The 55464-nt window shown below is 67.2% G+C and carries 54 protein-coding genes, 2 tRNA genes and 1 other RNA gene (2 of these 57 running past the window's edge); 42 read left to right on the plus strand and 15 right to left on the minus strand.

Translation table 11 applies throughout. From position 1 onward, the window contains the following. The 3 genes from C4F17_RS03295 to iaaH form a co-directional block, all read right to left on the minus strand. Positions 1-98 carry the beginning of a DSD1 family PLP-dependent enzyme gene (locus C4F17_RS03295; RefSeq protein WP_106934265.1) on the minus strand. Its footprint begins 1051 nt before the window's first position, so 98 of the gene's 1149 nt are visible here — the first part of the coding sequence; the start codon lies at positions 96-98; its stop codon lies off the left edge, out of view. 227 nt (positions 99-325) lie between these two features. After that, complete coding sequence (locus C4F17_RS03300) at positions 326-640, minus strand: hypothetical protein (protein ID WP_081269145.1); 315 nt, start codon at positions 638-640, stop codon at positions 326-328. Positions 641-719: 79 nt separating this feature from the next. Continuing rightward, positions 720-2162: an indoleacetamide hydrolase gene (iaaH, locus tag C4F17_RS03305; protein WP_159053599.1), complete on the minus strand. Its 1443-nt coding sequence runs from the start codon at positions 2160-2162 to the stop codon at positions 720-722. A gap of 139 nt (positions 2163-2301) precedes the next feature. Here iaaH and C4F17_RS03310 point away from each other — a divergent pair, with 139 nt between their 5' ends. The 17 genes from C4F17_RS03310 (at position 2302) to C4F17_RS03390 (ending at position 15165) form a co-directional block, all read left to right on the plus strand. After that, positions 2302-3309: an ABC transporter substrate-binding protein gene (locus C4F17_RS03310; protein WP_081269147.1), complete on the plus strand. Its 1008-nt coding sequence runs from the start codon at positions 2302-2304 to the stop codon at positions 3307-3309. 11 nt (positions 3310-3320) lie between these two features. Next, entirely contained in the window at positions 3321-4172 is an 852-nt protein-coding gene (locus tag C4F17_RS03315; RefSeq protein WP_106934267.1) for an ABC transporter ATP-binding protein, read from the plus strand. Further along, the gene (locus C4F17_RS03320; protein ID WP_081269149.1) at positions 4169-4927 is read left to right on the plus strand and encodes an ABC transporter permease; all 759 of its coding nucleotides are present in this window, start codon (positions 4169-4171) and stop codon (positions 4925-4927) included. The genes C4F17_RS03315 and C4F17_RS03320 overlap by 4 nt, the downstream gene beginning before the upstream one ends. Then, entirely contained in the window at positions 4906-5664 is a 759-nt protein-coding gene (locus C4F17_RS03325; RefSeq protein WP_106934268.1) for an ABC transporter permease, read from the plus strand. Before C4F17_RS03320 ends, C4F17_RS03325 begins: the two co-directional genes overlap by 22 nt. Beyond that, positions 5664-6440 (plus strand): class II aldolase/adducin family protein, encoded by a 777-nt coding sequence (locus tag C4F17_RS03330; protein WP_106937424.1) that lies wholly within the window; start codon positions 5664-5666, stop codon positions 6438-6440. Before C4F17_RS03325 ends, C4F17_RS03330 begins: the two co-directional genes overlap by 1 nt. 40 nt (positions 6441-6480) lie before the next feature. After that, positions 6481-7320, plus strand: a complete 840-nt coding sequence (locus C4F17_RS03335) for a TauD/TfdA dioxygenase family protein (protein WP_106934269.1) — start codon at positions 6481-6483, stop codon at positions 7318-7320. Positions 7321-7391: 71 nt separating this feature from the next. Continuing rightward, complete coding sequence (locus C4F17_RS03340) at positions 7392-8126, plus strand: GntR family transcriptional regulator (protein ID WP_081269152.1); 735 nt, start codon at positions 7392-7394, stop codon at positions 8124-8126. A 53-nt stretch (positions 8127-8179) separates the two neighbouring features. Next, positions 8180-9013, plus strand: a complete 834-nt coding sequence (locus C4F17_RS03345; RefSeq protein WP_081269153.1) for an SDR family oxidoreductase — start codon at positions 8180-8182, stop codon at positions 9011-9013. After that, a complete protein-coding gene (locus C4F17_RS03350; RefSeq protein ID WP_106934270.1) occupies positions 9010-10185 on the plus strand; it encodes a pyridoxal phosphate-dependent aminotransferase in 1176 nt (391 codons plus the stop codon). Before C4F17_RS03345 ends, C4F17_RS03350 begins: the two co-directional genes overlap by 4 nt. 11 nt (positions 10186-10196) lie before the next feature. Next, positions 10197-11078, plus strand: coding sequence for an alpha/beta fold hydrolase (locus C4F17_RS03355; protein ID WP_106934271.1), 882 nt, complete (start codon positions 10197-10199; stop codon positions 11076-11078). A 2-nt stretch (positions 11079-11080) separates the two neighbouring features. After that, complete coding sequence (locus tag C4F17_RS03360) at positions 11081-12370, plus strand: Zn-dependent hydrolase (RefSeq protein WP_106934272.1); 1290 nt, start codon at positions 11081-11083, stop codon at positions 12368-12370. Beyond that, entirely contained in the window at positions 12367-13299 is a 933-nt protein-coding gene (locus C4F17_RS03365; RefSeq protein WP_159053600.1) for a cupin domain-containing protein, read from the plus strand. Before C4F17_RS03360 ends, C4F17_RS03365 begins: the two co-directional genes overlap by 4 nt. A gap of 66 nt (positions 13300-13365) precedes the next feature. Then, positions 13366-13632, plus strand: a complete 267-nt coding sequence (locus tag C4F17_RS03370; RefSeq protein ID WP_081269158.1) for a hypothetical protein — start codon at positions 13366-13368, stop codon at positions 13630-13632. Positions 13633-13690: 58 nt separating this feature from the next. Further along, on the plus strand, positions 13691-13987 hold the full coding sequence (locus tag C4F17_RS03375) for a hypothetical protein (RefSeq protein ID WP_106934274.1): 297 nt from the start codon (positions 13691-13693) through the stop codon (positions 13985-13987). Between the two features lie 83 nt (positions 13988-14070). Beyond that, positions 14071-14775, plus strand: coding sequence for a glutathione binding-like protein (locus tag C4F17_RS03380; RefSeq protein WP_106934275.1), 705 nt, complete (start codon positions 14071-14073; stop codon positions 14773-14775). A gap of 47 nt (positions 14776-14822) precedes the next feature. Then, positions 14823-14899: transfer RNA gene (locus tag C4F17_RS03385), tRNA-Pro, on the plus strand. A 189-nt stretch (positions 14900-15088) separates the two neighbouring features. Continuing rightward, a tRNA-Arg gene (locus C4F17_RS03390) sits at positions 15089-15165 on the plus strand. A gap of 44 nt (positions 15166-15209) precedes the next feature. On the opposite strand, the gene C4F17_RS03395 is transcribed toward C4F17_RS03390, so the two are convergent. After that, a complete protein-coding gene (locus tag C4F17_RS03395; protein WP_106934276.1) occupies positions 15210-15473 on the minus strand; it encodes a UBP-type zinc finger domain-containing protein in 264 nt (87 codons plus the stop codon). Positions 15474-15502: 29 nt separating this feature from the next. Then, positions 15503-17182, minus strand: coding sequence for an FAD-dependent oxidoreductase (locus C4F17_RS03400; RefSeq protein WP_106934277.1), 1680 nt, complete (start codon positions 17180-17182; stop codon positions 15503-15505). A gap of 144 nt (positions 17183-17326) precedes the next feature. On the opposite strand from C4F17_RS03400, the gene C4F17_RS03405 reads away from it, so the two are divergent. From C4F17_RS03405 to C4F17_RS03415, 3 genes are all read left to right on the plus strand, one after another. Next, on the plus strand, positions 17327-18211 hold the full coding sequence (locus C4F17_RS03405; RefSeq protein WP_106934278.1) for a GNAT family N-acetyltransferase: 885 nt from the start codon (positions 17327-17329) through the stop codon (positions 18209-18211). Positions 18212-18390: 179 nt separating this feature from the next. Then, positions 18391-20529, plus strand: coding sequence for a polyphosphate kinase 1 (gene ppk1 / locus C4F17_RS03410; protein ID WP_234382517.1), 2139 nt, complete (start codon positions 18391-18393; stop codon positions 20527-20529). Between the two features lie 19 nt (positions 20530-20548). Further along, positions 20549-21010, plus strand: coding sequence for a SixA phosphatase family protein (locus tag C4F17_RS03415; RefSeq protein WP_172839987.1), 462 nt, complete (start codon positions 20549-20551; stop codon positions 21008-21010). 18 nt (positions 21011-21028) lie between these two features. Here the strand turns inward: C4F17_RS03415 and C4F17_RS03420 are convergent, their stop codons facing one another. Next, on the minus strand, positions 21029-22549 hold the full coding sequence (locus C4F17_RS03420; RefSeq protein ID WP_081271673.1) for a Ppx/GppA phosphatase family protein: 1521 nt from the start codon (positions 22547-22549) through the stop codon (positions 21029-21031). 249 nt (positions 22550-22798) lie between these two features. Here C4F17_RS03420 and pstS point away from each other — a divergent pair, with 249 nt between their 5' ends. From pstS to phoR, 7 genes are read left to right on the plus strand one after another with little or no spacing between them, the layout of a single operon-like run. Beyond that, a complete protein-coding gene (gene pstS / locus C4F17_RS03425) occupies positions 22799-23833 on the plus strand; it encodes a phosphate ABC transporter substrate-binding protein PstS (RefSeq protein ID WP_081271674.1) in 1035 nt (344 codons plus the stop codon). A 30-nt stretch (positions 23834-23863) separates the two neighbouring features. Beyond that, positions 23864-24946, plus strand: a complete 1083-nt coding sequence (gene pstC, locus C4F17_RS03430) for a phosphate ABC transporter permease subunit PstC (RefSeq protein WP_081271675.1) — start codon at positions 23864-23866, stop codon at positions 24944-24946. Next, on the plus strand, positions 24943-25827 hold the full coding sequence (gene pstA, locus C4F17_RS03435; RefSeq protein WP_081271676.1) for a phosphate ABC transporter permease PstA: 885 nt from the start codon (positions 24943-24945) through the stop codon (positions 25825-25827). Before pstC ends, pstA begins: the two co-directional genes overlap by 4 nt. A gap of 17 nt (positions 25828-25844) precedes the next feature. Continuing rightward, positions 25845-26624, plus strand: a complete 780-nt coding sequence (pstB, locus tag C4F17_RS03440) for a phosphate ABC transporter ATP-binding protein PstB (protein ID WP_021007056.1) — start codon at positions 25845-25847, stop codon at positions 26622-26624. Between the two features lie 16 nt (positions 26625-26640). Further along, positions 26641-27342, plus strand: a complete 702-nt coding sequence (gene phoU / locus C4F17_RS03445) for a phosphate signaling complex protein PhoU (protein WP_081271677.1) — start codon at positions 26641-26643, stop codon at positions 27340-27342. Positions 27343-27369: 27 nt separating this feature from the next. Continuing rightward, positions 27370-28062, plus strand: coding sequence for a phosphate regulon transcriptional regulator PhoB (phoB, locus tag C4F17_RS03450; protein ID WP_007836652.1), 693 nt, complete (start codon positions 27370-27372; stop codon positions 28060-28062). Positions 28063-28106: 44 nt separating this feature from the next. After that, positions 28107-29447, plus strand: a complete 1341-nt coding sequence (gene phoR, locus C4F17_RS03455; RefSeq protein WP_199851911.1) for a phosphate regulon sensor histidine kinase PhoR — start codon at positions 28107-28109, stop codon at positions 29445-29447. A gap of 19 nt (positions 29448-29466) precedes the next feature. Here phoR and C4F17_RS03460 read toward each other — a convergent pair whose 3' ends face one another. The 3 genes from C4F17_RS03460 to C4F17_RS03470 form a co-directional block, all read right to left on the minus strand. Next, positions 29467-30819, minus strand: a complete 1353-nt coding sequence (locus C4F17_RS03460) for an MATE family efflux transporter (protein ID WP_234382527.1) — start codon at positions 30817-30819, stop codon at positions 29467-29469. After that, entirely contained in the window at positions 30816-32552 is a 1737-nt protein-coding gene (locus C4F17_RS03465) for a hypothetical protein (RefSeq protein ID WP_106934281.1), read from the minus strand. The genes C4F17_RS03460 and C4F17_RS03465 overlap by 4 nt, the downstream gene beginning before the upstream one ends. A 78-nt stretch (positions 32553-32630) precedes the next feature. Continuing rightward, complete coding sequence (locus C4F17_RS03470; RefSeq protein WP_019653042.1) at positions 32631-32900, minus strand: type B 50S ribosomal protein L31; 270 nt, start codon at positions 32898-32900, stop codon at positions 32631-32633. 181 nt (positions 32901-33081) lie between these two features. Here C4F17_RS03470 and C4F17_RS03475 point away from each other — a divergent pair, with 181 nt between their 5' ends. Next, on the plus strand, positions 33082-34149 hold the full coding sequence (locus C4F17_RS03475; RefSeq protein ID WP_106934282.1) for an oxidoreductase: 1068 nt from the start codon (positions 33082-33084) through the stop codon (positions 34147-34149). A gap of 58 nt (positions 34150-34207) precedes the next feature. Here the strand turns inward: C4F17_RS03475 and rho are convergent, their stop codons facing one another. Then, entirely contained in the window at positions 34208-35473 is a 1266-nt protein-coding gene (gene rho / locus C4F17_RS03480) for a transcription termination factor Rho (protein ID WP_081266259.1), read from the minus strand. Between the two features lie 183 nt (positions 35474-35656). Beyond that, positions 35657-35989 (minus strand): thioredoxin TrxA, encoded by a 333-nt coding sequence (gene trxA, locus C4F17_RS03485; protein ID WP_042578306.1) that lies wholly within the window; start codon positions 35987-35989, stop codon positions 35657-35659. Between the two features lie 157 nt (positions 35990-36146). Here trxA and C4F17_RS03490 point away from each other — a divergent pair, with 157 nt between their 5' ends. From C4F17_RS03490 to C4F17_RS03500, 3 genes are read left to right on the plus strand one after another with little or no spacing between them, the layout of a single operon-like run. Next, positions 36147-38702, plus strand: a complete 2556-nt coding sequence (locus tag C4F17_RS03490) for a PD-(D/E)XK nuclease family protein (protein ID WP_106934283.1) — start codon at positions 36147-36149, stop codon at positions 38700-38702. Next, positions 38699-41959: a UvrD-helicase domain-containing protein gene (locus C4F17_RS03495; protein ID WP_106934284.1), complete on the plus strand. Its 3261-nt coding sequence runs from the start codon at positions 38699-38701 to the stop codon at positions 41957-41959. Before C4F17_RS03490 ends, C4F17_RS03495 begins: the two co-directional genes overlap by 4 nt. Further along, positions 41956-43194 carry a TIGR03862 family flavoprotein gene (locus C4F17_RS03500; protein WP_106934285.1) on the plus strand — a complete coding sequence of 413 codons (1239 nt, stop codon included), beginning with the start codon at positions 41956-41958 and terminating at the stop codon, positions 43192-43194. The genes C4F17_RS03495 and C4F17_RS03500 overlap by 4 nt, the downstream gene beginning before the upstream one ends. Before the next feature lie 87 nt (positions 43195-43281). Here C4F17_RS03500 and ffs read toward each other — a convergent pair. After that, an RNA gene (gene ffs / locus C4F17_RS03505) (signal recognition particle sRNA small type) lies at positions 43282-43378 on the minus strand. A gap of 184 nt (positions 43379-43562) precedes the next feature. On the opposite strand from ffs, the gene dnaX reads away from it, so the two are divergent. From dnaX to C4F17_RS03545, 8 genes are all read left to right on the plus strand, one after another. Further along, a complete protein-coding gene (gene dnaX, locus C4F17_RS03510; protein WP_106934286.1) occupies positions 43563-45419 on the plus strand; it encodes a DNA polymerase III subunit gamma/tau in 1857 nt (618 codons plus the stop codon). Positions 45420-45474: 55 nt separating this feature from the next. After that, a complete protein-coding gene (locus tag C4F17_RS03515; RefSeq protein WP_007836669.1) occupies positions 45475-45807 on the plus strand; it encodes a YbaB/EbfC family nucleoid-associated protein in 333 nt (110 codons plus the stop codon). 7 nt (positions 45808-45814) lie between these two features. Next, complete coding sequence (gene recR / locus C4F17_RS03520) at positions 45815-46405, plus strand: recombination mediator RecR (protein WP_081266265.1); 591 nt, start codon at positions 45815-45817, stop codon at positions 46403-46405. 27 nt (positions 46406-46432) lie between these two features. Further along, complete coding sequence (locus tag C4F17_RS03525; protein ID WP_106934287.1) at positions 46433-46825, plus strand: MAPEG family protein; 393 nt, start codon at positions 46433-46435, stop codon at positions 46823-46825. 136 nt (positions 46826-46961) lie between these two features. Then, entirely contained in the window at positions 46962-47999 is a 1038-nt protein-coding gene (locus C4F17_RS03530; RefSeq protein ID WP_081266267.1) for an ABC transporter substrate-binding protein, read from the plus strand. A gap of 55 nt (positions 48000-48054) precedes the next feature. Continuing rightward, entirely contained in the window at positions 48055-48870 is an 816-nt protein-coding gene (locus tag C4F17_RS03535; RefSeq protein ID WP_081266268.1) for an ABC transporter ATP-binding protein, read from the plus strand. After that, the gene (locus tag C4F17_RS03540) at positions 48870-49712 is read left to right on the plus strand and encodes an ABC transporter permease (RefSeq protein ID WP_106934288.1); all 843 of its coding nucleotides are present in this window, start codon (positions 48870-48872) and stop codon (positions 49710-49712) included. The genes C4F17_RS03535 and C4F17_RS03540 overlap by 1 nt, the downstream gene beginning before the upstream one ends. A gap of 75 nt (positions 49713-49787) precedes the next feature. Continuing rightward, on the plus strand, positions 49788-50972 hold the full coding sequence (locus C4F17_RS03545; RefSeq protein ID WP_106934289.1) for a low temperature requirement protein A: 1185 nt from the start codon (positions 49788-49790) through the stop codon (positions 50970-50972). A gap of 18 nt (positions 50973-50990) precedes the next feature. Here the strand turns inward: C4F17_RS03545 and C4F17_RS03550 are convergent, their stop codons facing one another. Both C4F17_RS03550 and gloB read right to left on the minus strand, forming a co-directional pair. Continuing rightward, a complete protein-coding gene (locus tag C4F17_RS03550; protein WP_106934290.1) occupies positions 50991-52580 on the minus strand; it encodes a transglycosylase SLT domain-containing protein in 1590 nt (529 codons plus the stop codon). Then, entirely contained in the window at positions 52577-53356 is a 780-nt protein-coding gene (gene gloB, locus C4F17_RS03555) for a hydroxyacylglutathione hydrolase (RefSeq protein ID WP_106934291.1), read from the minus strand. Before gloB ends, C4F17_RS03550 begins: the two co-directional genes overlap by 4 nt. On the opposite strand from gloB, the gene C4F17_RS03560 reads away from it, so the two are divergent. From C4F17_RS03560 to C4F17_RS03570, 3 genes are read left to right on the plus strand one after another with little or no spacing between them, the layout of a single operon-like run. Beyond that, a complete protein-coding gene (locus C4F17_RS03560) occupies positions 53355-54125 on the plus strand; it encodes a class I SAM-dependent methyltransferase (RefSeq protein WP_234382530.1) in 771 nt (256 codons plus the stop codon). The genes gloB and C4F17_RS03560 overlap by 2 nt on opposite strands. Before the next feature lie 35 nt (positions 54126-54160). Continuing rightward, positions 54161-54610, plus strand: a complete 450-nt coding sequence (gene rnhA, locus C4F17_RS03565; RefSeq protein ID WP_081266376.1) for a ribonuclease HI — start codon at positions 54161-54163, stop codon at positions 54608-54610. Positions 54611-54639: 29 nt separating this feature from the next. Further along, positions 54640-55131 carry a GAF domain-containing protein gene (locus C4F17_RS03570; protein WP_106934293.1) on the plus strand — a complete coding sequence of 164 codons (492 nt, stop codon included), beginning with the start codon at positions 54640-54642 and terminating at the stop codon, positions 55129-55131. 15 nt (positions 55132-55146) lie between these two features. On the opposite strand, the gene moeA is transcribed toward C4F17_RS03570, so the two are convergent. Further along, on the minus strand, positions 55147-55464 hold the end of the coding sequence (gene moeA, locus C4F17_RS03575) for a molybdopterin molybdotransferase MoeA (protein WP_106934294.1). The gene runs 993 nt beyond the window's last position; 318 of the gene's 1311 nt are visible here — the last part of the coding sequence; the start codon falls outside the window, past its right edge — the gene reads right to left on this strand; it ends in the stop codon at positions 55147-55149.

Raw genomic sequence — 55464 nt, forward strand, 5'->3', positions numbered from 1 at the left:
ATGGCGGGCAGGTCGATCAGCAGTGCGGGCGTGTCGAGCTGTTGGCGGCCGTGGGGCGCGCCGATGAGCGGGGCGTTGGGTTGCGTGTCCAGGAACATCGTGGGGAAGCCTTTGCGGGATGTGTCGAAGCGGCGGAGCGCGGGAAAGTGCGTGGCGAAATGATCGCACCGAAATGAACACACTCGACATCGAGGCTGTGCAAGCCTTGAGGACGCAGTCGGCCGCCGCCTGCTCGAGCGCACGCCGCGCCAAGTCGCTCGCTGGCGGATGACCTGCGTGTCCAATGATCGGCCGTCCGGCCCGCCCGCGGCCCGGGGCTGCAAGGTCAAGCCAGGTGCGACGGGGAATGCCGGGCCGGTCGCCGCAGCGCCATCCACCAAAGCAGCGCGGCATTGAGTGCCCAGCTGGCCGTGAGCATCAGCAGCGCCGTATTCGCCACGCCCGGAGAAAGCCCCAGCGTGAGCAGGCTCAGCGACCACGGCAGCCCGCCCGCGATGGCCACGAGCATGCCCACGTCGCTCTCCGGCACCAGCGCGCAGCCGAGGATGCAGACGGCGCCCGCGACCGTGTAGATCAGCGCGGCTGTACGCCATCCGGAGCGGCGGTGTGGCAGGGAATTCGACGAATTCGCGATGGGCATGCCTCCAGCATCGCCGATTGCGTGGCAAGGCGTGAAGGCCTGTTGCGTGAAGGGATGTAGTGTTTTGGCGATCCGGGTTTCAGCCGCGCGCCAGCCCTTGCAACGCGCCCGGAACTGGTGCGTGCGGCAAGGCGGATTCGACGCCCAGCGCGAGCGCCAGCAGCAGCGAGTCGGCGCCTTCGGGGCCGGTGAGTTCCAGGCCAGCGGGCAGGCCGTCGCGGGTCAGGCCGATCGGCAGGCTCACGGCCGGCAGTCCGGCCATGCCGGCCGGGCCCGTGTTGCGGATGTAGGCTGAGAAAGCCGAGGTCGGGCGCCCGCACAGCGTGACCTGCACGTCCTCGCCGATGCGTGCGGCGGTCAGCGGGCTGGTGGGGAACACCAGCGCCGCGATGTCGTGCCGGGCGAAGCAATCGCGGTAGGCCGCCTGCATGCGCGGCCGCAGGACGTTCAGCGCGTGGGCATAGGCCTCGGGCGTGACGGCGCTGTCGCCAAACAGCCGCTCGAACAGCGGGCGAACGTCGGGGCTCGCCACCGCATCGGTCAGCGCGCGTGCGTCGAAGGGGCGCTGGTGGCGCGCGAAGTAGGCGGCCAGCGCGGGCAGGATCTCGTGGAGCGAGATCGACATCGATCCTTCCTGGAAGAGCGCGCCGGCTTCCGCGAGGTCGCAAGGCAACAGCACCGCGCCCGCCGCCTGCAGGGCGCGCAGGCTCTCGCGGGCCAGTTCGGCCACGGGCGGATCGAGTTCTTCCCAGAAATAAGCCTCGGGCACGCCCAGGCGCACGCCCATGAGCGGCATCACGCCCAGCCGCAGCGGCCCGCCGGCCACGGCATGGTCGATCAGCACGCAGTCGTCCACGCAGCGGGCCATGACGCCGGCCGTGTCGAAGGTCGGCGATATCGGCACCAGCCCGTCTTCCGGCCAGCGGTGCACCGTGGGCCTGTAGCCGACCAGCCCGCAAAGCGCGGCCGGCACGCGCACCGAGCCGCCCGTGTCGGTGCCGATGGCCGCTGGCGCGGCGCGCAGGCCCAGCAGCGCCGCGTTGCCGCCGCTCGAGCCGCCGGTGATGCGCGTGCTGTCGAACGGATTGCGCGACGGCCCGAAGCCGTGGTTGTGGCCGGTGACGCCTTGCGACCACTCGTGCAGGTTCGTCTTGCCGAGCACCAGCGCGCCGGCATCGATGAGCCGCTGCGTCACGCCGGCATGCATGCGCGGCCGGTGGTCCGCCATCCACGGGCTGCCGGCGGTGGTCGGCATGTCGGCGACGTCGATGTTGTCCTTGAAGGCGAGTGGCACGCCGCGCAGCGGCTGCGCGCCGGGTGCGGGGCTCGGCGATGCATCCAGCGCGGCCGCCGCAGCGAGCAGTTGGCCGGCGTCCAGATGGAGCAGGGCGCCGAAGGGCGCAATGGCCTCGGCGCGCGCCAGCAGCGCCTGCGCGTAGTCCGTGGCGCGCAACTCGCCGCGCGCCATCTGCTCGGCGGCCTCGCGGGCGGAAAGATCGGTCAGCGCATGGACTTGGTTCATCACGGGTTCGAAGTTGGGGCGGGAGCTGCACTCCGGTGCACATTCCGGGCCAATTTCTCGAGATTCAGCAAGAAAACAGCCTGAAAGTGCATGGCATGAATACTGCTTTAAGTATTTTTTGTATTCAAGAGGCCTTCCAATGTCTTTCAAGTCCTTGCGTATCCTGGCCGCCGTCGCAGCGTCGATGGCTCTTCTGGCGGGCATGCCCGCGTCCGCCGCGGAGAAGGTGTCCGTGCGCCTCAAGTGGCTGGCGCAGGCGCAGTTCGCCGGCTTCTACGTGGCCAAGGCCAAGGGCTTCTATGACCAGGCCGGCCTCGACCTGACGATCAACCCGGGCGGCCCCAACCTCAACGTCGAGACGCTGGTGGCTTCGGGCAACGACACCTTCGGCCTGGCAGGCGGCACCGAGACCGTGCTGCTCGCACGCGAAAAGGGCCTGCCGCTGGTGTGCATCGGCGTGACCGTGCAGAACACGCCGTTCACCTACGTCACCTACAAGGATTCCGGCATCACCAAGGTGAAGGACTTCGCGGGCAAGAAGGTCGCGACCTGGTTCACGGGCACGCAGTACACGCTGTACTCGATGCTCGCCTCGGCCGGCGTGAAGCAGAGCGACCTGACCATCGTGCCGCAGTCGGGCTCCATGGCGCCTTTCGTCGAGAAGCAGTTCGACGTGGCCGCCGCCACTTACTACAACGAGCTGAACACCCTGAAAGAGCAGGGCCTGGGCGACAAGCTCACGCTCATCAAGCCCGACGACTACGGCGTGGTGGTGCAGCAGGACACGGTGCTCGTGTCCGAGAAATACCGCAACGAGAAGCCGCAGCAGGTGCAGGCTTTCATGAACGCCACCATCAAGGGCTGGAAGTACGCGCTGCAGAACAAGAAGGAAGCCATCGACATCGTCATGGCCGCCGCGCCCAGCCTGAACCGCGCGCACCAGGAAGCCATGCTCGACGAGTTCGAGAAGCTGGTGAAGGCCGGCAAGGGCACCACCGACGGCATCCTGGCCATCGACCTGCCGACCGTCGAGAAGATGCAGACGCAGCTCGTCGGCTACAAGGCCCTGAAGGCACCGGCCGACCTGTCGAAGGCCTACGACGCCAGCTTCTGGAACCAGGTGCCGGCCGGCGACAAGAAGTTCTGAGCCGCCGCGCCATGAAGTTCATGCCTCACGAAGTGATGCCGCCGGCGGTTGCCGACACAGCGCCGCCCATGCTCGAGCTGGTCAACGTGTGGAAGCGCTTCGGCGAAGCGCAGGCGCGGACCGTCGCGGTGTCCGGCGTCAACCTGCGGATCGCGAAGAGCGAGTTCGTCACGCTCGTGGGCCCCTCGGGTTGCGGCAAGTCGACGCTGTTCAACATGATCGCGGGACTGCTGCCGCCGGACGACGACGGCTCGCTGCTGTTCGGCGGCGCGCCGCAGCGCGACGGCCAGTTGCTCGGCAAGGTGTCGTTCATGCCGCAGCGCGACCTGCTGTTTCCGTGGCGCACGGTGCTCGACAACGCCATCCTCGCGCTCGAGGTGGAAGGCACGCCGCGCAAGGAAGCGCGCGAACGCGCCCGCGCCATGCTGCCCGAGTTCGGCCTGGCCGGGTTCGCCAACCACTATCCGCACCAGCTGTCGGGCGGCATGCGCCAGCGCGTGGCGCTGATGCGCACCTTCCTGTTCGAGCGCGACCTGATGCTGCTCGACGAACCCTTCGGCGCGCTCGACGCGCTCACTCGCACCCGCATGCAGCACTGGCTGCTGGACCTGTGGGCGCGCCACCGCCGCACGGTGCTCTTCATCACGCACGACATCGATGAAGCCATCCTGCTCGGCGACAAGGTGCTGGTGATGACGGCGCGCCCCGGCACGGTGAAGAGCGAGACCGTGATCGACCTGCCGCGCCCGCGCGATCCGTCGGTGGTGCTGACGCCGGAGTTCATCGGCCTGAAGCAGCGCCTGCTGGCCGAGATCGAGGAAGAGAGCCAGAAGACCTTCGCGCAGGAGGGCACTGCGCCGTGAACACCTTCCTGCAGCGCGCCGTGCGCTCGCCCGCGCTGGCCTTCCTGGGCCTGGCGCTGGTGTGGGAGCTGTACGTGCACGCCTTCGCGCCGTCGCCGCGCTATTTGCCGGCGCTCAGCGCCATCGCGCAGGACGCCTGGTCGGTGTGGCCGCAGCTGGTGCGCGGCTTCGGCCGCACGTTGCTCGAGACGGTGCTCGGCTTTGCCCTGGGCGCGGTATTCGGCTGTTTCTGTGGCACGGTGTTCACCTATTCGCGCTGGATGGAGCGTTCGGTGTTCCCGCTGTTCGTGGTGTCGCAGACGGTGCCGGTGGTGGCCTTCGGCGCGCTGATCGTCATCTGGTTCGGCAACTCGCTGCTGGCCAAGGTGATGACCGCGTTTTTCCTGACCTTCTTTCCCGTGACGGTGAACACGTTGCGCGGGCTGAAGTCGTGCGACCCGCAGCGCATTGCGCTGATGAGGAGCTTCGGCGCGAACCGTCTCGTCATGTTCTTCAAGCTGGCCGTCCCTTCGGCGCTGCCGCAGATCATGGTGGGGCTGCGCGTGGCCATCGGCCTGAGCCTGATCGGTTCAGTGGTGGGCGAATGGTTCGGCGAAACCGTGGGCCTGGGCGTGATGCTCATGGAAGCGATGAATGCCGACCTCGTGGTGCGGCTGTGGGTGGTGATGTTCGCCTGCGGGCTGATGGGTGCGCTGCTCTACGGGCTGCTCACCTTCGTGGAAAGGAGGCTCGTATGGTGGCGCAGCGAAAGCTGATGGCTTCGCCCGTGGTGCCGGTGGTGCTGAGCATCGCCGTGCTGCTGGTGGTGTGGGAGGGCGCGATCCTGCTCTTCAAGATTCCGCCCTTCGTGCTGCCGAGCCTGGGTTCGATCGTGCAGCATGCCTTCACCGACACGGGCCGCCTGATGGCCGCGCTGCTGGCCACGCTGGGCGAGGCGCTGGGCGGCTATGCGCTGGGCAGCGTGCTGGGCTTGCTGCTGGCAGTGCTGCTGTTGATGGCGCCGCCGCTGGAGCGCATCGTGATGCCGCTGGCGGTTGCGGTCAACGCCGTGCCGACCGTGGCCTATGCGCCGCTGTTCCTGATCTGGTTCGGGCTCGGTGCCGCGTCGAAGATCGCCCTGGTGGCGCTGGCCGTCGGCTTCACCATGCTGGTGAATGCGCTGCATGGCCTGAAGCAGGCCGACCTGGCGGCAGTGAACCTGATGCGCAGCTTCGGGGCGGGGCAGCTGAAGATCGTGTGGCGCCTGCGCCTGCCGGTCGCGATGCCCTCGGTGGTCACGGCGCTGCGCATTGGCGTGCCGCGCAGCATGATCGTCGCGATCGTCGGGGAGATGCTGGGCGCCTACGCGGGCCTCGGGCGAATGATCTATGAGTCGACGCAGCAGGTCGACCTGCTGAGCGTGTGGTCCGCGGTGCTCATCGCATCGGTGGCGAGCATGGTCTTCTATGGCCTGCTCGTGTGGATCGACCAGAAACTGGTTTGGTGGCGCTGATGAACGTGGCGAAGAACAATCCCGCGGCATATCCGCAAACCGAAGCCGAGCTGCGCGTTCAGCTCGCCGCCTGCTACCGGCTGGTGGCGCACTTCGGCATGGACGACCTGATCTACAACCACATCTCGGCGCGCGTGCCGGGGCAGGAGCATCACTTCCTCATCAACCCGTACGGGCTGCTGTTCTCGGAAGTGACGGCTTCTTCGCTGGTGAAGATCGACCTCGACGGCAACAAGGTGGACGCCACCGATGCCGAGGTGAACCAGGCCGGCTTCGTGATCCACAGCGCCATCCACGCGGGCCGGCCCGACGCGCTGTGCGTGCTGCACACCCACTCCGAGGCCGGAACCGCGATCGCGGCCATGCCCGACGGCCTGGCGCCGCTCAGCCAGTTCGCGATGCGCTACCAGGGCCACACGGCGTTTCACGACTACGAAGGCGTGGCGCTGGAAACCGGCGAGCGCGAGCGGCTGGTGCGCGACCTGGGCCCGCACCACACGCTGGTGCTGCGCAACCACGGCATCCTGACGGTGGGCCGCACCATTCCCGAGGCGTTCATCCTCATGTACTACTTCGAGAAGGCGGCCAAGGTGCAGCTGCTTGCCCAAGGCGGCGTGGCGCCCGGCCAATCACTGGTGTATCCGCAGCCCGAAGTGAGCGAGCTGGCCGCGCGCCAGTTCACCGAATTCGCCGGCGACATCCTGCCGCCCGGCACGCGCGAATGGCCCTCGTTCCTGCGCATGCTGGAGCGCACCCAGCCCGACTACCGGCTCTGACAGCCGTTTCTTTCCTCAATCCCTGAGACATCCTCCAACCATGCAACTCGAGAACCTCACCTCTTTCATCGGCACCGAAGTCAAAGGCATCGACCTGCGCGAGCCCGTGAGCGACGCCGACTTCGCCGTGCTGCGCGACACGCTCAACCAGCGCTCGGTGCTGCTGTTTCGCGGCCAGCGCATCAACGAGGCGCAGCACGTTGCCTTCTCGCGCCGCTTCGGCACGCTGCTGGGGCATGTGCTCACGCAGTTCCTCAAGAAGGAATACCCCGAGGTCTACGTGCTGTCGAACGTGTCGGAAAACGGCAAGCCCATCGGCAACCACAAGGAAGGCTGGAACTGGCACTCCGACCTGTCGTACAAGGCCGAGCCCTCGATGGGCGCATTGCTCTACGCACTGGAGGTGCCGCCAGTGGAAGGCGACACCTTCTTCGCCTCGATGCACGCCGCCTACGACGCGCTGGACGACGACATGAAAGCGCGCATCTGCCATCTCACGGCCACGCACAGCTACGCCAACTACTACGGCAAGGCCTTCGCCGACCGCAACCCGCTCACGCCCGAGCAACTGGCCGCCACGCCCGACGTGGTGCATCCGCTGGTGCGCACGCATCCCGAAACCGGCCGCCTGTCGCTCTACGTGGGCGAAGACGTGGTCAAGCACATCGACGGCCTGCCCGCCGACGAGAGCGCCGCGCTGCTGGCCGAGCTAAATGCGCACGCCATCTCGCCCGAGTTCAGCTACCGCCACAAGTGGCTCGCCGGCGACCTGCTGGTGTGGGACAACCGCTGCACCATGCACCGCGCCACGCCGTACGACGACAACATGTACCGCCGCGTGATGCATCGCACCACGGTGGCTGGCGACCGCCCGTTCTGACACTCGAATCAATCTCACAGAGCGCGCCGCGTTCGAAGACCGAAGACAACCACAAGAAGGAAGGCAAGAACATGGAACACGACGAACCCGAAATGGTGGAACCCACGGCGCTGCGCGGACGCGAGCGCCAGCGCGGCAAGGGCGCCACGCTGTCCGACGAACTGAAGGACACGCTCGAAGACCTGATCGTCAGCGGCGTCATGAAGCCCGGCGCGCGGCTCGACGAAGCCGAGCTGGCCGAGCGCTTCAAGGTGTCGCGCACGCCGGTGCGCGAGGCGCTCAAGGCGCTGGCCGCCACCGGCCTCGTCGACCTGCGAAGCCGCCAGGGCGGCGTGTGCGTGGCGCGCATCTCGCTGCCCATGCTCATCGAGATGTTCCAGATGATGGCGGTGATGGAAGGCCTGTGCGCCAAGTTCGCGGCGCGCCGCGCCACCGAGGCGCAGAAGCTGCGCATGAGCAGGCTGCACGACGAGCTGACCAGCATCCTCGCTTCGGGCGACCACTCGCGCTTCTACGACGTGAACCAGGACTTCCACGACGCGCTTTACGAGGCCTCCAACACCCACTACCTGGCCGAGCAGACCCGCGCGCTGCGCAAGCGCGTGCGCGTGTACCGCCGCTACGTCACCTTCCAGCCCGGCCGCATGACCGCCACCATCGGCGAGCACGGCGCCATCCTCGACGCCATTCGCCGCAACGACCCCGAAGCGGCGTTCTCGTCCGCCATCGACCACGTGAGCCTGCTCGAGGACGACATCGTCGACCTCATCGCCGCGCTGTCCGAGCAGGACGCGGGCGGCGCCTGACAAACCTCTTTCAACGAACCCGATCTCTCGAACGCATACCAGGACATCACGCCATGAAACTCGAACTCGAAGGCAAGACCGTACTCATCACCGGCGCCTCCAAAGGCATCGGCCTCGCAGCCGCCCATTCTTTCGCGGCCGAAGGCTGCCACCTGCACCTGGCCGCGCGCGACGGCGTGGCTCTGGCAGCCGCAAAGGAAGAGATCGAGAAGATCTACCCCATCAACGTGCGCATCCACCCCATGGACCTGGCCGCGCCCGGCGCCATGTCGCAGCTGGCCGAGGCGGCCGGCCATGTCGACATCCTGGTGAACAACGCGGGCGACATTCCGGCCGGCCCCATCGAGTCGCTCGACTTCGCCGTGGTGCGGCGCGGCTTCCAGCTCAAGGTGCTGGGCTACATGGAGCTCACGCAGATCTACTACGCACGCATGAAGGCCGCCGGCGGCGGGGTGATCGTGAACGACATCGGCAACTCCGGCGAGAACTGGGACGCCAACTACATCGCCGGTTCCACCGGCAACGCGGCGGTCATGGCGTTCACGCGCGCGCTCGGCGGCGTGAGCCTGGACGACGGCATCCGGGTGGTGGGCGTGAACCCCGGGCCGGTAGCTACCGACCGCATGGTCAAGCTCATGAAGCGCCGTGCCTTCGACACCCACGGCGACGAAGGCCGCTGGGAAGAGCTGTTCGACAACTACCCGGGCGGCCGTCCTGCGACGCCGGAAGAAGTGGCCGAGCTGATGGTGTTCCTGGCCTCGGCGCGCGCGGGCTACATCACCGGCACGGTCGTGACCATCGACGGCGGCATTGCCGCGCGCGGCTCGATCATCAAGACCAGCAAGAAGGTGGTCGAGGCCGAACAGGCCCGGAGGCTCGCGGCATGAACGCGGCATTGAACCCCGCCGTGGCGGTGCCGGCCGTGACCAGCGACGCGGAAACCCGCAACCGCTACTTCGACCGCCTGTTCACCAACCCCGAGCTGATGTGGCTGGGCCAGAACACCAACCACTTCCCGCTGCATCCGGCGGTGCGCAAGGCGCTGCACGATGCCATCGACGACGAGAGCTTTCATGCCTATGCGCCGCCGCTGGGCATGGAGGCGCTTCGCACGGCCATCGTGGACGACCTGGGCGTGTCGAACCAGTCGGCCGTGGTGACGGACGGCGCGGTCGCCGCGCTCGCATTGGCCTGCCGTGCGTTCTGCGAAGCGGGCAAGGGCTTCGTGACCACCGATCCGGGCTGGAAGTGGCCGCTGCAGTTCGCGGCCAAGGCCGGCTGTGCCATCACCGAAATTCCGATCTACGGGCCCGAGTACGGCTTCAAGCTGTCGGCCGAGGCATTGGCTGCTTCGACCGACGGGAACACCGCGGTCATCTACCTGGTGGACCCCAACAACCCGCTGGGCACCACCTACACCGAGGACGAGATCCGCGCCTTCGCGGACCGTGCGAGGGAGATCGGCGCGATCCTCATCCATGACTGCACCTACCGCGACTTTGCCGACAGCCACACGCTGGCCTCGCGCTTCTATCCGGAAGGCACGGTGACCATCGTGAGCTTCTCCAAGTGGCTGGGCCTTGCGGGCCTGCGGCTGGGCGCGCTGGTGGCGTCGCCGGAGCTGCTGGCGCGCATCCTGCCGCATTCGCAGGCGCCGCTGGGGGCCAGCGTGCTGGCGCAGCGCGCGGCCATCGCGGGCCTGGGCGTCAAGGCCGAATGGATGGCCGAGGTGATCGCGCAGCAGCGCGAAAACCAGCGGATGATCGTCGACGCCTTCGCAAAGCTGCCGGGCTTCGTGGTGCCGGTGTTCCCGTCGCAGGCCAACTTCATCGTGGTCGAGTGCACCGGCGCGGGCGTGGCGCCCGAGGCGCTGGTCACCGCGCTTGGCGAGCACGACATCATGGTGCGGCAGGGTACGTACCACACGCCGCGCTTCGGCCACCGCTTCATCAAGATCTCGACCACCGTGCCGAAGGCGTGGGCGCAGGCGCTGTGCGATGTGCTGCCGCAAGCGGTCGAGCGCGCACGCGCGCTGCCGGCCACGGCCGCGCTCTTCTGAGGAGGCGAACCATGAGCTTCGCCACCACGCAAGACGGCGTTCGCCTGTACTACGAAACCGCCGGCAGCGGCACGCCCATCGTGTTCGTGCACGAGTTCGGCGGCGACCACCGCAGCTGGGAGCCGCAGATGCGGTACTTCGCGCGGCGCCACCAGTGCGTGACCTTCGGCGCGCGCGGCTATCCGCCGTCCGACGTGCCCGCCGACGTGGACCGCTATTCGCAGGCCACGGCGGCCGATGACATCGCGGCCGTGATGGACGCGCTGGGACTGCAGCACGCGCACATCGTGGGGCTGTCGATGGGCGGCTTCGCGACGCTCCACTTCGGCCTGCGCCATGCACCGCGCGCGGCTTCGCTGGTGATTGCCGGTGCGGGCTACGGCGCGGAGAAAGAACACGAGGAGTACTTCCGCGGCGTCTCGCTCGAAGTGGCCAGGCAATTCGAGGCGCAGGGCTCCGAGAAATTTGCGCGCACCTATTCGCTGGGTGCGAGCCGCGTGCAGTTCCAGAACAAGGACCCGCGCGGCTGGCAGGAATTTGCCACGTGGCTCGGTGAGCACGACGCGCTGGGGGCTGCCAACACCATGCGCGGCGTACAGGCGCGGCGCCCGTCGATCTACGACCTGGAGAGCCAACTGCGCGCGATGCCAGTGCCCTCGCTCGTGGTGGTCGGCGACGAGGACGACCATTGCCTGCAGCCCGGCATCTTCCTCAAGAAGACCGTGCCGGCCTGTGGCCTCGCGGTCATGCCCAAGACCGGCCACACGCTCAACCTGGAAGAGCCCGCCGCCTTCAACGCCTTGCTGGCCGAGTTCTTCGCACAGGTCGAAGCCGGCCAGTGGAAGCCGCGCGATCCGCGCGCGCTGCCCAGCCAGATCATGAAGACCGACTGACCATGAACGCCGACGCAGCCACGATCACCCATGCACAGCAGGGCGCCTGGCGCATCGACGCCACGCGCCTCTGGGACCGCCTCATGGCGCTCGCGCGCATCGGCGCCACGCCGGGCGGTGGCGTCGACCGGCAGGCGCTGAGCGCGGAAGAAATCGCTTCCTGGCGCACCATGATCGACTGGGCCTTGCAGGCCGGCCTGGAGCCTTCGACCGACGCGGCCGGCAACCTGTTCATCGCGCTGCCCGGCACCGACCGCGATGCACCGCCGGTGCTCGCGGGCAGCCATCTCGACAGCCAGCCCGGCGGCGGGCGCTTCGACGGCGTGTATGGCGTGGTGGCCGCACTGGAGGTGTTGACCACGCTGGCGCAGCGCGGCGTGCGCCCGCCGGTGGACATCGTCTGCGTCGCATGGATGAACGAAGAAGGCTCGCGCTTTGCGCCCGGCATGATGGGCTCCGAAGCCTTTGCCGGTGTGCGCAGCCTGGAAGCCGTGCGCGCGGTGCGCGATGCGCAGGGCGTTTCCGTCGCCGATGCGCTCGATGCGTTTCATGCGGCGTTTCCCGCGCTGCGGCGGCGAACCCTGGGCTTTCCGGTGAAGGCCTATGTGGAGGCGCACATCGAGCAGGGGCCATTGCTGGAAGCGCAGGAGCACGTGATCGGCGTCGTCACCGGCATCCAGGGCAAGAAGACATTCGACATCGTGATCGAGGGCGAGCGAGGCCACGCGGGCACGCTCGCGATGGTCTACCGGCGCGATGCGCTCGAAGCCTTCACGCGCATCGCGGGTGCGTTGTATGCGGAGATCGGCGGCTACGACGAAGCCGTGAAGTTCACCATCGGCCGCCTGCAGGTGGAGCCGAACGCGCCTTCGGTCGTGCCCGAGCGCGTGACCTTGCGCATCGACCTGCGCCACCCCGACAACGCCGTGCTTTCATATCTGGGCGAACGCATCGGCATGCTGTGCGACACCTTCGCAGCGCCTTGCGAGGCCACCGTCACGCCGCTGGTCGATGCGCCTTCCAACGGTTTCGACTCCGCGCTGCAGCAGGCGATTGCCAAGGCCGCCGAGAGCATCGGCGAGTTGCACATGCCGATTCTCTCGGCCGCCGGCCACGACGCGCGCCACATGGCGCCGCTGTGCCCGAGCGCGATGATCTTCATACCCTGCCGCGACGGAGTGAGCCATGCCGAGCACGAATGGGCCGAGCCCGAGCATGTGGCCGCCGGCGCCAATGTGCTGCTGCGGGTGCTGCTGCCGTATGCGGGTGCAGGGGAGGGGGAGGCACCGTGAACGAAGCCGTCACCGACATGGCGGATCTGCCGATGCAGCATCCGGGCGCGCCGGCCAGCGCGGCGCAGGCACGCGCGCGTTTCTTCAACTCCGGCAACGCCTTCAACGTGAAGCTGCCCGAAGTGCCCGCGCGGCTCTTTTCGCCGCCACCGGAAGGGCGGTTCGGCGTTTTCGACTGCGACCAGTCCGAGGCGCTGGGCAGCGGCTTTGCGGCCACCACGCCGCTGATGCTCGCGCGCTATGTGCGCATCGCGCCCGGCGACATGCCGTTGCCGCTGGACGTGCGCGCGACCGGAGCGGTCTGGTACGTGATTTCCGGCAGCGGGCGGCTCGACGGCGCGTTCGATGGCTTCGAGTTTGGCGCGGGCGACGTGTTCCTGCTGCCCGGCGCCACCGGCTACCGCCTTGCGGGCGGGCCTGAAGGTGCGCTGCTGTGGAGCGTCGGCAACGAGCCTCAGCTGGCCTTCGAGCGCGCGGAGCCTGCGCCGGTGGTGGATGCATCCATCGACGTCGTTCACTATCCGGCTGCAGAGATCGAGCGGCAGTTCGCAACGATCTTTTCGACCGGGACGCGCGACGAGACCTCGGGCCGCGCGCTGATCTTCTCGTCCGACAGGCAGGCCGCCGCACGCAACCTCACGCCGACCTTGACGCTGAGCTTCAACACGCTGTCTCCCGGCACCTGGCAGCGTTCGCACCGCCACAATTCCGCCGCGGTGACGCTGGTGGTGCAGGGCGAGGGCTGCCATTCCGTCGTGGGCGATGCGCATTGCCCGTGGGAGCCATGGGCAACGCTCGTCACGCCGCCGGGTGCGCCGCACTCGCACCACAACACGGGCGCGCACGGCGCGCGCTTTCTCATCGTGCAGGACGGCGGGCTGCACTATCACGCGAGGACCATGGGCTTTGCGTTTCTCGAAGCAGCCTGATAACAAGTCACGCGGCTTACTTCACCCGGAAGCCGAACTGTCACTTGGCGTTGTCACCATGAGTGAATGGCTGGCCAACTTATCTCCATTGCCCTGACTGTCGACCAACACGACGCAGGCGACTATTTCTGGGTGCTCCTGGAGTCCTTCGACAACTCGATGGAATTCGAGCCGCTGATGGAAGCCGCGACAGGCTTTTCAACATACATCGAGGCGCTGCAGGCTGGGTATGTGGTGCTGAAGGGGATGTCGGAAGATTTGAATGTCGGGCCCCGGGAGGAGGGGGAGGAGCTTCTGATTGCGCCAGAGCGGGGTGCCAAAGGCCAGCTCTGATGCGCCGACAGGCGCAGGCTATGCTGGCGCCTGTTTGTTTTGCGAGCGACCGAGGCACATGAAGAAATCCAAGCCCCCGACGAAGGCGGTCACCTACGACATCAAGAAGCAGTGGCACTGGGGCCGCGCGATGCGCGAACTGCGCATTGCCGATTTCCTGAAAGACGGCCGCCTGCTGGTTCCCGGCGAATACACGGGCGAGGGGCCCGCCACCGACGACGGAACCGGCGCGCTTCGCACCGTGGGCGGCATTCAGGTCGGCGCCGCGAACTACGAAACTGGAATGATGTGGGTCGGCCGAAAGCTGCGGGAGGGCGACCTGCCTTCCAAGCCGGGCGGGACGGCATCAGACTGAGCGCAAATCCCGGTCGCGCACGCGATCGGAAGGCCACGTATATGCTGCCGGGCACGCATCACATCCATCGGAGCCCGAGACATATGTCTGCACAGCCTATCGAGGTCTATTCCTGGCCCACGCCGAACGGCCACAAGATTCACATCATGCTCGAGGAATGCGGCCTGCCGTATCGCGCGCACCCTGTGAACATCGGCAAGGGCGACCAGTTTGCGCCCGACTTCCTGCAGATCAGCCCCAACAACAAGATCCCCGCCATCACCGACCCTGACGGGCCGGACGGCAAGCCGATTTCGCTCTTCGAATCGGGCGCCATCCTGGTCTACCTGGCGGGCAAGACCGGCAAGCTGCTTCCGGCGGGCGACCGCGAGCGTTATGACGTGCTGCAGTGGCTGATGTTCCAGATGGGCGGCGTCGGCCCCATGCTCGGACAGGCCCACCACTTCCGCATCTACGCGCCCGAGAAAATCGCCTATGCGATCGACCGCTACACGAACGAAGCCAAGCGCATCTACGGCGTGATCGACAAGCAACTGTCGAAGAGCAAGTTCATTGCCGGCAAGAGCTATTCGATTGCCGACATCGCGATCTTCCCCTGGCTGCGCAGTTGGGAGAACCAGGGCATCACGCTCACCGACTTCCCTCACCTGAAGGCCTGGTTCGACGGCATCGCGGCGCGCCCGGCCGTGCAACGCGGCGTGAAAGTGCTGGCTGATCTGCGCCAGCCCATCACCGGCGACAAGGAACGTGAGATCCTTTTCGGCAAGACCCAGTACGAGAAACGCTGAGAAACTTCAGGAACAGGCGAATATCCGGGCTAGAATAGAAGGCTTGTCGGGGTGTAGCGCAGCCTGGTAGCGCATCTGGTTTGGGACCAGAGGGTCGAAGGTTCGAATCCTTTCGCCCCGACCAAAAAATCGAAATGCACACAGTCTTCACAGGCTGTGTGCATTTTTCGTTCCGGGCCATGAAGAAGGTTGCCGAATCGGCAGCGTCGCCACACGGGGCTAAGTGCGGAACTGGGTAGAATCTGCGCCGCTGCCGGCCCGGAAACAAAGGCGTCTAAGTCGTTGATTCTCCTGGGTTCTCTCCGGTTTGCATCTGCCCGTAGCTCAGTTGGATAGAGCACCTGCCTTCTAAGCAGGTTGTCGGGGGTTCGATCCCCTCCGGGCAGGCCAATTGTCAAATTTGCTCCCTCAAACCCCGCAGGAGCATGACCAAGTCACCCAACCTGCCTCTCATGCAGGTTGCACCACATCCAATCCTCGCCAGGCTCCATCGACTGGATCACCGGATGTTGCTGCGCATGCGAGTGCTTCGTCGCGTGCCGGTTCTTCGACGAATCGCAGCAACCTACGTGGCCGCAGTGAACGCACAGACGCAAGTGAACCCAGGTATCGCCGGTCTTCAAGCAGTCTTCACAGCCGCGCAAAGTGTGCGGCTGCGCGATGTCGGCAGGCACGTGGTCGCAGGGTTTGATGGGCACGAGGCAACTCCTTTGTAATTCGAGACTGATCAGGCCGTAGTCGATGACTGCGACAGGTGTTGATGAATCAGCGCCACCGCAGCAGCGCCTTCGCCGATGGCGCCGCCGACGCGCTTGACGGAGCCCGAGCGCACATCGCCCACGGCGAACACGCCGGGCACGCTGGACTCGAGCGCGGTCGCCGGCCGAGCTGGGAAGCCGCTGCTCGCGGCCGCGCCGGTCAGCACGAAGCCATGCTTGTCGACCGACACGCCGCATCCTTCGAGCCACGAAGTCTCGGGCTCCGCGCCCACGAAGAGGAAGATGTTGCGGGCAGGGCAGTCGTGCTCGTCGCCAGACGTGTGGCAGCGCCACGTCGCACCCGTGAGGCCTTCGTCCGGTCCGCCGTGCAGGCGGACCAGTTCCGTGTGCGGCTGCAGCGAGATGTTGGGAGTGGCTTCGATGCGGTCGATGAGGTAGCGCGACATGCTGGCTGCGAGCGACGGCCCGCGCACCAGCACGTTGACCTTGGCCGCATGGCGTGACAGGAACACCGCGGCCTGTCCGGCGGAGTTGCCGCCGCCGACCAGCGCCACTTCCTGCCGCGCGCAAATCTTCGCTTCGATGGCCGAAGCCCAGTACCAGATGCCGCGCCCCTCGAATTCGGCGAGGCGCGGCACCGCGGGTCGCCGGTAGCGCGCGCCGCTGGCAATCACCACGGTGCGCGCATTGATGGTGCGGCCGTCGGCCAGCGAAACGCGCAGGCTTTCTTGCGGGTTGTCGCGCGAGCAGTCCAGCGATGTCACCTTGGCGGGAATCAGCATCTCGACGCCGAACTTCTGTGCCTGCACGAAGGCACGGCCCGCGAGCGCCTGGCCCGAGATGCCGGTCGGAAAGCCCAGGTAATTCTCGATGCGTGCGCTGGCACCGGCCTGTCCGCCGAAAGCGCGGCAATCGAGCACGATCACGCGCAGGCCTTCGGAGGCCGCATACACGGCGGTGGCCAGGCCCGCCGGTCCGGCGCCCACCACGGCTACGTCATACAACTCGTCGCGCTCGGCGGTGTCGACCATGCCCAGGCAGCGCGCGAGCGCATCGTCGGTGGGGTTCACCAGCACGGAGCCGTCCGGACACACCGCCAGCAGCTTGCCGGCACCGTACTGCGCGATGAGCGCGGCGGCGTCGGGGTCGTCGTCGGCGTCGACCAGGTGATAGGGGTAGCCGTTGCGGCGAAGAAAGTTCTCCAGCCGGGCCATGTCGGGCGACTGCGGCGGGCCGATCAGCACCGGTCCGCTGGCGCCGGATTCGATCAGCGCCACGCGTCGCAGGATGAGCGCGCGCGTAATGCGTTCGCCCAGGTCGGCTTCGGCGACCAGCAGCGCGCGCAGTTGCGCCGGCGGCACCAGCAGCACTTCGACATCTTCATCGGCATGTCCGTCGACCAGGGCAGGGCGGCCGCTCAGCTGGCCGACTTCGGCCAGGAACTCGCCCGGGCCCTGCCGCACGATGGGCACGACGTGGCCGAGCCCATCGCGTTGCGTGACCGCCACGACGCCCTTGAGCAGAACGTACATCCCGGGGCCGGTTTCTCCGGCGGTGAAGAGCCGCGCACCGCGCGCGAACTGTTGCACGGTGCCGAAACGCGCAATACGCGCAATCTCCGTGTCACTCAGCACGGGAAAGGTCTGCTGGAGGCGGCCGTTGTCGGTGCCGCGTACGTCGGTGGCCATGCGTGAAAGCTCCTTTTCGCGAGTCTCCCGCATTAGACGACGAAGTGCACGGAAGGGCCTGCGTCGCCGTCATGTGTCTGAAATGTTCCTGACATGCCGGCTTCATGGCAGGTGCGGAGACTCCCTCGGCAGAAAGGGTTCCCCATGAAAGAACTGCCCAACCCGACATTTCCGCTTTCGCAGATCGGGCTGCGCGCGGCCTTGTGGCCCGCTCCTGTTGCCGGTGGTTCGACCACCATCACTGCCCGCTCCTCGGTGCCCCAGGCGCCCGCAGTCATCCTTCCTCCGGTTCCCGAAGCCCGCCAGGGCATCACCGTGGGCTGGGCTCGCCACCTCGACGACGTGCGTGCCGCGCAACGCCTGCGTTACGACGTGTTCGTCGGCGAGATGGGCGCCCGCGTGTCGTCGCCGCTGGCCGGCCACGACATCGACCTGTTCGACGATTTCTGCGAACACCTGCTCGTCCGCGACGAACTGACGCAGCAAGTCATCGGCACCTATCGCGTGCTGACGCCGGCACAGGCCCGCCGTGTGGGCAGCACCTACAGCGATACTGAATTCGACCTCACCCGCCTGCGCGATCTGCGCGAGCGCATGGTCGAGCTTGGCCGCAGCTGCGTGCACCCCGAGCACCGCCAGGGCGGCGTGATCCTCGCGCTGTGGGGGGCATTGGCCGGCTTCATGCACCGCAACAAGCTCGACACCATGATCGGCTGCGCGAGCATTCCCATGTCGCACAACGGAGTGACCAACGGCGACGCCGCCGCCAGCATCTGGCGCCAGGTGTCGGCCAGCCACATGGCGCCGATCCAATACCAGGTGCAGCCGCGCCTGCCGCTGCCGGTCGAGCGGCTGGACAGCACGCTCGACGTGGAGCCGCCGGCGCTCATCAAGGGCTACCTGCGCCTGGGTGCCAAGGTGCTCGGTGCGCCGGCCTGGGACCCGGACTTCAACGCCGCTGACCTGCCGATGCTGATGCGCATCGACGATCTGCCGGCGCGTTACCGCAAGCACTTCCTGGGCGCATGAAGCCGGCGGTCGCCCGGCCCGAACCGGGGCCGCTCGCTTCTTCCAACACGCCTACCGGGTCTGGAGCAGGTGCGCTGGAGGCGTCACGGGACTGTCATGCAAATGACACAAGCGCGGATGACACTGTCATATTTCCGCCTACACGTTCTCCTGTGCCGCTTGCTCCAGAATCAGTGCCTATGCAATCCGACCCCGCAGATCCGTCGCTCGACGTCGCTGCGCCCACGTTCACGCTGCTGGACCGCGATCACAGCATCCTGTCATTCAACGAGCGCGTGCTCGACTGGGCGCATCGGACCGAAGTGCCGCTCATCGAACGGCTGCGCTATCTTTGTATTGTTTCGTCGAATCTCGACGAGTTCTTCGAAGTCCGTGCCGCGCCGCACCTGATCGCGGGCAGCGCCGGCGATCACAAGGGCACCTACACCGTCGAGTCGTTCGAGCGGCTGGCCGAGGCGGCCCACACGCTCGTGGCGCGGCAGTACGCGCTGTACAACGACGAGCTGATGCCGACTTTCGCCACGCACGGCATCCACATCATTTCGCACGGTGAACGCAATCCGGCGCAGCGCAAGTGGGTCAGCGAGTATTTCGAGCGCGAAGTGCGTCCGCTGCTGATTCCCGTCGGGCTGGACCCCGCGCATCCGTTTCCTCAGGTGGCGAACAAGTCGCTCAACTTCATCGTGAGGCTGGGCGGCAAGGACGCCTTCGGGCGCGAAAACCCCATCCAGATCGTGAAGGTGCCCCGTGTGCTGCCGCGCCTGATCAAGATGCCTGCCAAGGTGTCGGATGGCAAGACGCTGTTCGTGGCGCTGTCGAGCGTCGTGCGGGCGCACCTGTCGAGCATGTTCCCCGGCCGCGAGGTGGGCGACTTCTCCCAATTCCGCGTCACGCGGCATTCCGACCTTGCGGTGGACGAGGAAGACGTCAAGAACCTGCGCACCGCCTTGCGCCAGGGATTGCAGCACCGGCACTACGGCCAGGCTGTGCGTCTCGAGGTGTCGGCGAGCTGTGCGGAGTCGCTGGCGAGCTTCCTGCTGGCGCAGTTCAATCTGCCGCCTCAGGCCCTCTACCGCGTGCACGGGCCGGTGAACCTGGCCCGGTTCGCGCAACTCGCGGATCTGCTCGACGAACCCAAGCTGCGCTTTCCGCCGTACCCGGCGTCCTACCCGGTCACGCTGTCGCCGTCGCAGTCGTTCTTCGAAAGGCTGCAGCGTAGCGACGTACTCATTCACCAGCCTTTCGAGAGCTTCGACGGCGTGCTCGCGTTCCTGCGCGAGGCGGTACTCGATCCGCAGGTTCTGGCGATCAAGCAGACCATCTACCGCACCGGCGCCGACTCGGTGCTGATGGATCTCCTGCGTGAAGCGGTGCGCCGCGGCAAGGAAGTCACGGTGGTGGTGGAGCTGAAGGCACGCTTCGACGAAGAGGCCAACATCAACTGGGCTGAAATGCTCGAGTCGATCGGCGCGCAGGTGGTTTACGGCGTGGTCGGCCTGAAGACCCACGCCAAGATGCTGCTGGTGACTCGCCGCGAGGGCAAGCAGATGCGCCGCTATGGCCATCTTTCCACCGGCAACTACAACCCGCGCACCGCCAAGCTCTATACCGACATCAGCCACCTCACGGCCGACCCGCTGCTGACGGCCGACATGGAGACCGTGTTCGTGCACCTCGCGAGCCAGAGCCGGTTGCCCAAGCTCAACCGCATGTGGCTGGCGCCGTTCGACCTGCACAAGAACCTCGTCACCCAGATCGACGCGCTTGGCGTGGCGGCTGCGGCTGGCCATGCGACGCGCATCGTCGCCAAGATGAACGCGCTGACCGACGAGGAGATCATCGCCGCGCTGATTCGCGCAGGGCAGAAGGGCGTGAAGATCGACCTGATCGTGCGCGGCGCCTGCACGCTGCCGGCGCAGGTGCCGGGGGTGACCGACAACATCCGGGTGCGCTCGGTGATCGGGCGCTTCCTAGAGCATTCGCGGGTCTTCTACTTCCGCAATGGCGAAGACGAGTCGCTCTACCTGTCGAGCGCCGACTGGATGAACCGCAACATGATGCGTCGCATCGAGCTCGCCTGGCCCGTGACCGACCCGGGGCTGCGCCAGCGCCTGATCGACGAATGCCTGGTGGCTTATCTGCACGATGGACGCGACGCCTGGGATCTGGGCGGCGATGGCATCTATACCCGCGTCGACCACGACACGCATGCGGGCGAGGCGGGTGCTTCCCGAGCGATCGAGGCGCACGGCGCACAAGCTGCGCTGATGAATCGCTATGCATCCCGAGCGCACATCCGGGATGCATCCGGCAACTGAAGACCGAAAGACGATGACCATGGACTTGATCTTCTGGCGCCACGCCGAAGCCGAGGACTGGACCGAGGGTTGCGACGACATGCAACGCTCCCTCACTGCGCGCGGCGAGAAGCAGGCCAAGCGCATGGCGACCTGGCTCGACCGTCAGTTGCCGGACGGCACGAGGATCATCTGCAGCCCCGCACGGCGCTGCGAGCAGACGGCTCTTGCGCTGGGCCGAAAGTACAAGCTCCGCGCCGAGCTGGCACCTGACACCACGACCGAGGCGTTGCTCGGCGCGGCCGGCTGGCCCAACGGCAAGTCGGTGGTGCTGATGATCGGCCATCAGCCGTCCGTGGGGCAGGCGATTTCGCTGCTGCTGGGCCTCAAGCAGGACAGCTGCCCGGTGCGCAAGGGTTCGCTCTGGTGGATCCGCACACGCGAGCGTGACGGCGACGTGCAGACCGTCGTGGTGACGGTGCAGTCGCCGGAACTGCTCTGAACGTGGCGCTGGCGCGGCTCAGCAGCCGCTGAGTTCGACGCGCCAGCTGCTGGTCTTCTGCCAGGCCAGCACTTCTTCGCGCAACAGGTGAGCCGACTGCGGATAGGCCTCGGCCCAGTCTGGCGCGCAGGCGATCGTGAAGGCGCGGGCGCCCAGCGCCGCCAGATGCAGTGCCTGGGGATCGGGATCGCGCCGCGCATGGCACAGGATGACCGCGAGCCGCAGCGACAGCAGCTGCATCACGAAGGTCTCGTCGTCCAGTGCCGCCTCTAGCTTGCGCAGTTTGCCGCGTTGACCCAGCACCAACTGGCCCAGCGCGTGCATTTCGTTCACTGCAAAGCCGGGCGCGTCGGCGTTGTCGAGGATGTAGGCGCCGTGCTTGTGGTAATCGCTGTGCGAGATCTGGGTGCCGATTTCGTGCAATTGCGCCGCCCAGCCCAGCTTGCGCAACGCACGGCCGGCACGGTTCGAGCTGTTTCCTCCGCGGGCCGCCGGGGCAAGTTGCAGGAAGAGGCTGGCAGCAGTGTCGCCCACGCGCTTGGCCTGTGCCGCATCGACGGTGAAGCGGTTGGCCAGCCGTGCGACCGTGGCGGTGCGCATGTCGGCCACGCTTTCGTCGCGTTCCAGCAATTCGTAGAGCACGCCGTGGCGCAGTGCGCCCTGGGCGACCTTCATTTCCTGAATGTCGAGCAGATCGAACACCGCACGCAGAACGCTGACGCCACCGCCGATGACGGCCTTGCGGTCTTCGCGCATGCCGTCCATGCGCAGCTTGTCGGCGCTGCCGGCCTTCAGAAGGCGGTCGAGCAGCCAGTCGAGGCCTTCGCGTGTGACGAGCCCGGGTTCGCCTCCCGCCGCGGCCAGCACGTCGCCGACCGCGCCGATGGTGCCGGAGGCGCCATACGCCACGTCCCATTGGTCGCGGGTGTAGGTGGCGAGCGCGTCGTCCAGCACGGCCTTGGCCGCCACCTCGGCCGCGCGGAAGGCCGTGGGGGTGAACAGGCCTTCGCCGAAGTGCTTCATCGACCAGGCCACGCTGCCGACGCGATACGACTCCATGCGGTCGGCCTCCAGCGCGTGGCCGATGATCATTTCGGTGGAGCGCCCGCCGATGTCGACGACCAGGCGGCGCTCGCTGTCTGATGCATCGGTGTGCGGCAGCATGTGCGCCACGCCCTGATAGATCAGGCGGGCTTCTTCGCGCCCGGGGATCACGTCGATGCCGAAACCCAGAATGGTGCGCGCACGCAGCAAGAACTCTTCGCGGTTGCGTGCCTCGCGCAACGTCTGGGTGGCGACGGCACGGACCTGCGAGCGCTTGAAGCCCGCGAGGCGCTCGCCGAAGCGGGCAAGCGCATCCCAGCCGCGCTGCATGGCCTCGGTGGTGAGGTTGCGCGCGCTGTCGAGGCCGTTGCCCTGGCGCACCGTCTCCTTGAGGTATTCGGTGCGATGAATCTGACCATGGTCGACCTGTCCGATTTCCAGCCTGAAGCTGTTCGAACCCAGATCGACCGCTGCGAGGCGGGTGCCGTTTTGCATTTTGTAGTGGAGAGGGCGGTTGTCTGAATCGTAGCGCCGTGACAGAACGCGCCGCCCTCGAGTCTCATCACGGCAGGGGGTTGGAGGCTAGGCGCAGTGCATGACGGTTATGTGACAGCGTCACACAAGTCACTGCGGGATTGCAGTCATTTTCCCTCGACAGAGGGGTGTCATATTGATGTCACAGAAGCTTTTTAGAGTCCGTCCCAAGCCCGAAAGGGACTACTTCTTACTTCTAAAGGAAGCTTCATGAAAACGACGTTCAAATTTGCAACCGCCGGCCTCCTGGCCGCGATGTTCACCATTCCCGCCTTCGCACAAGACGTTACCGGCGCTGGCGCCAGCTTCCCGGCACCGCTGTACGCCAAGTGGGCTTCCGATTTCAACAAGGCCACCGGCGTCAAGATCAACTACCAGTCGGTCGGCTCGGGTGCCGGCATCAAGCAGATCGAAGCCAAGACCGTCGATTTCGGCGCTTCGGACGCTCCCCTGAAGGACGACGAGCTGCAAGCCAAGGGCCTGATGCAGTTCCCCACCGTCATCGGCGGCGTGATCCCCGTGGTCAACATCCAGGGCATCAAGCCCGGTGAACTGAAGCTCAACGGCCAGGTCCTGGGCGACATCTACCTCGGCAAGATCACCAAGTGGAACGACCCCGCCATCAAGGCCCTGAATGGTTCGCTGGCTCTGCCTGACGCCGCCATCGCCCCGGTTCGCCGCGCAGACGGTTCGGGCACCAGCTTCCTGTTCACCAACTACCTGAGCAAGGTCAACGCCGAGTGGAAGACCAAGGTCGGCGAAGGCACTGCCGTGAACTGGCCCACCGGCGCGGGCGGCAAGGGTAACGAAGGCGTTGCCGCTTTCGTGAACCGCCTGCCCAATTCGATCGGCTACGTCGAATACGCCTACGTCAAGCAGAACAAGATGACGTACGCACAAATGCAGAACGCCGCCGGCAACTTCGTGTCGCCCGACGACTCCGCCTTCAAGGCCGCCGCTGCCGGCGCCGACTGGAACAAGAGCTTCTACCAGGTGCTGACCAACCAGGCCGACAAGGGCGCATGGCCGATCACCGGCGCGACCTTCATCCTGATGCACAAGGTGCAGGACAAGCCCGCCAACGCGACCACCGTGCTGAAGTTCTTCGACTGGGCCTACAAGAGCGGCGACAAGACGGCCGACGACCTCGACTACGTGCCGATGCCCGACGCCGTGAAGGCATCCATCGCCAAGGCATGGGGTGATGTGAAGGATGCGTCGGGCAAGGCCGTCGCTTACAAGTAATACAACCCATCAGTCCAGAACGGCGCGCCCATGAGCAATTCTTCGCTCGAGGACGCGCCGCTTTCGTCTTTGCCGGAGCGACCCGTGTCATCCACTTTCCCCGCCGCAGGCGCCTCACTCGACCTCGCGGCCGAGCGCGGCCGCGTTACCGCCCCTCCGCCCCCCGTCAAGGCTCCGCGCTCCGGCCCGATGGCCGATCGCTTGTTCGGCTGGGCTGCCAAGGGCGCCGCGCTGCTGACGCTCGCGATGCTCATCGGCATCCTGCTGTCGCTGATCGTCGGCGCATGGCCCGCCATTTCCAAGTACGGCCTCGGCTTCCTCACGAGCAGCGTGTGGGACCCGGTGAAGGACGAGTACGGCGGCCTGGTCATGATCTACGGCACGCTGGCCACCTCGATCATCGCGCTGGTGATCGCCGTGCCCGTGAGCTTCGGCATCGCGCTGTTCCTTACCGAACTTTCGCCCAACTGGCTCAAGCGCCCGCTGGGTACGGCCATCGAATTGCTGGCGGCGGTGCCTTCCATCGTCTACGGCATGTGGGGCCTTCTGGTGTTCGGCCCGATCCTGTCGACCTGGGTGCAGCAGCCGCTGCAGAAGCTGCTCACCGGCGTGCCGTACCTCGGCGCCCTGGTGTCCGGCCCGCCCGTCGGCATCGGCATCCTTTCGGCCGGCATCATCCTCGCGATCATGATCATCCCGTTCATCGCCTCGGTGATGCGCGACGTGTTCGAGGTGACGCCTCCGCTGCTCAAGGAATCGGCCTACGGCCTGGGCTCCACCACCTGGGAAGTCGTGTCCAAGGTCGTGCTGCCGTACACCAAAGCCGGCGTCATCGGCGGCATCATGCTCGGCCTCGGCCGGGCGCTGGGTGAAACGATGGCGGTCACGTTCGTGATCGGCAACATGAACCAGCTCAACTCCCTTTCCGTGTTCGAGGCTGCCAACAGCATCACCTCGGCGCTCGCCAACGAATTCGCCGAAGCCGGCGCCGGCCTGCACCAGGCCGCGCTGATGTACCTCGGCCTCGTGCTGTTCTTCATCACCTTCGTCGTGCTGTCGCTGTCGAAGATGCTGCTTGCCAAGATGAAGAAGAGCGAAGGAACCAAGTCGTGAGCACCGCGCAAAACCTCCTGAGCGCCAAGGCGCTCGCCGAAACGCGCCAGGCCAAGTTCGCCTCGCGCAACCGCGTCAACAAGATCGCGCTGACGCTGTCGCTCGCAGCCATGGCTTTCGGCGTGTTCTGGCTGGTCTGGATCCTGTGGGAAACGCTGCGCCAGGGCGTCGGCGGCCTGGCCATCGCCACCTTCACCGAAATGACCCCGCCGCCGAACGAAGCGGGCGGCATCGCGAATGCGATCTTCGGTTCGTTCGTGATGGTGATGCTCGCCACCTTCGTGGGCACGCCCATCGGCATCATGGCCGGCATCTACCTGGCCGAGTACAACCCCAAGGGCTGGCTGGCCTCGGTCACGCGCTTCGTCAACGACATCCTGCTGTCGGCGCCGTCGATCGTGATCGGCCTGTTCGTCTATGCCGTGGTGGTGGCCTACTTCAAGACCTTCTCGGGTCTGGCCGGCGCCCTTGCGCTGGCGCTGATCGTGATTCCGGTGGTGATCCGCACCACCGAGAACATGCTGCAGCTGGTGCCGCCGGGCCTGCGCGAGGCGGCCTACGCTCTGGGCACGCCCAAATGGAAGGTCATTCTCAGCATCACGCTGCGTGCCGCCCGTGCCGGTGTGGTCACCGGTGTGCTGCTGGCTGTGGCCCGCATCGCCGGCGAAACCGCACCGCTGCTCTTCACCGCGCTGAACAACCAGTTCTGGACCGCCGACGTGAGCCAGCCGATGGCCAGCCTGCCGGTCACGATCTTCAAGTTCGCAATGAGCCCGTACGAGAACTGGCAACAGCTGGCCTGGGCCGGCGTGTTCCTGATCACCGTCGCCGTGCTCGCCCTCAATATCCTGGCGCGGGTCCTGACGCGCAACAAACACTAAATCAAGAAGACGCCAACATGCCAAATACCGTCGCACAACCGTCGCGCTCGAAGATCTCGGTCAAGGACCTGAACTTCTACTACGGCAAGTTCCACGCGCTCAAGGGCATCAACCTTGAGATCCCCGAGAACAAGGTCACGGCCTTCATCGGTCCGTCGGGCTGCGGCAAGTCGACCTTGCTGCGCACCTTCAACCGCATGTTCGAGCTCTATCCCGAACAGCGCGCCGAAGGCACCATTGCCCTGGACGGCGAGAACCTGCTCACCTCCAAGCAGGACGTGGCGCTGATCCGCGCCAAGGTCGGCATGGTGTTCCAGAAGCCCACGCCGTTCCCGATGTCGATCTACGACAACATCGCCTTCGGCGTGAAGCTGTTCGAGAACCTCTCGGCCAGCGAAATGGACGACCGCGTGGAATGGGCCCTGAAGAAGGCCGCCCTGTGGACCGAAGTGCGCGACAAGCTGCAGCAAAGCGGCTCGGGCCTCTCCGGCGGCCAGCAGCAGCGCCTGTGCATTGCACGCGGCATTGCCATCAAGCCCGAAGTGCTGCTGCTCGACGAACCCTGCTCGGCGCTCGACCCGATCTCCACCGCGAAGATCGAGGAACTGATCGCCGAGCTGAAAAACGAGTACACGGTGGTCATCGTGACGCATAACATGCAGCAGGCCGCCCGCTGCAGCGACTACACCGCGTACATGTACCTCGGCGACCTGATCGAATTCGGCGCCACCGAACAGATGTTCTTCAAGCCGCAGCGCAAGGAGACCGAGGACTACATCACCGGCCGCTTCGGTTGAAGTCAAAGGAGACAACATGACCGAGAAACACCTTTCCAGCCAGTTCGACAGCGAACTCAACGGCGTCTCGTCGCGCGTGATGGAGCTCGGCGGCATGGTCGAGTCGCAGATCCACCAGGCTGTGTACGCGCTGCTGCAGTTCGACTCCGACGCCGCCGACCGCGTGATGGAGACCGAGCATCGCGTCAACGCGATGGAGATCGACATCGACCGCGAACTGTCGTCGATCATCGCGCGCCGCCAGCCCACGGCCCGCGACCTGCGCCTGCTGATCGCCATCAGCAAGACCACCGCCAACCTCGAGCGCGTGGGCGACGAGGCCAACAAGATCGCGCGCATGGTCAAGTCGATCATCGAGAGCGGTTCGGCCCGCCAGTTGCCGACGACCGAACTGCGCATAGCTGCAGACCTTGCTTCCGGCCTGCTGCGCACCGCGCTGGATGCGTTCGCGCGCCTGGACACGGCCGCCGCGCTGTCGATCCTGAAGGACGACGACCTGATCGATCGCGAGTTCGACGGTTTCGTGCGCAAGCTGGTCACCTACATGATGGAAGACCCGCGCACGATTTCCGCCAGCCTCGACCTGCTGTTCCTGGCCAAGGCCATCGAGCGTATCGGCGACCATGCCAAGAACATCGCCGAGTTCATCATCTACATCGTCAAGGGTGCCGATGTGCGGCACACTTCGATGCAGGAAATCGAGTCCGCGCTGCAGTAACGACCGCGGCAAGACTCCAAGAAAGCAATGAAGAAACCCCGAGTCCTGATCGTCGAAGACGAGTCCTCGATCGCCGAGCTGATCGCCGTCAACCTGCGCCACAACGGCTTCGAGCCGATCTGGTCGGAAGATGGCGCCGCGGCCCAGCGCGAGATTGACGCCTTCCTGCCGGATCTGATCCTGCTCGACTGGATGCTGCCCGGCCAGAGCGGCCTGCAGCTTGCGCGCCAGTGGCGCAAGGACCCGCGCACCAAGGCCATCCCGATCCTGATGCTGACGGCGCGCGGCGACGAGCCCGACAAGGTTGCCGGCCTCGACGCCGGTGCCGACGACTACATCACCAAGCCTTTCTCGACCCAGGAAATGCTGGCCCGCATCCGTGCGGTGCTGCGCCGCCGGGCGCCGGAAGTGGTGACAGAGCGCGTCGAGATCGGCGAACTGGCGCTCGACACCTCCACCCACCGCGTGACCTGGCAGGGCGGCGCACTGAAGGTCGGCCCGACCGAGTTCAAGCTGCTGGCGTACCTGATGCAGCACGCCGAGCGCGTGCACAGCCGGGCGCAACTGCTCGACAAGGTGTGGGGCGACCACGTCTACATCGAGGAACGCACGGTCGACGTGCACGTCAAGCGCCTGCGCGAGTCGCTGGGCGCGGCTGCGCCCATGGTGGAAACCGTGCGCGGAGCGGGCTATCGCCTGACAGCCCAAGTCACGGTTTGAGCGCCGTGGCTTCCCTCGGCTGCGGGCGCGGATAATCGCCCGCCATGCCTTTTCGCATTGCTACATTTTTAATAGCGTCCCTTGCAATTGGAGGGGGCGCTGTCGCTGCGTTCGGCTGGAAATTCGGTTGGCTGGGTGCCTGGCTGGGCGCGGTGCTGTGGCTCGGGCTTGATGCCTGGCGTGCCGAGCGGCTGCTGCAGGTACTGCGCAACGACGCAATGGGCCTGCCGGCGCGCGGACCCGGTGTGTGGGGCGAGTTGGCGGAGCGTATCCGCAAGCTGCTGCGAGACCGCGAGCAGCAGACTCGGCAGGCCGAAGACAGGCTGCAGGAGTTCCTCGCGGCCATTCAGGCATCGCCGAACGGCGTGGTGCTGCTCGACGAGCAGGGCCGCATCGAATGGTGCAACCAGACGGCTGCCAGCCAGTTCGGCATCGACGCGGAGCGTGACCTCGCGCAGCACCTGGCCAACCTCGTGCGCGACCCGGCCTTCGTGGCCTATCTGGCTTCCTGGAACTACAGCCGGGACGTCATCATCGACGCCTTCGGCCCGGGCCATGCGCACCAGCGCAGCCACCTGGTGCGGCTGTCGGTGCAGGTTCACCCCTATGCGGGCAACCGCCGCATGCTGCTGACGCGCGACATCACGGCACTGGAGCAGGCCGAAGCCATGCGCCGCGATTTCGTGGCGAACGTGTCCCATGAGATCCGCACGCCGCTGACAGTGCTCGCGGGCTTCGTCGAAACGCTGCAGAACCTGCCGCTCGATGCGGACGAGCGCACGCGTTACCTGTCGCTGATGGGGCAGCAGTCGCACCGCATGGAAACGCTGGTGAACGACCTGCTGACGCTGTCGCGGCTGGAGGGCAGCGCGGCGCCTTCGGGCAACCAGTGGATCCGAATCCGGGCTCTGCTCGCGCACTGCGAGGACGAGGGCCGGGGTCTGTCGGGCCGATTGGCGCCGCTGGGCCACCGCCTTTCGTTCACCATCGACGCGGAATCCGAAGTGTCTGGCGCGCCGACCGAATTGCAGAGCGCAATGTCGAACCTGCTGAGCAATGCCATCCGCTACACGCCGGGCGGTGGCGAGGTGGCCGTGAGCTGGCGGGTACTGCCCGACGGGCGCGGCGAATACGCGGTGAAAGACACGGGACCCGGCATTGCGGCCGAGCACATCCCCCGGCTGACCGAGCGCTTCTACCGCATCGACCGCAGCCGGTCGCGCGAGACGGGCGGCACCGGGCTGGGCCTTGCGATCGTGAAGCACATTGCGCAGCGTCATGGGGCCGAGTTGCGCATCGAAAGCACCGTGGGCAAGGGCTCGCGATTCGCGCTGGTGTTCCCGGCGGCGCGTGTCAGGGAAGCGCGGCTGCTGGCCAAGCAGTAGCAGGCAGCCGGCCCGGCTTTCAGGCCGAGCGCTTGTTCATCGTCCAGCGCAGCAGGGTGATGAAGAACAGTGCCGTCACGGCCAGCGCGCCCGCGCTCATGATCCAGAACGCCAGCGGCGATTGCATGGCTCCCCACGGACCCAGGCCGTGATACGCCAGCATGTAGCTGCCACCGAGCCCCAGGCCCCAGAGCATCGTGCAGTAGATGACCAGCGGCGCGAGCGTCACCCGGTAGCACCGCAGCAGGAACACGCACAGCGTCTGAACGGCGTCGGCCAGGTGGTATGCAGCTACCGCCACCATCAGCGCCGCGGCCAGCCCGACCACGGCGGGGTTGTCCGAGTACACGTTGGCCAACTGATGGCGCAGCGTGACCAGCGCGGTGGAGAAAAGCAGGGCGCACAACACGGTCTGCTCGAAACCCAGCCTGCATGCATGGCGCGCCCTGGCGACATCGCCCGCGCCCAGCCAGAAACTCACGCGCGCGCTGGTCGCGATCGAGAGCGACAGCGGCACCATGTATGCCACCGCCATCAGGTTCGCGGCGATCTGGTGCGCCGCGGCGGCAGCCGTGCCAAGGCGCGCGATGAACAGTGCCATCAGCGTGAACGAGGTCACTTCGACCAGTACGGCCAGCCCGCCCGGCACGCCCATCCGTGCGAACAGGCGAATCTGTTGCCAGTCGGGCTTCTCGAGGCGCTCCCATAGCCTGTAGCCGCGATAGAAAGGGCTGCTGCGCAACAGCCAGACCGCGCAGGCGAGCATGGCCCAGTTCACGCACAGCGTGGCCCAGCCGCAGCCCACCAGTCCCATCGCCGGCAGGCCCGCGCCGCCGAAGGTGAACCAGATCGAGAGCGGCAGCTTCACCACCAGCGAGCCGAGCTGCAGCCAGGTCACGAGTTGCGGCTTGCCCAGGCTCTGGTTCAACGTGCTGAACAGGCGAAAGAGCAGGGCGGGAGCCAGGGCGAAGGCCAGCACGCGAAGGTACATCTCCACGTCGCCGCGCATTTCGGGCGGTACCTGTGTGAGCCGCAGCACGGCGGCAGGTGCGAGCAGCGCCGCCATGCCGACCACGATGGCAATGGCGGCGAGATACAGCGATTGCCGGACCGAGCGGCCTACTTCGCTGCCGCGGCCGCCGCCGTGCAGTTCGGCCCACACAGGCAGCAGCGCCTGCAGCACGCCCATCAGCGACACATACACGCTGATGAAGATCGCCGCGCCCACCGACAGCGCGGCCAGCGCGCCCTCTGAGTAGCGGCCGGCGATGATGGTGTCGGTCACGCCGAAGGCCATCACGGCCAGCTGCCCGACCAGCACCGTGCCGGCATGCCGCGCGATCAGGCCCCTTTCGCCGCTTTGTGCGCTCACTGGGGCTTGATCTTCTGGTAGAGCAGCAGGTCGTCGGCCGGGCTGCTGGGGCGGCGAAGGGTGCCGCTGAAGCGCCATTGATCGAACGGGATGATCGTGTGCAGGCGCTCGATGGTCTCGGGGCTGACAAGCAGCCAGGGGCAATCGGTGCCCAGCAGCAGCGGCTGCAGGTTGAACTGGCCGTGGTAGCGCAGGGCGGCGATGTGCGGGCGGCTCAGTGCAAGCTCCGCAATGCAGCTCGGCTGGCCGACGCGCTCGGCCACCGCACGCACCTGCGGCACATAGCTGCGCGCGTAGTCGATGGGCGGCAGCCACAGCGTCATCAGCAGCATCCAGCACAGCGCCGTGCCGCCGGCCGGCAGCACCAGCGTTTTCCAGAGGGCGGCACGATGCCGCCCGGTGCGCCAGCGCACCAGCCAGCACCAGGCAATGGTCGCGGCCGCCGCCAGTACCACGGCGATAGGCGAGAACTCGGGCACGAAGCCCGGTACCAGGCGGGTCACGCTGGCAGCGGGCTTGGGCGGTACGCCGGTCTGCATGGCGATCCAGTAGATCCAGCCGAGCAGCGCCAGGCCGCTGAAGAAAAGCACGTTGAACCAATCGACCAGCGCCGCGGCGCTGCGGCGGAAGGTCGGCAGGGCAAATGCAGCCAGCGTGGCGAAGGCGGGCAGCGCCAGCATGAGCGAACGGTCGGAGAAATCGGTGGTCCAGGTGGCGGCCAGCGGCACCAGCGCGAACCAGAACGGCAGCGCCACGTGGCGCGCATTGAGCTGGCGGCGCCAGCGCCAGAGCGTCCAGATGGCCAGCGGCCAGACCGGCCAGGTGAACCACAGCAGCAGCTTGGCCTGGCCACGGATGTCACCGAACAGCGAGCCGCCGATCAGCGTGATCTTCCATTGGGGCAGGCCCAGCGCGAACACCAGCACTGCGGCCACTGCGGTGACGCTTGCCATCGTCGCGAAGGCGCCCAGGGTGTAGCCGGGACCGTCATCGCTTCCGCTGTCGAATTCGGTCCGGGCCTTTGCCGCGGTTCGACGTTCGTAGGCGATGTAGAGCGTGCTTCCGATCGCCAGCGCCAGGCCGACCGTGGGCGCGCCGCTCAGCGTGATGCCGAAAGTGCCCATGATCAGTGCGATCACCGGGCCGGCACGGCGGTAGGGCAGCGCGGCGACGCCGTAGAACAGGCACGAGGCGAAGAACAGCTGCGCCAGCGCGGGCGTGGTCTCGTGACCGAGCTGCGCCAGTCCGAGACAGGCGATCAGCGCCAGCAGGCCGCCGTCGGCGATGGCGCGTGCGTAGTCGGTCGGGCGTGCTTCACCGCCGAAAGCGAAGGCCACGGGCTGGGCGCGCGATGTGCGAGCCAGGTAGTAGACGGCGTACCAGGTCGCCGTGAACGTACCCCAGAGAAGGAACGCGAAGGCGATGCGCACCGCCAGGTCGGGATTCAGCCACGAGGGGGCGATCTTGATGGCCCAGGCGCCGATCCAGTAGGGAACCAGCGCGGGTGTTTCGGGGCGAATCCCCAGCAGCAATGGGTCGAACCAGCGCGAGATGCCTTCGGTATTGCGGGCCAGTTCGGCCATGTAGCCGAAGGCGGTGATATCCGCGCTTTTCCATGGACCCCGGCCGACCAGGCCTGGCAGCAGGTAGGCCGCGCACAGCAGCAGCAGCGCGATGCGCGGCAGTCGGCGCACGGCGCTCTGGGCAACGATCGCTGGGGTGGGCTGGTTCAAGAGTGGCGGGAGGCAGGTTTCGGAAACAAAAAGGGCAGCGCGGTAAACCGGGCTGCCCTCGACGCCAAAGCGCGTGCTTTACTTCGAAGCGGCGCCGGTGGTCTTGCCGAAGCGGTTGCGGAACTTCTCGACGCGACCGCCCATGTTGTCGACCGACTTCTGGGTGCCGGTGTAGAAGGGGTGCGATTCGCTCGTGGTGTCCAGCTTGAACAGGGGGAGCTCGCGGCCGTCGTCGGTCTTGCCCATTTCCTTGGTGTTCGCGCACGAACGGGTCACGAACTTGAAGCCGTTCGACATGTCGACGAACAGGACTTCGCGGTAATTCGGGTGAATGCCTTCTTTTGCCATGGTATTTCCTTTTGCGCTGTTGGAATCAATGCGCGGTCGATGCGAGAGCCACCAGTGCACCATTCATTTGGCACGCTGCCCCAGGGCAGGCCTGGGAAGCCGGGCGACGCTGCCCGGCCGCACTTTTCGCGGAGCCCACGATTATCGCATACTGCCGCTTTTGCGAGCAAACCTGCCTCCCATGACTGTTACAACCTTGCGCGCCGGCCTGGTCGGCTATGGCTTTGCCGGCCAGACTTTCCATGCGCCCGTGCTTTCCGCGGTGCCAGGGCTCGAATTGGCCGCGGTGGCGAGTTCGCAGCCCGAGAAGGTCCGCAAGGACTGGCCCGGCGTGCCGGTGGTTTCCGATGTGGCGGCGCTGGTGGCCAGATCGGACATCGATCTTGTCGTAGTCGCGACACCCAATGCGCAACATTTTCCGGTCGCCAAGGCAGCGCTGGAGGCTGGCAAGCATGTGGTGGTCGACAAGCCTTTCACCCTCGACGTGGCCGAGGCCAGGGCGCTGGAGGCGTTGGCTCAGCGCAACAAGCGCGTGCTGGCGGTTTACCAGAACCGACGCTTCGACTCCGACTTCCTGACGCTCAAGGACGTCCTGGCGAGCGGCGAACTGGGCCGCCCCGTGTACCTGGAGTCGCATTTCGACCGGTTCCGGCCCGAGGTGAAGGTGCGGTGGCGAGAGCAGGCTGTGCCGGGGTCCGGCCTTTGGGTGGACCTGGGCGCGCACCTGGTCGACCAGTCGGTGCAGCTGTTCGGGCTGCCCGACACAATCCAGCTCGACACGGCCGTCCTGCGTGACGGCGCCGTGGTCGAAGATTACTTCCACGCCGTGCTGCGCTACGAAAGCGGACCGCATGCGCCGCTTCGCGTGGTGCTGCATTCGACAACCCTGGCGGCCGATGCGGCGCCGCGCTACATCGTGCATGGCACGCGCGGCAGCTACGTCAAGCATGGCGTGGATACGCAGGAAGATGCGTTGCGCGCGGGGCAAAGGCCGCCGGCCGAAGGGTGGGGTGCCGATCCGCTCGACGGCGAACTCACCCTGGTCGGCAGCGACGGCACGGCCAGCAAACGCAGCGTGCCCACGCGCGCGGGCAACTACGTCGACTACTACGCCGCGGTGCGCGACGCCATCCTGGGCAAGGGTCCGAATCCCGTGCCGCCCGAGCAGGCCGTGGCGCTGATGGAGCTGCTCGACCTTGGCCGGCAGAGCGCTCTTGAAGGCCGCGCGATTCCTGTGGCGCGCCCATGAAAAAAGCGCGTTGGCCCGAATGGGTCAACGCGCTTTTGCGGACAGAGCGAAAAGGTGCTCAGCCGCCGCGACGCATCATGTCGAAGAACTCGACATTGGTCTTCGTCGCCTTCATGTTCTTGAGCATCAGCTCCATCGACTCGATCTCGTCCATGTTGTACATGAGCTGGCGCAGGATGCGGGTCTTCTGGAGGATCTCGGGGGCCAGCAGCAGTTCTTCGCGGCGGGTGCCGCTGCGGTTGAGCTGGATCGAGGGGAACACGCGCTTTTCGTACAGGCGGCGGTCGAGGTGGATTTCGGAGTTGCCGGTGCCCTTGAACTCTTCGAAGATCACTTCGTCCATGCGGCTGCCGGTGTCGATCAGCGCGGTGCCGATGATGGTCAGCGAGCCGCCTTCTTCCACGTTGCGCGCGGCGCCCAGGAAGCGCTTGGGGCGCTGCAGGGCGTTGGAGTCGACACCGCCGGTCAGCACCTTGCCCGACGAGGGCACGACGTTGTTGTAGGCGCGGGCGAGGCGGGTGATCGAGTCGAGCAGGATCACCACGTCCTTCTTGAGTTCGACCAGGCGCTTGGCGCGCTCGATCACCATTTCGGCGACGTGCACGTGGCGCGCGGCGGGTTCGTCGAAGGTCGAGGCAATGACCTCGCCCTTCACGGTGCGCTGCATTTCGGTCACTTCTTCAGGGCGCTCGTCGACGAGCAGCACCATCATGTGGACGTCGGGGTAGTTCGCGCTGATCGCGTGGGCGATGTGCTGCATCATCACCGTCTTGCCGCTCTTGGGCGGTGCCACGAGCAGGGCGCGCTGGCCTTTGCCGATGGGAGCGATGATGTCGATGATGCGGCCGGTGATGTTCTCTTCGCCCTTGATGCCGTCGCGCTCGAGCTTCATCTGTTCCTTGGGGAACAGCGGCGTCAGGTTTTCGAACATCACCTTGTGCTTGTTCTGCTCGGGCGGACCGTCGTTGACCTTGTCGAGCTTGGTCAGCGCGAAATAGCGCTCGCCGTCCTTGGGCGTGCGCACTTCGCCTTCGATCATGTCGCCGGTGTGCAGGTTGAAGCGGCGCACCTGGCTCGGCGAGATGTAGATGTCGTCCGTGCTGGCCGTGAAGCTGGTGTCGGGGCTGCGCAGGAAGCCGAAGCCGTCCGGCAGGATTTCGAGCACGCCGTCGGCGAAGACCTGCTCGCCGGCCTTGGCGCGCTTCTTGATGATCGCGAACATCAGCTCCTGCTTGCGCATGCGGCCGACGTTTTCGATCTCAAGCGCTTCGGCTTGCTTGAGGACTTCAGACACGTGGAGTGCCTTGAGTTCGTTTAAGTGCATGGAATGACCCCTCGCGGGGTAATCGAACGGAAAACGGGGGGAGGTTGGGTGTGAAGCGAGAGTTGCTTCACCAACCGGGGAACTCGAACCGGTTGCCTAGGTAAGGGCCGGTGATCTGTTGGAGATTATGACAGGAAAAACGCGCCGGCCAACGCATTGCGCGCTGGCCGGGTGAAATGTCGCTCAGGCGAGTTGCTGGTCAATGAAGGCCGTGAGTTGCGCCTTGCTCATGGCGCCGACCTTGGTGGCGGCCAGCTGGCCGTCCTTGAACAGCATCAGCGTGGGAATGCCGCGGATGCCGAACTTGGCGGGGATGTCGCGGTTCTCGTCCACGTTCAGCTTGGCGATCTGCAGCTTGCCTTCGTAGGTGGCCGAGACTTCGTCGAGGATCGGGGCGATCATCTTGCAGGGGCCGCACCATTCGGCCCAGTAGTCGACCAGAACGGGCTGACTGGACTTGAGCACGTCGGCCTCGAAGGAGGAATCGGAGATGTGTTTGATGAGTTCGCTGGCCATGTGATGGATCCTTGTGCGCAGAGAGTTTCGGTGCAGCTAAAGTTCAGGTCATTGTGACAGAAACCAAGGGGTGGCGTGCCATGCGCGGCCGCTATGGCGGCGATAGCCAAAGCCCTTGCTCGCCACGCCTCCCACGCTCTCAACCCCTCGATAGAACATGAACGAAGGCCACCCCGTCCAGGCCCTGTGGTGCGACCCCGCCGACGGCATCGTCGCGCGGATCGTCCGCGCGCTCGCCGAGCGCCAGGTGCACGCTGCCCGCACGGTGGTGCTGGTGCCCTATGCGCAGCTGATGGGCGTGGCGCGCGCCATGTGGGCCCGCTGCGGCAGCGCCGGCTTCGTGCCGCGCTTCGAGACCACGCACAACTGGGCCCGCAGCGCCGGCGGCTTCGTGCCCTCCGGCTACGACATCGCGCACGACATGGCGCGCGACCTCGTCACCGCGCAGGCCCTGCTGTCGCAGGCCGGTTTCAGCGCCGAGCGCTTCGCACTGGCCGGCCGCCTGGTCGAACTGGCCTACCAACTGGTGCCGCTCGCGTCCGCCGTGTCGCCGGACGAGCGCGTGGGCGAATGGGCCGCGCGCGCGGCGCAGGTGGCGGAGGCGGGCAGCGAGTCCGAGTGGTTCCGCACCGAGAGCGCGCTGATCCGCATTGCCGTGGCGTGGGTCGCCACCTCCGGCTACGCCACGGACGTGCTCCAGCGCGAGAGCACGCGCGCGCAGGTCGATGCACTCCTCGTGCTCGAGGGCTTCCAAACCGATCCGCTCACGCAGGCCCTGTGCGCCCTGTGGGGTGACCGGGCGCTGCGCCTGTCGCTGGTGCCGGCCGATACGCGGCCTGAAGCCGCGGCCTCGCATGTGGCACTCGACCCGGAGGACGAAGCCGAACTCGCGGCCGCCTGCGTGCTGCGCCACCTGGCCGAAGACCGTGCGCCGGTCGCGCTGGTGGCGACCGACCGCGCGCTCACACGCCGCATCAGCGCACAGCTCAAGGCGCAGGGCGTCATCACCCACGACGAGACCGGATGGAAACTTTCGACCACGCGCGCCGCCGCCACGCTGATGAGTTCGCTGCGCGCCTGCGCCCATGACGCCAGCAGCGACCAGGTGCTCGAATGGCTCAAGAGCGGCGCCGACGGTGATGCGCTGGTCGTCCAGTCGCTCGAGGCCCGCCTGCGCCGCGAAGGCGTGCGCGACTGGTCCGCGTGGTGCGCGCTGGTGGCGCGCAGCGAGAAGTCGCACGACGCCGCGCTGCTGAGCTTCACCGAAGCCATCGAGGAACGCCGCGCACCGATGATGCGATCCAGGCCCCTGGCCGAATGGCTGCGCGCGCTGCGCGAGCTGCTGGAGGCGGGCGACCAGTGGGAGCCGCTCAGCGAGGACATGGCCGGCGGCAAGGTCATTGCCGCACTGTGGCTCGACGCCGGCGCCCATGGCGACGACGAAGAATTCCCCGGTGGCCGCCATACGCTCGCCGAGTTCACCGCCTGGGTCCGCGACGTGCTCGAAGACGCGAGCTTCGTGCCGCCCGCCGGCGACCAGGCCCCGAAGGTCGTCGTGCTGCCGCTTTACCAACTGCTGGGCCGTGGCTTCGGCGCGGTCGTCATCCCTGGCTGCGACGACCGGCGCCTGCCTGCATCGCCGGAGCCGCCCGGCAACTGGAGCGCCGCGCAGCGCGCCGATCTCGGCCTGCCTTCGCGCGAAGCACTCGAGGCCGCACAGCGCGCGGCCTGGGCCATGGCGCTGCACAACCCGTCGTGCGAGCTGCTCTGGCGCCAGTCCGACGCCAACGGCGAGCCCGTGCGCCCGAGCCCGCTGGTGCAGGCCTTGCAACTCGACCACGCCTTGCGTCCCGCCACCGACCCGCGTTCCCCGCGCGAAGTGGCCGTGCAGCCGACCGAATACCCCAAGCCTTCAGGCGCGCTGCTGCCGCTGCAGAACATCTCGACCAGCGTGTACGAAGACCTGCGCCGCTGCCCCTATCGCTTCTTCGCGCTGCGGCAGCTCGGCCTGCGCAGCGCCGACGAGCTCGATGCCGAGGTCGACAAGCGCGACTTCGGCAACTGGCTGCACGCCGTGCTCGGCCACTTCCACCAGGCGCTGACCGAAGCCCCGACGCAGGACGCGCAGGAGCGCGCCGCGTTCATCGAGGAGGCCGCGCGCCGGGCCACGCGGGAGCTCGGCTTGTCCGATGCCGAGTTCCTGCCGTTCGCGGCGGCTTGGCCCGCGGTGCGCGACGGCTATCTCCATTGGCTGACGGGCCACGAAGCCAGCGGCGCGGTGTTCGTCGAGTCCGAGCCCTGGAAGGAGCAGCCGCTGGGCGACCTGCGCCTGATCGGCCGGCTCGACCGCATCGACCGCATGCCCGATGGCCAGCCCTTCGTGATCGACTACAAGACCGAGTCCGCCTCCGTCAGCAAGGAGCGCGTGAAAGACCCGACCGAAGACACCCAGCTGGCCTTCTACGCGGCGCTGGTGGCCGACGACACCCTGCGCGCGGCCTACGTGAACGTGGGGGAGAAGTCCTCGGGGACGCAGACCGTCGAGCAGCCGGCCGTGGTGGAGGCGCGTGACGCACTGGTCGCCGGCATCATCCACGACTTCACGCGCATCGCCCAGGGGGCGCCGCTGCCGCCATTGGGAGAGGGCGCCGTCTGCGACTACTGCGCGGCGCGCGGCCTCTGCCGCAAGGACTTCTGGGAGGTGGCGCAATGAACGGCGCAGCCTACGAACACAACGGCCGGCATGTCACGCGCGAAGCCTTCTACGTCGTCGCTTGCGACCCGCGCCGTTCGGTAGCGGTCGAGGCCTGCGCGGGCGCAGGCAAGACATGGATGCTGGTGTCGCGCATCCTGCGCGCGCTGCTCGAAGAAGGCGATTCCGCCTGCGAGCCGCACGAGATCCTGGCCATCACCTTCACCAAAAAAGCCGCCGGCGAAATGCGCGAGCGGCTCGACCAGTGGCTCGAGGATTTTGCCGAGCGCTCGCCCGACGAACTGGTCGCCCAGCTCGTGATGCGCGGCGTCGAGCCCGCCGCCGCACTGGCTGCGGTTCCGCGACTGAAGGGCCTCTACCGGCGCCTGCTCGAAGGCGGCCGGCCGGTGCAGTTCCGCACCTTCCACGCCTGGTTCGCGGGCCTGCTGCGCAACGCGCCGTTGGCGGTGCTGCGCGAGCTGGGCCTGCCTTCGAACTACGAACTGCTCGAGGACGATGCCGAGGCGCGCAGCCACACCTGGCGCCCGTTCTTCGAAGCGGTCACCGCCGACCGGAATGCGCTGGCCGACTACTACGCAGTCGTCGCCACCCACGGCCGCTCGCAGACCGCCAAGGCGCTGAGCGAGGCGCTGTCCAAGCGCGTCGAGTTCTCTCTGGCCGATGCGGAGAACGCGGTGCAGCACTTCAGCGCGTTCTATCCATCGCTCGTCGGGCTGGAGGAGCCGACCGACGCCTTGCGCGGCAGCGAAGTGCGCCAGCGCTGGCTGGGTCGCGCAGCCGCACTGGGCAAGGAATCCAACAAGACGCCGCAGAAAGCCGCCGAGGCCATCATCGACGTCTTCGGCACGGGCGAACCCGAAGCGGGCGCGCTGCAGGCCGCGCTGGCGCACCTGCGCAAGAACTTCTTCGTGGCCACCGAAGACCGGCTCAACAAGAACCTGCAGAAATTCCAGGCCGCCCAGGAGGCCGAGGCCGAATTGCAGGTGCTGTGCGGCGCGCAGGCCCAGCATGCCGCGTGGCTCTATCAGCAGCGCATGACGCGGCTCACGCGCATCCTCATCGCGGTCTTTGCCGACGTGAAGCGAGCGCATGGCTGGGTCGACATGAACGACGTCGAACAGGCCGCCCAGCTGCTGCTCGGCCAATCGGCCTTGTCTGGCTGGGTGCAAGAGCGGCTTGACGCGCGCATCGCGCACCTGCTGATCGACGAGTTCCAGGACACCAACCCGCTGCAGTGGCAGGCGCTCTACGGCTGGCTCAGCGCCTACACCGGCGCGCAGGGGCGGGCTCCGCGTGTGTTCATCGTGGGCGACCCGAAGCAGAGCATCTACCGTTTCCGCCGCGCCGAGCCGCAGGTGTTCATCGCCGCCAAGAAGTTCGTGCGCGAGTGCCTGGACGGCGAGCTGCTGAACTGCGACCACACGCACCGCAACGCGCGCGCCGTGGTCGGGCTGGTCAACTCGGCGATGCTGGCCGCGCAGGAAGCCGGCGAGTTCGACGGCTACCGCGCCCACACCACCGAGCGCAACGACGCGGGCGAACTGCTCAAGCTGCCGGCCATCGACCGCGATGCGCTCGGCGCCGCCGAGGCCGAACCCGCCGACGACGGCATGCTGCACTGGCGCGACAGCCTCGTCACGCCGCGCGTGCTGCCCGAGGAGCAGTTGCTGCAGAAAGAATGCGAGCAGGCCGCGCAGTGGGTCGCGCAGCGCATTGCCGACGGCACGCCGCCGCGTCAGATCATGGTGCTGGCGCGCCGCCGCAGCCGCTTGTCCGCCATGCAGGATGCGCTGCGCCAGCGGCACATTCCCGTGCAGCAGCCAGAGAAGAACGAACTGCACGACGCACCCGAGGTGCAGGACGTGGTCGCGCTGATCGACGCGCTGGTGTCGCCCGCGCACGACCTTTCCCTGGCGCGAGCGCTGAAATCGCCTGCTTTCGGCATCGGCGACGACGCGTTGGTGCAGCTGGCGATTCGCCAGCGGGAGCGCCCGTCGCTCAACTGGTTCTCGCTGATCCAGAAGGGCGAAGACCTGCCGGCGGAGCTGACGGAGGCCGGCGTCAAGCTGCGCAAGTGGCAGCGCTGGCTGATGACGCTGCCGCCGCACGACGCGCTGGATGCGATCTTCAACGACGGCGACCTGCTCGCGAAGTTCGGCGCGGCCGTGCCGGCGCCAATGCGCCAGGGCGCGCTGGCCAACCTGCGCGGCGTGCTGACCGCGTCGCTCGATATCGACGGCGCCCGCTTCACCACGCCCTATGCGCTGGTGCGTTCGCTGCGTGCCGGCGGCGTGCGGGCGCCGTCCGTCGCCGCGCCTGACGCCGTGCAACTGCTGACCGTGCACGGCGCCAAGGGCCTCGAGGCCGACACCGTGCTCATGCTCGATTGCGACGCCCCGCCGCCGCGCGCCCAGACCATGGGCGTGCTGGTCGAATGGAAGGGCAGCGACAGCGCACCGACGCGCTTCGTGTTCCTCGCGAGCGAGAAGACGCCGCCGGCCTGCGCAGCGGCCTTGCTCGAAGAAGAGCAGCGCGCCCGCCATCGCGAGGAACTGAACGGCCTCTACGTCGCGACCACGCGGGCACGCGAGCGGCTGGTGCTGTCATCGGTTCGCCCGGCGCGCGCCAACGAGGGCAGCTGGTGGGCTCGGCTGGAGCCGCTGTGCGAGCCCACGGAGGCCGACGAGCCGCTGGTCGCGCTGCCGGCCGAGAGCGGCGCGGGCAGCTTCTGGATGAAGAAAATGCCCGAGGCGCCCGTGTCGGCCGAAGCGCCTTCGACAAAGAAGGCGGCTGCGAACGCCACCGTCGACGCACGCGCCGCGGCCTTCGGCCAGGCCATGCACCGCCTGCTCGAATGGGCCGTGCCGGGCGAGCCTTTGCCTGCTGCCCATGTGCGTGCGGCCGCTCGAGAATTCATGCTCGATGCACAGCAGGCACGCGGCGCCGCCGCGCTGGCCCAGCGCATCCGTGCCGGGGCGGGTGCCTGGGTGTGGGACGATCGCAGGGTCGACTGGCATGGCAACGAAGTCACGCTGGTGCATGAAGGCGAGACCTTGCGCATCGACCGTCTGGTGCGCGAGCGCGACGGCGGCGCCTGGTGGGTCCTCGACTACAAATCCGCGGCGCGCCCCGAACGGGACGCCGCGCTGATCGCACAGATGCAGCGCTACCGCGCGGCAGTGCAACATGCCTATCCCGGTGCCACGGTGCGCGTCGCGTTCCTGACCGGGCAGGGCGAACTGGTAACTCTCGAATGAATGTTTCTCCTGCCGTTGCCGTGATCGGCGGCGGACCCGCCGGGCTCATGGCGGCCGAAGTACTGAGCGCATCCGGTGCGCAGGTGCATGTGTATGACGCAATGCCCTCGGTGGGGCGCAAGTTCCTGCTGGCCGGGCGCGGCGGCTTGAACCTCACCCACTCGGAACCCTTCGATGTGTTCATGAGCCGCTTCGGCGATCGCCGCGCGCAGCTCGAACCCATGCTCGGGAAGTTCGGCCCGCAGCAGGTGCGCGAGTGGGCAGCGGGGCTGGGCATCGAGACCTTCGTCGGCACGTCGGGCCGCGTGTTCCCGACCGACATGAAGGCCGCGCCGCTGCTGCGGGCATGGCTGCACCGGCTGCGCGCTGCGGGCGTGCAGTTTCATATGCGGCATCGCTGGCTGGGCGACGGCGCGATCGACCTTGGCGCGCTGCGGTTCGCGACGCCCGCCGGGGAGGTAGTCGTGAAAGCCGACGCGGTGGTGCTGGCGCTGGGCGGTGCGAGCTGGGCGCGTCTGGGTTCCGACGGGGCGTGGGCGCCGTGGCTGCAGGCCAGGGGCGTGGAGGTGGCCCCGCTGCTGCCCGCCAACAGCGGCTTCGACGGCGAGGGGTGGAGCGAACACTTTTCGAGCCGATTCGCGGGGCAGCCTTTCAAGTCGGTCGCGATTTCGTTCACCGACAGCCAGGGCCGCCACTTCTCGCGCAAGGGCGAGTTCGTCGCGACGGCCACGGGCATCGAGGGCAGCCTGGTCTACGCGGCATCGGCGCTGCTGCGCGACGAGATTGCAGCGAACGGCAGCGCGACGCTGCTGCTCGACCTGCTGCCCGACCGCAATGCCGAGCAGGTGCTGGCGGCGGTGAAGCACCCGCGCGGCGCCCGCTCGCTGAGCAGCCACCTCAAGAGCCGGCTCGGCATCGAAGGCATCAAGGCCGGTGTGCTGCACGAGGCATTGAGCAAGGACGCGATGCACGACCCCGTGCAACTGGCGGCCACGATCAAGGCGGTGCCGCTGAAGCTGGTCGCGACGCGGCCCGTGGACGAGGCAATCAGCACGTCGGGCGGGGTGCGATTCGATGCGCTGGATTCTTCGCTGATGGCGAACGCGCTGCCCGGTGTGTTCGCTGCGGGGGAGATGCTGGACTGGGAGGCTCCGACCGGCGGCTATTTGCTCACGGCGTCGATGGCGAGCGGTGCTGCCGCGGCGCGGGGCGCCATTCAGCGGCTGGGGCTGTAGAAGCCCTGCGCCGCATCGGAGTTTTCGCTGAGTGAATTTGCAAGCTCCGTTTCATTTCGCGTGGAATGAAACGAAGCTGCGGAAGAGGTTGACGAGCCTTACCCCTGGCACTGACTACGCAGTTAGGGCTGCTTGGTTCCCCACCTGACCCGGTTGGCCACTTCACCATGCAGGGAGGCCCGTCAGCTCGTATTGTAACCCCCCAGGATGCGCGCACTTCGTGTCGCTTCTCCTTCCCCCCTGCTGGGGGCGACACCTGAGGCCCGGCGAAGCCGGTTCCTCGGTGTCCCGCGAAAAGACAGGGGCTTTTTTGTTTGCGGGGGTGACGCGGGCTTGGGAGCGACGCCGCGCCTTTTAGAATGCCCGCAATGTCTTATCTCGTGCTCGCTCGCAAGTTCCGCCCGAAAACCTTCGGTGAGATGGTCGGCCAGGGGCATGTGGTGCAGGCGCTCGAGAACGCGTTGACGACGCAGCGCCTGCATCACGCCTATCTTTTCACCGGCACCCGGGGGGTCGGCAAGACCACGGTCTCGCGGATCCTGGCGAAGTCGCTCAACTGCCAGGGGCCGGACGGGCAGGGCGGCATCACGGCCACGCCGTGCGGTGTCTGCCAGGCTTGCCGCGACATCGATTCCGGCCGTTTCGTCGACTACACCGAGCTCGACGCGGCCTCGAACCGCGGTGTCGACGAGGTGCAGTCGCTGCTCGAGCAAGCCGTGTACAAGCCGGTGCAGGGGCGCTTCAAGGTCTTCATGATCGACGAAGTGCACATGCTCACCAACACCGCGTTCAACGCGATGCTGAAGACGCTCGAGGAGCCGCCCGAGTACCTCAAGTTCGTGCTGGCCACGACCGATCCGCAGAAAGTGCCGGTCACGGTGCTGTCGCGCTGCCTGCAGTTCAACCTGCGGCCGATGGCGCCCGAGACGGTGCTCGAACACCTCACGAGCGTGCTGCAGACCGAAAACGTTCCGGCCGAGCCGCAGGCGCTGCGCCTGCTGGCGCGCGCGGCGCGCGGCTCGATGCGCGACGCGCTGTCGCTCACCGACCAGGCCATCGCATTCGGCAACGGCGAGCTTGTCGAGGCCGGCGTGCGGCAGATGCTCGGCAGCGTCGATCGCGGCCATGTGTTCCGCCTGATCGAGGCCCTGGCACAGGGCGACGGCAAGACGGTGGTCGAGACGTCCGAAGCGCTGCGCGTCGACGGCATGTCGGCCGCGTCCACGCTGGAAGAAATGACGGCCGTCCTGCAGGCCATGGCCGTATTGCAGGCCGTGCCCTCGCGCGCCGAGTCGGCCGATGCCGCCACCGACCCCGATGCCGCCGACACCGCGCGCCTCGCCGCGCTGATGCCTGCCGACGAGACGCAACTGCTCTACAGCCTCTGCCTGCACGGCCGTGGCGAGCTGGGCCTGGCGCCCGACGAGTACGCGGCGCTGACCATGGTGCTGTTGCGGCTCCTGGCCTTCAAGCCTTCCAACGCGGCTGCTTCGACAGCCTCCACGGAAAAAAAAACTCTGAATGAAGCCGCGGCTGCCGCGCCGCAGGCGCCGGCACGTGCCCCGGCACCCGCTCCAGTCCCTGCGCCGGTCGTGCGTCCGCCGGCCGAACAGCCGGCTGCCGTAGCCCCCGCGCCGGCCCCGACATCGCCAACGGCACCGGCTGGGCAGCGCCTTGCCGTGGTCGACGAACCCCGCCGCCAGCCCGAGCAGCGCCCCGAGCCGCCCGAAACGCCCGCCAAGGTCGTCGGCGTGCCCATCCGTGTGCAGCCTCCGCCCAGCGCGCGCGATGTTCCCCCCGCCGAAGGCTCGCAGCGCGTTCCCTACACGCCCATTCCCCAGAGCGAAGACGGCGATTTCTGGCACGCCACGGTCACGCAACTGGTTGCCTCCGAAGCCATCAACGCCCTCACGCGCGAACTGGCGCTGCAGTCGCAGCTGGTGGGCCGCGACACCGACCAGTGGATGCTGCGCATCGAGCGCGAGACGCTCAACCAGCCCTCCAGCCGCGAAAAGCTGACGGCCGCGCTCAACGGCCTCGGCCACGACGTCAAGCTCACGATCGAGATCGGCGCCGTGGTCGACAGCCCGGCCCGCCGCAACAGGCAGGCCGCCGACGAGCGCCAGCGCGTGGCCGAGGAAGCCATCTACAACGACCCCGAAGTGCAGGCGCTGATGCGCGACTTCGATGCGAAGATCGTCCCAGGAACCCTGAAACCGGCCTGAGCTTTCGTCTCTCTTATCCTTCTCCCATTTTCCAACCCAACAATCAGGACCAACGATGTTCAACAAAGGACAACTGGCCGGCCTCATGAAGCAGGCGCAGGCAATGCAGGACAACCTCAAGAAGGCCCAGGAAGAACTGGCCCACATCGAGGTCGAGGGCGAATCGGGCGCCGGCCTCGTCAAGGTCGTCATGACCTGCAAGCACGACGTCAAGCGCATCACCATCGACCCGAGCCTGCTGGCCGACGACAAGGACATGCTCGAAGACCTGGTGGCCGCGGCCTTCAACGCCGCCGTGCGCAAGGCCGAGGAAACCAGCGAGCAGAAGATGGGCAAGCTCACGGCCGGCATGCCGGGCCTCCCGCCCGGCATGAAGCTGCCGTTCTAAGCGGTACATGGCCGACGCCAGTTCGCTCGACGCCCTGGTCGATGCGCTGCGCCGCCTGCCCGGTGTCGGCGTGAAGTCGGCCTCGCGCATGGCTTTTCATCTGCTGCAGCACGACCGCGACGGCGCGCAGCTGCTCGCGCGCGCACTGCAGCAGGCCGCGGGCAACGTGCGGCACTGCGAACTCTGCAACACCTTCACCGAAGCGCCGATCTGCAGCGTCTGCATGGACTCGCGGCGCGACGTGAGCAAGCTCTGCGTGGTCGAGACGCCCGCCGACCAGGCCGCGCTGGAGCGCACCGGCGCATTCCGCGGCTATTACTTCGTGCTGATGGGCAAGCTCAGCCCGCTCGACGGCATCGGCCCCAACGACATCGGGCTGCAGAAGTTGTTCAACCGCGCGCTCGACGGCACGGTGAGCGAAGTCATCCTCGCCACCAACTTCACCGCCGAGGGCGAGGCCACCGCGCACGTGATCGGCGAAGCCCTCAAGCAGCGTGGGCTGACGGTGACGCGTCTGGCGCGCGGCGTGCCGGCCGGCAGCGAACTCGAATACGTAGACCTCGGCACCATCGCGCACGCGCTGGTGGACCGGCGGTAGCCACGCCGTCGCCGGAGACAAGACGACATGACTTTTTCACTGCTCACGGTAGCCTACTGGTGCGTGTTCATCGCCTGCGGCCTGCCGTACCTGGCCGCATGGATCGCCAAGGCGGGCAGCTTCGGTCCGCGCGACAACATGCAGCCGCGCGAATGGGCCGCGAAGCAGAGCGGCTGGCGCGCGCGTGCCAACAGCGCCCAGACCAACAGCTTCGAAGGGCTGCCGTTCTTCATCGGCGCCGTCATCATCGCGCACCAGCTTGGCGCGGCGCAGGGGCGGCTCGACATGCTCGCCGTGGCCTACGTGGTGCTGCGCGTGATCTATATCGGCCTCTACATCAAGGGCATCGGCGGCGCGCGCAGCGCGGTCTGGGCGCTCGGTTTCCTCGTTAACGCGGCGATTCTTTTCATCGGTCGATAGCCACGTGCGCAGGGCCTTCTGGAGGCCTTCATGCTTACGTGAAAACCCGCACGGGATGACCCCGATGCAGTCGCGTGATGCGGCCCCTAAGCTCGATTCAGTCCAGACGAATCACAGAGCCTCCAGGCACCGTTTCATGCTCCATCGCCGCGCCCTCATTTCCGCCTCCGCCATTGCCGCCGCAACCATCGCGTTGCCGCGTGTCTTTGCGCAACAGGCGAAGCTGGAGAAGACCAAGGTCTCCATCGCGGTGGGTGGCAAGGCGGCGTTCTACTACCTGCCGCTGACCATCTCCGAGCAGCTCGGCTACTTCAAGGCCGAAGGGCTGGACGTGGAAATCTCCGACTTCGCCGGCGGCGCGCGTGCGCTGCAGGCCGTGGTCGGCGGCTCGGCCGACGTGTGCTCCGGCGCGTACGAACACACCATCAACCTCCAGGCCAAGAACCAGTTCTTCCAGGCCTTCGTGCTGCAGGGCCGCGCGCCGCAGATCGCGGTGGGCGTGTCGACCAGGAACATGGCCGGCTACACCGGAATCCAGGATCTCAAGGGGAAGAAGATCGGCGTCTCGGCACCGGGCTCGTCGACCAACATGGTGGCCAACCTCGTGCTGTCGCGCGGCGGGCTCAAGGCCAGCGACGTGAGCTACATCGGCGTGGGCGTGGCGGCCGGCGCGCTCACCGCGCTGCGCTCGGGCCAGATCGACGCCATCAGCAACACCGACCCGGTGATGACGATGCTCGAGCAGAAGGGCGACGTGAAGATCATCAGCGACACGCGCACGCTCAAGGGCACGCAGCAGGTGTTCGGCGGCACGATGCCGGCGGCCTGCCTGTACGCGTCGGCCGATTTCATCCAGAAGAATCCCAACACCTGCCAGGCGCTGGCGAACGCCATCGTGCACGGGCTCAAGTGGCTGCAGACGGCAGGGCCGGGCGACATCATCAAGACGGTGCCGGAGACCTACCTGCTCGGCGACCGCGCGCTGTACCTCGCGTCCTTCGACAAGGTGCGCGAGTCGATCGCGACCGACGGCCTCGTGCCGGCCGACGGCCCCAAGACCGCGCTCACCGCCATCGCCAGCTTCGACACCACGGTGAAGGCCGACAAGATCGACCTCGCCAAGACCTACACCAACGATTTTGCAAGGCGCGCGAAAGACAGGTTCAAAGCCTGATTCCGAACGTCCCCGCGACCCGGCTCAGGCCGGGTTTTTTCTGCCCCGTCCGACCATGTCCGACCACGCACTCGAACTCCTCTCCATCAGCTGCACCTTCCATTCGAAGGACGATCCGGGCCAGCGCTACACGGCGGTGGCCGACACCACGCTGCGCATCAAGGCCGGTGAGTTCGTGTCGGTGGTCGGCCCCACGGGCTGCGGCAAGTCGACGCTGCTGAACGTGGGCGCGGGGCTGCTGCAGCCCTCGTCGGGCACGGTCAAGGTGTTCGGCAAGACGCTGGAGGGCGTCAACGCGCGCGCGGGCTACATGTTCCAGACCGAGGCGCTCATGCCTTGGCGCAGCGCCATCGACAACGTGATGGTCGGGCTGCAGTACCGAGGCGTGCCCGACGCCGACGCGCGCAGGCAGGCCGACGCCTGGCTGGCGCGCGTGGGCCTGTCGGGCTTCGGCGACCGCTATCCGCATCAGCTCTCCGGCGGCATGCGCAAGCGCGTGGCGCTGGCGCAGACGCTGGTGCTCGACCCCGACATCATCCTCATGGACGAGCCCTTCAGCGCGCTCGACATCCAGACGCGCCAGCTGATGGAGAACGAGGTGCTCGACCTTTGGAGCGCAAAGAAGAAGGCGGTGCTGTTCATCACGCACGACCTCGACGAAGCGATTGCGATGAGCGACCGCGTGGTGGTGCTGTCGGCCGGGCCGGCGACGCGCCCCATCGGCGAATTCGCCATCGACCTGCCGCGCCCGCGCGACGTGGCCGAGGTGCGCACGCAGCCGCGCTTCGTCGAGCTGCACACGCAGATCTGGGAGGTGCTGCGCGACGAGGTGCTCAAGGGCTATGCGCAGCAACTGAGGAAGGCCGCCTGATGCCGCGCGCACACTTCGGCCTCAACGAGCGCAATGCGCGCTTCTGGCAACTGGCGCTGCTGGTGGTGATCCTTGTCGCGTGGCACCTGGCTTCGCGCAACCAGCAGTTCGCTTTCTTCGTGGGCGAGCCGATCCAGGTGGCGGGGCGCATCTGGAGCTGGTTCCTGCCGTTCGATGTGCCGGCCAACGCGCTCTTTCCCGAAGGGCTCAAGGGCAACGCCGACATCTACCTGCACCTGGGCACCACGCTGCTGGAGACGGTGCTGGCCTTCGGCATCGGCACGGTACTGGGCCTGGCGTGCGGGCTGTGGCTTGCGCTGGCGCCGACCGCGAGCCTGATTCTCGACCCCTACATCAAGGCCGCCAACTCGATGCCGCGCGTGATCCTCGCGCCCATCTTCGCGCTGTGGTTCGGCCTGGGCATCTGGAGCAAGGTGGCGCTGGCCGTCACGCTGGTGTTCTTCATCGTGTTCTTCAACGTCTACCAGGGCGTGCGCGAAGTGAGCCCGGTGGTGCTGGCCAACGCGAAGATGCTGGGCGCCAACCAGCGGCAGCTGCTGCGTACCGTGTACCTGCCGAGCGCGACGAGCTGGGTGTTTTCCAGCCTGCACACCTCGGTCGGGCTGGCTTTCGTCGGGGCGGTGGTGGGGGAGTACCTGGGCTCGGCGCGGGGCGTGGGCTATCTCATCCTGCAGGCGGAGGGCACCTTCGACGTCAACACGGTGTTCGCGGGCATCGTGGTGCTCACGGCCTTTGCGCTGGTGCTCGACGGCATCGTCGGGCTGATCGAGAGGCGCCTCATGAAGTGGCAGCCCAAGACTGGCGAAACCGAGAAGCTCTAGCACCCCTCGTGCGATGATCCCGCGCGGCGCGCCGCAGCGACAAGGAGCGCCGCAACGACTTCACAGGGGTAGAGCATGAGCCACGACAACAAGCGGGCCACGACCTTGCGCTCGCGCAGCGAGGCCGCCAGGGTCTCGAACGAAGAATTGTTCTTCGACCTGGTCTACGCGTTTTCCGTCACCCAGCTGTCCCACTACCTGCTCGACCACCTCACGCTGCCGGGGGCGCTGCAGACGCTGGTGATGTGGTTCGCTGTATGGCTGGGCTGGCAGTACACGGCCTGGACCACCAACTGGTTCAACCCCGGCGCGCTGCGCATCCGCGGCGTGCTGTTCGCGATCATGCTGCTGGCCATGGTGATGGCCTCGGCGCTGCCGGGCGCCTTCGCGGAGCGGGGGCTGGTGTTCGCGCTGTGCTTCGTGGGGATCCAGGCGGGGCGCACGCTGTGCATGTTGATCGCCATCGGCCCCAACGACCCGCTCACGCCCAACTTCCGCCGCCTGCTGGCATGGAACTGCGTGGCCGGCGTGTTCTGGATCGCGGGCGGTTTCGCGCAAGGCGAGGCGCGCCTTGCGCTGTGGTTCTGCGGCGTGCTGTGCGAGTACGTCGCACCGATGATCGGCCTGCGCTTTCCGGGCCTGGGCCGTTCGCTGACGAGCGACTGGACCATCGACGGCGGCCACCTGGCGGAGCGCTGCCAGCTCTTCGTGATCGTGGCGCTGGGCGAATCGGTGCTGGCCACCGGCATCGCCTTCGGGCACCACGCCGAATGGCACGGCGCAGACCTGTTCGCGCTGATGGTGGGCTTCTCGGGCAGCCTGGCGATGTGGTGGATGTACTTCGACACCAGCGCCAAGGAGGCGACCCATGCCATCGAGCATTCGGCCGACCCCGGCGGCATCGGCGCCAAGTTCCACTACACGCACGTGATCCTGGTGGCGGGCATCATCGTGTGCGCGGTGGCCGACGAGCTGACGATCAACGAGGGCTCGCACCACGCCGAGCTCAAGTACCTCGGCGCGCTGATCGGCGGGCCGGCGCTCTACCTGTTCGGCAATGCGCTTTTCAAGCGCGTGGTGCGCGGCTTCTTGCCGCAGTCGCACCTCTACGGGCTGGGCCTGCTGGCCGTGCTCGCGGTGTTTGCGCCGCACCTGTCGGTGATCGTGGTGGGCACGCTCACCACGCTCGTGATGATTGCCGTGGCCGCGCTGGAAGCCGTGGTGCGCCGCAGGGCGTGGGCCGCGACGCCCACGCACTGACGAAAGCTGCGCCTCTTATCAGCGCTTCTTCTTTGCCGGCGCGCCGCCGCGCTTCTCGCGCACCACCTGTTGCTTGCTGCTCGCGGGCACCTTGGCGATGTTGGCGCCGCGCTGTACCGCGGGCCTCGCCGCCTGCTTCGACGATGCCGCCGCATGGCCGCGCGCGGGCGGAATGCCGGTGCCCACGCGCGCCGCGACGGTCGCGCGGATCGGCAGGTACACCACCACGCTGTAGCCGCGCTTGAACGCGTGGTTGGGCTTCACGTCGTTCCATTCGGCGACGGCGGCGGGCTTGAGGTTGTAGCGCCGCGCAATGGAGGCCACGTTGTCGGCGCGGCCCGCCTTCACGGTGGTGCGGCGGGTGACGATCTCGGGCTGGAAGCTCAGGTGGCCGCCATCGGCCACCACGGCAGCCACGTCTTCCTTCACACGGGCGCCGCGCGGCACGATCAGCGTCGAGCCGGCCTTGATGAGCATGCGCGGCGGCACGTTGTTGATGGCGCGCAGGTCGGCTTCGCTCATGCCCGAGCGTTGCGCGGCGTCGGCCACGGTCATCGTGTTGGGCACGACCCAGGCGGTCCAGCTGGCGTACTGGCCTTGCGCGTAGGCGTCGAAGTTGCGCTGGAACACGGCCGCGTTGTCCCACGGCAGCAGGATCTGCGGCGTGCCGGCGGCAATGAGCACGGGCTTGTGCGCGGCCGGGTTCAGCGCGCGGAAGTCTTCCAGGCGAACGTCTGCCAGCTTGGCGGCCAGCTCCACGTCGAGGTCGCGCGTGAGCGTGACGGTCTGGAAGTACGGGTGGTTGGCGATCAGCGGCAGCTCGGTGTTGAACGCCTGCGGGTTGGCCACGATGTTCTTCACGGCCTGCAGCTTGGGCACGTACATGCGCGTCTCGGCGGGCATGGTGAGGTCGCTGTAGGTGGTGGGCAGGCCCAGGCGCTGGTTCTTGGCGATGGCACGGCTCACGCTGCCTTCGCCCCAGTTGTAGGCGGCCAGGGCCAGCTGCCAGTCGCCGAACATGCCGTAGAGCTTCTGCAGGTAGTCGAGCGCGGCGCGGGTGGAGGCCACCACGTCGCGGCGGTCGTCGCGGAAGATGTTCTGCTTCAGGTCGAAGTCGGTGCCGGTGGCCGGCATGAACTGCCACATGCCCGCTGCGCGCGCGCTGGAGATGGCCTGCGGGTTGAACGCGCTCTCGATGTAGGGTAGCAGCGCGAGCTCGGTCGGCATGTTGCGGCGCTCAAGCTCCTCGACGATGTGGAAGATGTACTTGTTCGAGCGCTCGGTCATGCGCTGGATGTAGTCGGGCCGGCTGGCATACCACTGCTCGCGGTCGCGCACGAGGTCGTTGTCCAGGTTGGGCATCTTGAAACCGCGGCGGATGCGGTCCCACATGTCGGCGGGCGGGGCGAGCGTGACGACGCTCTGCGAATGGGCCTGGCTGGTGGCAAGCGGGGAGAGGGCGTCGCGCGGGTAGACGGGGCTTGCGCTGCCGCCGGCGGTGGCGCCGGCTCTGGGGGAGGAGGAAGACGGTGTGGAGCTGTTGTTCGTGCCCGCGCAGCCCGCGAGCACCAGTGAACCTGCAAGGCAGGTGGCAGCAATCAGTTTCATCGGAAGTCGTTTTTCCATTGGCGCAGTGCGGCGAACACGTCGGCCTCGGCTGCATCTGCAGCCAGCTCGGCGTGGGCACGCACCGCTCGAAGGACAGTGGCTTCGCGGCTGCGAAGAAAGGGGTTGATCAGGCGTTCGGTCGCCAGTTGCGAAGGCAGCGTGGGCTGCCCCTGTGCGCGCAGGCTTTCGCAGCGCGCGTTGTAGTGAGTCAGATCGGCGTTGGCCGGTTCCACTGCAAGGGCGAAACGCAGGTTAGAAAGTGTGTACTCGTGGGCGCAGCAGACGCGCGTGTCGCCGGGCAGCGCCGCGAGCGCGTCGAGCGAGGCCAGCATCTGCGCGGGCGTTCCCTCGAAGAGGCGGCCGCAGCCGCCCGAGAAAAGTGTGTCGCCACAGAAGAGAAGCGGTGCCTGGGAAGGCGCCGCCGGCAGGAAGTAGGCAATGTGCCCGGCCGTGTGGCCCGGTACGTCGATGACTTCGAAGCGCAGGCCCAGTGCGTCGGCCACGTCGCCCTGCACCAGCGGCGTGTACGGCTCGGGGATGCGCTCGCGTGCGGGGCCCCATACCCGGGCGCCGGTGGCGGCGTGCAACGCCCCCACGCCGCCGGTGTGATCGGCATGGTGGTGCGTGACTAGAATCGCGGCCAGCTGCAGCTTGTGGCGCGCCAGCGCGTCGAACACCGGTTGGGCGTCGCCCGGATCCACCACGATGGCGTGGGACCCGTCGTGCAGCATCCAGATGTAGTTGTCGGCGAAGGCGGGCAGCGGAACGAGGGTCATGAGCGGTCAAATTATAGGTTTGCAGGATTGGTTCGCGACCCCCCCGGGGCGCTACCTTCTGGCCTGGGAGCAGGCCCAGTTCGATCAGGCGGTGGCCGATGTCTTCGGCTATCACGCGCTGCAGCTGGGCGCGGCGGAGGTCGACGGCCTTCGCACCAACCGCATGCCGCACCGCTGGCTCGCGCTGGACGACCCGGCCCGGCGCGGCAAGGCCGCGCTGCTGTCCGACTTCGCGGCCCTGCCTTTCGCGGCCAACAGCCTCGATCTCGTCGTGCTGCCGCATGCCCTGGAACTCAGCCCCGACCCGCACGCCACGCTGCGCGAGGTCGAGCGGGTGCTGGTGCCCGAGGGCCGGGTGGTGATCTGCGGGCTCAACCCGGCCAGCCTCTGGGGCATGCGGCAGCGCCGCGCGCACATTTACCGGCGCTTGGGGCTTGGCGATCTTTACCTGCCCGAGGGCGGCGAGTTCATCGGCTACTGGCGCATGCGCGACTGGCTGCGGCTGCTGAGCTTCGAGGTGGAGTCGGGCCGCTTCGGCATCTACCGGCCGGCCGTGCGCAGCGAGGCCTGGCTGGAGCGCTCGCGCTGGATGGACGCGGCCGGCGAGCGCTGGTGGCCCATCTTCGGCGCGGCCTACTTCCTGGTGGCGGTGAAGCGGGTGCGCGGCATGCGCCTGCTGAGCGCCGACTGGCGCCGCGCCGGCGCGCGGGCCAAGGCGCCCGTGCCCATCGCGGGCAAGGTGCATCGCGGCGAGCCCGACAAGAATTGAAAATGAACGAATCGAATGAAGAAGGAAAAGCCAGTTTGACCGAAGTCGTGATCTATACCGATGGTGCCTGCAAGGGCAACCCCGGCCCCGGGGGCTGGGGCGCATGGCTCAAGTCGGGTGCCACCGAAAAAGACCTGTTCGGCGGTGAACTCGACACCACCAACAACCGCATGGAGCTGACCGCCGTCATCGAAGGCCTGGCCGCGCTCAAGCGGCCGTGCAAGGTGCTGCTGTACCTCGACAGCCAGTACGTGCGAAAGGGCATCACCGAGTGGATCCGCGGCTGGAAGGCCAAGGGCTGGGTCACGGCCAGCAAGCAGCCCGTGAAGAACGTCGAGCTCTGGCAGCGGCTGGACAAGCTGGTGACCGAGGGCGGCCACCAGATCGAATGGCGCTGGGTCAAGGGCCACTCGGGCGACCCCGGCAACGAGCGCGCCGACATGCTGGCCAACAAGGGCGTGGACAAGGCGCTGGGGCGACTCTGAACCGCGGCGCAACCCCCGATAATGGGCGCATGACTGAATCTTCACGCTTGGCGGAACTGCACCGCGTGGCCATCCTCGACACCAGCGAGGAGGCCGCCTACGACGAGATCACGCGTCTGGCCGCCCAGTTGTGCGGCACGCCCATCGCGCTCATTTCGCTGATCGACGAGCGGCGGCAGTGGTTCAAGTCGCGTGTCGGTCTCAAGACATCTGAAACGCCCCGGGAACATGCGTTCTGCGCGCATGCCATCGCCGCCCCGGCGGAGGTAATGGTGGTCGGCGACGCGCTCGAGGACGAGCGCTTCAAGGCCAACCCGCTGGTCACGGGCGACCCCAACATCCGCTTCTATGCCGGCGCACCGCTCGTCATGAGCAACGGCGAAGCCCTGGGAACGGTCTGCGTGATCGACACCCGCCCGCGCACGCTGGAGCCGGAGCTGCTGGAGCAGCTGCGCTTCCTGGCGCAGCAGGTGGTGACCAAGCTCGAAGAGCGTGCCCGCGAGCGGGCCGGCTCGGCGTAGATTGCCGAAAGGCGGCTAGATCACGCCGTCGAACATCATCACGTCGACCTCGTCGCCCGCCGCGACGCTGCCCTGGCCGTGGTGCAGCACCACGAGCCCGTTGGCCTCGACCATCGAGCTCAGCACCCCCGAGCCCTGGTTGCCCGCCACGCTGACTTCGGGCAACGCGCCGGGCACCATCCTGACGAAACCCCGCTGGTACTCCGTGCGGCCCGGCTTCTTGCGAAGGGGCCCCGTGGTGCGCGCGCGCAGCAGCGGAGGCGGTGCAGACGCGGCTTCGTGGCAGCCCATCATGCGCAGCAGGGCCGGGCGCACGAAGGCAAGGAAAGTGAC

The organism is Variovorax sp. PMC12 (assembly GCF_003019815.1).
GTDB lineage: Bacteria > Pseudomonadota > Gammaproteobacteria > Burkholderiales > Burkholderiaceae_C > Variovorax.

Excerpts from the sequence above, each read along its gene's own strand:
- C4F17_RS03545 (WP_106934289.1), top strand. The coding sequence starts at position 49,788 with ATGAGCCACGACAACAAGCGGGCCACGACCTTGCGCTCGCGCAGCGAG.
- phoB (WP_007836652.1), top strand. The coding sequence starts at position 27,370 with ATGAAGAAACCCCGAGTCCTGATCGTCGAAGACGAGTCCTCGATCGCC.
- C4F17_RS03570 (WP_106934293.1), top strand. The coding sequence starts at position 54,640 with ATGACTGAATCTTCACGCTTGGCGGAACTGCACCGCGTGGCCATCCTC.
- dnaX (WP_106934286.1), top strand. The coding sequence starts at position 43,563 with ATGTCTTATCTCGTGCTCGCTCGCAAGTTCCGCCCGAAAACCTTCGGT.
- C4F17_RS03415 (WP_172839987.1), top strand. The coding sequence starts at position 20,549 with ATGGACTTGATCTTCTGGCGCCACGCCGAAGCCGAGGACTGGACCGAG.
- C4F17_RS03470 (WP_019653042.1), bottom strand. The coding sequence starts at position 32,900 with ATGGCAAAAGAAGGCATTCACCCGAATTACCGCGAAGTCCTGTTCGTC.
- C4F17_RS03530 (WP_081266267.1), top strand. The coding sequence starts at position 46,962 with ATGCTCCATCGCCGCGCCCTCATTTCCGCCTCCGCCATTGCCGCCGCA.
- trxA (WP_042578306.1), bottom strand. The coding sequence starts at position 35,989 with ATGGCCAGCGAACTCATCAAACACATCTCCGATTCCTCCTTCGAGGCC.
- C4F17_RS03500 (WP_106934285.1), top strand. The coding sequence starts at position 41,956 with ATGAATGTTTCTCCTGCCGTTGCCGTGATCGGCGGCGGACCCGCCGGG.
- pstC (WP_081271675.1), top strand. The coding sequence starts at position 23,864 with ATGAGCAATTCTTCGCTCGAGGACGCGCCGCTTTCGTCTTTGCCGGAG.
- C4F17_RS03350 (WP_106934270.1), top strand. The coding sequence starts at position 9,010 with ATGAACGCGGCATTGAACCCCGCCGTGGCGGTGCCGGCCGTGACCAGC.
- C4F17_RS03335 (WP_106934269.1), top strand. The coding sequence starts at position 6,481 with ATGCAACTCGAGAACCTCACCTCTTTCATCGGCACCGAAGTCAAAGGC.
- C4F17_RS03330 (WP_106937424.1), top strand. The coding sequence starts at position 5,664 with ATGAACGTGGCGAAGAACAATCCCGCGGCATATCCGCAAACCGAAGCC.
- gloB (WP_106934291.1), bottom strand. The coding sequence starts at position 53,356 with ATGACCCTCGTTCCGCTGCCCGCCTTCGCCGACAACTACATCTGGATG.
- C4F17_RS03315 (WP_106934267.1), top strand. The coding sequence starts at position 3,321 with ATGAAGTTCATGCCTCACGAAGTGATGCCGCCGGCGGTTGCCGACACA.
- pstS (WP_081271674.1), top strand. The coding sequence starts at position 22,799 with ATGAAAACGACGTTCAAATTTGCAACCGCCGGCCTCCTGGCCGCGATG.
- pstB (WP_021007056.1), top strand. The coding sequence starts at position 25,845 with ATGCCAAATACCGTCGCACAACCGTCGCGCTCGAAGATCTCGGTCAAG.
- C4F17_RS03535 (WP_081266268.1), top strand. The coding sequence starts at position 48,055 with ATGTCCGACCACGCACTCGAACTCCTCTCCATCAGCTGCACCTTCCAT.
- C4F17_RS03380 (WP_106934275.1), top strand. The coding sequence starts at position 14,071 with ATGTCTGCACAGCCTATCGAGGTCTATTCCTGGCCCACGCCGAACGGC.
- phoU (WP_081271677.1), top strand. The coding sequence starts at position 26,641 with ATGACCGAGAAACACCTTTCCAGCCAGTTCGACAGCGAACTCAACGGC.
- iaaH (WP_159053599.1), bottom strand. The coding sequence starts at position 2,162 with ATGAACCAAGTCCATGCGCTGACCGATCTTTCCGCCCGCGAGGCCGCC.
- phoR (WP_199851911.1), top strand. The coding sequence starts at position 28,107 with ATGCCTTTTCGCATTGCTACATTTTTAATAGCGTCCCTTGCAATTGGA.
- ppk1 (WP_234382517.1), top strand. The coding sequence starts at position 18,391 with ATGCAATCCGACCCCGCAGATCCGTCGCTCGACGTCGCTGCGCCCACG.
- C4F17_RS03400 (WP_106934277.1), bottom strand. The coding sequence starts at position 17,182 with ATGGCCACCGACGTACGCGGCACCGACAACGGCCGCCTCCAGCAGACC.
- C4F17_RS03525 (WP_106934287.1), top strand. The coding sequence starts at position 46,433 with ATGACTTTTTCACTGCTCACGGTAGCCTACTGGTGCGTGTTCATCGCC.
- C4F17_RS03340 (WP_081269152.1), top strand. The coding sequence starts at position 7,392 with ATGGAACACGACGAACCCGAAATGGTGGAACCCACGGCGCTGCGCGGA.
- C4F17_RS03360 (WP_106934272.1), top strand. The coding sequence starts at position 11,081 with ATGAACGCCGACGCAGCCACGATCACCCATGCACAGCAGGGCGCCTGG.
- C4F17_RS03540 (WP_106934288.1), top strand. The coding sequence starts at position 48,870 with ATGCCGCGCGCACACTTCGGCCTCAACGAGCGCAATGCGCGCTTCTGG.
- C4F17_RS03560 (WP_234382530.1), top strand. The coding sequence starts at position 53,355 with ATGAGCGGTCAAATTATAGGTTTGCAGGATTGGTTCGCGACCCCCCCG.
- C4F17_RS03325 (WP_106934268.1), top strand. The coding sequence starts at position 4,906 with ATGGTGGCGCAGCGAAAGCTGATGGCTTCGCCCGTGGTGCCGGTGGTG.
- C4F17_RS03375 (WP_106934274.1), top strand. The coding sequence starts at position 13,691 with ATGAAGAAATCCAAGCCCCCGACGAAGGCGGTCACCTACGACATCAAG.
- rho (WP_081266259.1), bottom strand. The coding sequence starts at position 35,473 with ATGCACTTAAACGAACTCAAGGCACTCCACGTGTCTGAAGTCCTCAAG.
- recR (WP_081266265.1), top strand. The coding sequence starts at position 45,815 with ATGGCCGACGCCAGTTCGCTCGACGCCCTGGTCGATGCGCTGCGCCGC.
- C4F17_RS03355 (WP_106934271.1), top strand. The coding sequence starts at position 10,197 with ATGAGCTTCGCCACCACGCAAGACGGCGTTCGCCTGTACTACGAAACC.
- C4F17_RS03475 (WP_106934282.1), top strand. The coding sequence starts at position 33,082 with ATGACTGTTACAACCTTGCGCGCCGGCCTGGTCGGCTATGGCTTTGCC.
- C4F17_RS03420 (WP_081271673.1), bottom strand. The coding sequence starts at position 22,549 with ATGCAAAACGGCACCCGCCTCGCAGCGGTCGATCTGGGTTCGAACAGC.
- C4F17_RS03345 (WP_081269153.1), top strand. The coding sequence starts at position 8,180 with ATGAAACTCGAACTCGAAGGCAAGACCGTACTCATCACCGGCGCCTCC.
- C4F17_RS03310 (WP_081269147.1), top strand. The coding sequence starts at position 2,302 with ATGTCTTTCAAGTCCTTGCGTATCCTGGCCGCCGTCGCAGCGTCGATG.
- C4F17_RS03515 (WP_007836669.1), top strand. The coding sequence starts at position 45,475 with ATGTTCAACAAAGGACAACTGGCCGGCCTCATGAAGCAGGCGCAGGCA.
- C4F17_RS03405 (WP_106934278.1), top strand. The coding sequence starts at position 17,327 with ATGAAAGAACTGCCCAACCCGACATTTCCGCTTTCGCAGATCGGGCTG.
- C4F17_RS03495 (WP_106934284.1), top strand. The coding sequence starts at position 38,699 with ATGAACGGCGCAGCCTACGAACACAACGGCCGGCATGTCACGCGCGAA.
- C4F17_RS03490 (WP_106934283.1), top strand. The coding sequence starts at position 36,147 with ATGAACGAAGGCCACCCCGTCCAGGCCCTGTGGTGCGACCCCGCCGAC.
- C4F17_RS03300 (WP_081269145.1), bottom strand. The coding sequence starts at position 640 with ATGCCCATCGCGAATTCGTCGAATTCCCTGCCACACCGCCGCTCCGGA.
- C4F17_RS03370 (WP_081269158.1), top strand. The coding sequence starts at position 13,366 with ATGGCTGGCCAACTTATCTCCATTGCCCTGACTGTCGACCAACACGAC.
- C4F17_RS03550 (WP_106934290.1), bottom strand. The coding sequence starts at position 52,580 with ATGAAACTGATTGCTGCCACCTGCCTTGCAGGTTCACTGGTGCTCGCG.